Raw genomic sequence first — 55,251 nt, forward strand, 5'->3', positions numbered from 1 at the left:
AGCTCAAGCGCAGCGGCCGTTACGACGCGTTCGTCACCACCCACAACGCCTTCATCGTGTCCGACACCGACCACGGCGGGCGGACGGGGCACCGCTCGCCGTCCTTCCTGCCCTGGCACCGCAGATTCCTCCTGGAGTTCGAGCGGGCGCTGCAGTCGGTGGACGCGTCGGTGGCCCTGCCGTACTGGGACTGGAGCACCGACGGCTCGGTGCGCTCCTCGCTGTGGGCGCCCGACTTCCTCGGCGGCAGCGGCCGCAGCCGGGACGGCCGGGTGATGGACGGACCGTTCGCCGCCTCCACCGGCAACTGGCCGGTCACCGTGCGGGTGGACGGCCGTGCCTACCTCAGGCGCGCGCTCGGCGCCGGCGGGCGCACCCTGCCGACACGGGCGGAGGTCGAGTCCGTGCTGTCGATGGACACGTACGACATGCCGCCCTGGAACAGCGGCTCGGACGGCTTCCGCAACCACCTCGAGGGCTGGCGCGGGGTCGATCTGCACAACCGGGTCCACGTGTGGGTCGGCGGGCACATGGCCACCGGGGTGTCCCCCAACGACCCGGTGTTCTGGCTGCACCACGCCTACATCGACAAGCTGTGGGCCGAGTGGCAGCGCCGCCACCCCGGTTCCGGCTATCTGCCGACCGCCGGCACGCCGGACGTCGTCGACCTGAACGAGACCATGCGGCCGTGGCACGACACGACCCCGGCGGACCTGCTGGACCACACCCCGCACTACGCCTTCGACGCCTGACCGACCGGCCCGGTCAGGCGCTCGCGGCGGTCCGGCACCCGGGGTGGCCCCAGCCCTTGTCGTTCTTGGCGATGGGTTCACCGGCGGCGTAGGAGCGGCCGCACAGGCAGCGGCCGGGGAACTTCGCCTTGATCGTGCGGGACGACGCGCCGCCGCCGCGCGGCCTGGGCGCCTTGGCCGCGCCGGACCTGCGCCCGGCGGCGCCGGCCGGCGGGGCGTCCGGGGACGGCGGCGGCTCGGGCGAGCCCAGCTCGCTGCCGGCGTCCTGCTGGAGGGTGGCCGCCTGGCTGGCGGCGCGGTCGGCGAAGTCGTTGAGCCGGTCGCCGTCGACCTGGTGGGCGGGGACGTAGCGGAACTCCACCGAGCGGTCCTGCAGGAGCGCGTCGATGCGGACGACGAGCTCCTGGTTGGCGACCGGTTTGCCGGCCGCCGTGCGCCAGCCGTTGCGCTTCCAGCCGGGCAGCCAGGTGGTGACGGCCTTCATGGCGTACTGCGAGTCCATCCGGACCTCGAGCGGCACGGCCGGGTCGGTCGCCGCCAGCAGCCGCTCCAGCGCGGTGAGTTCGGCGACGTTGTTGGTGGCTCTGCCGAGTGCCCCCGCCTCCCAGCGGACCGGGGTCTCGGAGGCGTCGGCCACCACCCAGGCCCAGCCGGCGGGCCCGGGGTTTCCCTTGCAAGCCCCGTCGCACGCGGCCACAACACGTTCACGCATGCGCCCGATCATGCCATGGCCGGACGGTGTGCCCGGCCCGGCCGGGGCGCCCCGTCAGGTCGCCCCGGTCGTCCCCGGTGCCTCGCCCACCGTGGTCGTGATGTCGATCACCGAGAAGTCCGCGCCCTGCGGGTCGCCGATCGCCGCGAACCGCCCGAAGGGGGTGTCCACCGGCCCGGACCGCAGGACGCCGCCCCGCTCGGTGGCCCTGGTCACGGCCTCGTCGCAGTCCGCGACGGCGAAGTAGACGTTGATGTACGGGGGCGCCTCGGGCGGGAAGTCGTCCGTCATCCGCATCCGGCCGAGCACGCTGCGCTCGCCGAGGTCGTAGACCCGGAAGTCCGTCTCGCCCTCCAGCCGCTTCGACCGGTAGGGGAAGACGGCGGGGAAGAAGGCGTCGGACTTCTCGGGCTCCCGGGTGAGGATCTCCGCCCAGCAGTAGGCGCCCGGCACGGCCGTCGCCCCGAAGCCCTCGTGGGTACCGGCCTGCCAGAGCCCGAAGACGACCCCGCCGGGGTCGCGCGCCAGGCACATCGTGCCGAAGTCGCCGATCCCCATCGGCTCCATCAGCAGTTCGCCGCCGCCGTCCCGGATCCGGACGGCGGTGGCGGCGGCGTCCTCGACCGCGAAGTACAGGCACCACTGCGACGGGCCCTCCTGACCGGGCATGGGCGGCACCAGGGCGGCCACCGCCTTCCCGCCGGCGTAGGCCTCGGTGTAGTCGCCGAACTCCGTAGACGCCTCGCTGAAGGTCCAGCCGAGGACGTCCGAGTAGAAGCGCTCGGCCCCCTCGACGTCGCTGAACGTCGCGTCGGCCCAGCAAGGGGTCCCCTCGGGCGGTACGGCCATGACGACGGCCCCCTCCGGAACGGGTGGTCGGTCCGTCCTCCCACGCTAGCCACCTCCGTCCCCGCCCGCCCGCCGGGCGGCACCGCACGGGCCGGACCGGAATCCGGCGCGACGGCGCGACGGCACGACGGCACGACGGCACGACGACACGACGGCACGACGGAGGGACGGGGACGGGGGGACGGCACGACGGGGGACGCGATCCGTCCTGAAGCACGTCTTCCCCCCGGGACCCGGTTGTGCTTGCCTGGGGAGCCGTTTCGCAGGCCGGGGCGGGAGTCGCCGTATGCGCAAGCCGTGGGTCGTGGGAGTGCTGCTGGCCGTCGTGCTGCTCGGCGCGTGCACGGACCCGTCGTCCGGGCCGGAGGCCGGGCCACCGCCGCTCACCTCGCCGGAGGCGTCGGCCACCACGCACCAGCGGCCCGTCGCCCCGCCGAGTGCCCCGCCCGGGGAACCGCCGACGGTGCTGTACCTCGGGGACTCGCTGGCGATGGAGAACCAGAAGGTCCTCGGCGCGGAACTGCGCGCCCGCTACACGAGCGCGCCCCACTCGGGCACCACCCTCTGCGACTACCTGGAGGGGTCCGCCGAGCGGTCCCTCGTGCCGGCCACGGACAAGGCGGCGGCACTGGTGCGCTCGCTGCGGCCGGACTACGTGGTGCTGCAGTTCTGGGGCAACTCCTGGGGCTACACGCCGTGCATGGACGGGATCACCTACGACGCCTCGCGGGATGAGTACCTGGAGCGGTACGCGGCCGACGCCCGACGGCTCACCGAGCAGATCGCCGCCGCCGGGGGATCCCGGCGGCCCCGGATCGTCTGGGTGCTGCAGGGCCCCGACCCGATCACCCCCGACCGGGTCCGCCGGGTCAACGCGCTCTACGAGGAGCGGGCCGCCGCCTCCGGCGACCTCGTCGCGGACGCGGGACGGGCGGTGAGTCCGGCGGGGGCCCGGTACACCTGGACGCAGTACCTGCCCTGCGACGCCCACGAGCGGGCCCGCCCCGACTACTGCACCCAGCCCGGCCGCGACCGCACGGCCCTGCACCGGGACGACGACCACCTGCACTTCTGTCTGGCGCCCACGACGTCCAGGCCGAAACCCTGCCCGGTCCGCTCCCCCGGGATCCTGCGCATGGCGCGGGAGATCACCCGGGTGATCGGGGAACACGTCCGCGAGGACTGACCGGGCGACGATCAACTCGTTCGACACGGCACGCGTTCGCCGCCGGGACGGACGGCGTGTGCGCCGTGAGGACGCGTCCCGACGAAGTGGACATCGACGCCGCGCTGGTCGGCCGGCTGGTCGCCGGCCGGTTCCCCCGGCGGGCCGGGCTGCCGGTGGAGCGGCTGCGGTCCTCGGGGACCGAGAACGCCATGTTCCGTCTCGGCCCGGACCCGGTGGTGCGGCTCCCCCGGTACCCCGGTGCCGTCGAGGGCGTGGCGCACGAGCAGCGGTGGCTGCCCCGGCTCGGCCCGCTCCTGCCGTTGAGCCGGGACGCGCCGACGCGCGAGGCGATCGCGCACCTGACGGGGCGGATCGACACCGCCGCGGTGGCGGACCTGTGGGAGGAGGCGCTCGGGGTGCCGGAGCACACCGGTGCGCCGGTGTGCGCGCACCGGTGACCTGTCGCCGGGGAACGTGCTGGCCGGCGGCGTACGGCTGGCCGCGGTGATCGGCTTCGGCAGCGTGGGGGTGGGCGACCCCGCGGTGGACCTGATCGTCGCCTGGAACCTGCTGCCGGCCGAGGTCCGGGGCGTCTTCCGGGAGGCGGTGGGCGCGGGCGGGGCTGGGCGCTGTCGATCTCGCTGGTCCGGCTCCCGTACTACTGGGACACCAATCCGCCCCTGGCGGCCGACGCACGTCATGTGGTCAAGGAGATCCTGGCCGAACGCGGATAGGGCGGAGCCCCCGCGCACCGCCGGGCCCCGCCCCGCGCCGGCCGTCACTCGCCCGCGTACGCCCTCTCGAGGGCGGCGATGTCGAGCTTGCCCATGGACAGCATGGCCTTCATGGCGCGGTCCGCCTTCTCCTGGTCCGGGTCGCTGATCAGCTCGGTCAGTCGTGCCGGGGTGACCTGCCAGGACACGCCGAACCGGTCCTTGAGCCAGCCGCAGGGGCCGTGCTCGCCGCCGCCCTCGACGAGCTTGTCCCAGTAGTGGTCGACCTCCGCCTGGTCGGCACAGTCGACCTGGAAGGAGATCGCCTCGCTGAACGTGAACTCGGGCCCGCCGTTCAGCGCGACGAACTTCTGTCCGTTGGCCGTGAACTCCACGGTGAGGACGGAGCCCGTGGTGCCGTACGCGGACTCGGTGTTCCGGAGAACCCGGCCGACGCTCGAGTTCTTGAACACGGAGACGTAGAAGTCCGCGGCCTCCTCGGCCTGGCCGTCGAACCAGAGACACGTGGTGAATCCGTCGGTGGTCATGAGTACCTCCTGGGCGTGGAACGCGGTCATCAGTGTCGACCGCCACGGGCCCCGGAACTCATCGGCGGCGCGGCGGTTCGTTCCGGACGAGCGCTCTGCCCGTGGCGGATCTGCCACGGGCAGAGAAGGGTCCGTCCGACCCCGCCGCCGGTCGAGAGTGGGGACACGCGGCCGCGCCGGCCGCGTTCCCGACGAGCGACCAACAGGAGCGCCCATGTCTCCACTCACCGCCGGCCCGTGGCCGGCCGCGCTGCCCCGGGCCGAGGAGGGCGACACCCCGCACACCCGGTTCGACGACCACCTCGCCGCCCAACTGCTCGCCCAGCGGATCGTGCTGCTGGGCACCCAGGTCGACGAGGTCTCCGCGAACCGGGTGTGCGCGCAGTTGCTCATCCTGTCCGCGGAGGACCCGCGCACCGACATCAGCCTGTACGTCAACAGTCCGGGCGGCTCCGTGCACGCGGGTCTGGCGATCTACGACACGATGCGGCTGATCCCGAACGACGTCTCGACGCTCGCGATGGGGTTCGCGGCCAGCATGGGCCAGTTCCTGCTGAGCGTGGGCACGGCCGGCAAGCGGTACGCCCTGCCGAACGCGCGGATCATGATGCACCAGCCGTCCGCGGGGATCGGCGGCACCACCGCGGACATCGAGATCCAGGCGGAGAACCTGGACTTCATCAAGCGGACCATGGAACGGATCACCGCCGAGCACACCGGCCAGTCCCCGGAGACCATCTCGCGGGACAGCGACCGCGACCGCTGGTTCACGGCCGAGGAGGCCCGGGAGTACGGGATGGTCGACCGGGTGGTGGAGTCGCTCGACGACGTCCGCCCGGCCGCCACACGGCGCAGGATGGGACTGCAGTGATGGGGACGTACACGATTCCGAGCGTCGTCGAGCGCACCCCGCAGGGCGAGCGGTCCTACGACGTGTTCAGCCGGCTGCTGTCCGAGCGGATCGTCTTCCTCGGCACCGAGATCGACGACGGGGTGGCCAATGTCGTCATCGCGCAACTGCTCCACCTGGAGTCGGCGGCCCCGGAGAGCGAGATCGCGATCTACCTCAACTCCCCCGGCGGCTCGTACACCTCGCTCATGGCGATCTACGACACGATGACGTTCGTGCAGGCCCCGATCTCGACCTTCTGCGTCGGGCAGGCGGCGTCCACGGCGGCCGTGCTGCTGGCCGGCGGGGACCCGGGGCGGCGGTTCGTGCTGGAGCACGCGCGGGTGCTGCTGGGCCAGCCGGCCGCCGGCGGTGCGCGGGGCACGGTCTCCGACCTGTCGCTCCGGGCCAAGGAGATGGTGCGGATCCGCTCCCAGGTGGAGGAGGTGCTGTCCCGGCACACGCACCACGACGTGGCGACGCTGCGCGCGGACATGGACCGCGACAAGGTGTTCACGGCGCAGGAGGCCGTGGCGTACGGCCTGGCCGACGAGGTGCTGAGCCGGCGCCTCGTACGGGTGTGAGGCGCCGGACCACGCGGAACGTCAGGCCGCCAGGCACAGCCCGTCGTACGAGGAGCCGGACGCTCCCCGGCTCGCGCCGAGCCGTCGGCCGGTGACGCGGACGAGCTCTCCGTGGGCCCGCGCGAGCAGGTCGCCGAGGCCGAGCCCGAGGGCCTGGGCGGCGGCCGCGAGGACCTCCGAGGAGGCCTCCTTGCGGCCCCGCTCCACCTCCGACAGGTACGGCATCGAGATCCGGGCCGCCTCGGCGACGTCCTTCAGCGTCCGTTCCTGGGCCAGCCGTTCCCGGCGCAGCACGTCGCCCACGAGGTCGCGCCACAGCGGCTCTCTGACGGCGGGGGCGGGAGCGGACGGAGCCGGGGCGGGGGCCGGACCGGGCGGCGGGGCGGCGGGGCGCACGGGCCCCGGACGCTCGGCCGTCGGCCGCAGGGGGATGACACGGGCGTGGTTCGACGCTTCACGGTTCACCCCTTCAGCCTAGGAATCCCGGCCCCGGGGGGAAGGGAGCGGCATTCCGCCCTGAGTGAAGAGGGCCGGTGCGGCGTGTCCGGGCGCGGCCCGGGCTGCCGTGCGGGCCCCTCCCCCGTACCCTCGGTCGTACGGGTGAGGAATGCGTCGGCTCGACCTGGGTACCCGCACACCCGGAAGGGCCCGGGCACATGTCGGCCGTGACGTTCGTGGGAGAGGCAAGGGAGACCGCCGTGATCCGGTCGCAGGCACAGGTCGTCGACGAGCACACCGAGGCCGGGACGGGCGACGGAAGCCTGCCCGGGGTGGCGGACCCGCGGACCGTCGCTCCGCGCGACGCGAGGGAGCTGTCCCGTCAGTTCTTCCGCCGCCTGGCGGAGCTGGAGGAGGGCACGCACGAGTACCAGTACGCGCGCAACACCCTCATCGAGATGAACATGTCCCTCGTGCGGTTCGCCGCCGGACGGTTCCGCGGCCGCGGTGACGACATGGACGACATCGTGCAGACCGGCATGATCGGCCTGATCAAGGCCATCGACCGGTTCGAGCTCTCGCGCGAGGTCGAGTTCACCTCCTTCGCGCTGCCGTACATCGTCGGTGAGATCAAGCGTTTCTTCCGTGACACGACCTGGGCCGTGCACGTGCCGCGCCGGCTCCAGGAACTGCGGGTCGAACTGGCCAAGGCCCGCGAGGAACTCGCCAGCCGGCTGGACCGGGAACCCACGGTCGCCGAGCTCGCCACGCTGATGAACATCACCGAGGACCAGGTCATCGAGGGGCAGATCGCCGCGAACGGGTACAACTCCTCGTCACTGGACGCCGCCCTCACCGGTGACGGCCCGGAGAACGGTGAGGCCGTCCTCGCCGACTTCATCGGTGTGGAGGAGGAGGGGCTGAGGCTCGTCGAGGACTTCCACGCGCTCGCCCCGCTCATGGCCGAGCTCAGCGAGCGCGACCGGCGGATCCTCCACATGCGGTTCGTGGAGGAGGCCACCCAGGCGGAGATCGGCGAGCGCCTCGGCTGCTCGCAGATGCACGTGTCCCGTCTGATCAAGCGGATCATCGCCCGACTGCGCGAGGGCATGCTGGGCGAGCTCGGCTGCGCCTGACCGGCGGTCGCTCAACTGCCGTCGAGGCTGAGCACCGCGCGCACGCACTTGCCGACCGGCACCCGCTCCACGCTGACGTCCCGGGCCAGCGCCCGCACGATCTCCAGACCGTGCCGGCCGACGCGCCGGGGGTCACGGGGGAAGACGCGGGGCAGTGTGGCGCTGCTGTCGTAGACCGCCACCGTGAGCGAGGCGGCCGTTCCCTCCAGCTCCAGGATGTACGGTCCGTTGCTGTGCCGGTCGGCGTTGGTGACCAGCTCGCTCACCACCAGCAGGACCGCGCCGTCCACCCGCTCGTCGATCGTGGCGCACCACTCGGTCCTCAGTTGTTCCAGGAAGAGCGCGGCGAAGGACCGCGCCTCGGCGATGCATCCCGGCTCGCCGGTGAAGTGTGCCGCCCGCCGCAGCGGTTCCACGGGCACGTCGAAACCAGTCGGTATCACTGCCCCGTCCAGGTGGTAGGTCATGCGTTTCTCTCTGGGAAGCCGGGTCGGCCGGACGTTCATGCACCAGTCCTGGTACCCCGAGTCCGGCGGCGCAGTCCCCTTGGATCGGTGTTCGCCTCCATGGGGCGGGGAACCCGGGTCCCGCCGGGTCCGGCGCGTACGGGTCCGGACGGGGGCCGCCCGGTACGGGGCGGACGCCGGCCCGGCGGGAAGGGCGTGTCATGAACGAGCTGATGGCGGTGCGGAGCCTGACGACCCTGCCCGTGGTGACGCTGGGCGGGGACGCCGTCGCCCATGTCAAGGACACCGTCTTCGACGCCTCGGCCGTGCGGATCACGGGCTTCACCCTCACCGGACGGACCCTGCTGTCGGGACCGCTGCCGCAGGACCTGCCCTGGCCGGCGGTGCACTGCCTGGGCCACCACGCGGTCATGGTCCGCGGACGGGAGGCGCTGTGCGACGTGCCCCTGTCGGTGGCGCGCCGGGACGCCCTGCACGGACGGCTGCTCGGGGCGCGGGTGGTGACCGACGCGGGCGACGTCGTCGGCACGGTGCTCGACGTCCTCGTCGAGGGGGGCACCAGCGGCCGGGTCGTCGCCTTCCGGCTCGCCGCGCACCGGGAGTTGGTGCACGGCTCCCGGCACCGCCGGCACCGGGTGTACGTGCCGCGGGGCGAGGCGCTGAGCGCCTCCGGCCGGACGCTGGTGATCCCCGCGCGCGCGACCGCCTACGTCACCGACGACCTGCCCGGCTTCGCGGCCCGTGCCGGAGCCCACCGCGACCGTGGGAGGAGCGCACCGCCATGATGCTGTTCTCCCGGGTGCGCGGGCTGCCCGTCCTGACGCCGGGTGGCGCGGACCGTCTGGGGACCGTGCGGGCGCTGACGGTCGACGCGGCGTCGGGAAGGGTCACGCACGTCCGGGTACGGCGCGGGTGGCGGCACGGGGAGACCGTGCTGGCCCTGGGCACCGTGGAAGCCGTCGGTCAGGACGGACTGGTCGCGCGCCCTCCGGCCGGCCGGACGGAGGCGCCGCCGCACCGTGACCTGCTGGGGAGCCGGGTGCTCACCGAGTACGGCGAGGAGCGCGGCACCGTGCTCGACGCGGCGTTCGACCCGGCCGACGGCCGGATCGAGGCGGTTCTCACGACGTTCGGCGAGGTGCCGGCCGACCGTCTGCTGGGGCTCGGCGACCATGCCCTGGTGGTACGGGCCGACCGCCCGCACCGCCTTTAGTGCGCCTGGCTAGGACGCCGGGCTGAGCTCCGACCTCGGCTGGGGCTGTGACCCCGAGCCGGGCGGGGGCGGTTCCGGGGAGCCGGGCCCCGGGGAGTCGTACCCCGGAGAGTCGGGCCGGGGGGAGTCGGACCCCGGGGAGCCGTACCCCGGAGAGTCGGGCCGGGGGGAGTCGGACCCCGGAGAGTCGGACCCCGGAGAGTCGGGCCGGGGGGAGTCGGACCCAGGGGAGTCGCTGTTCGCGGGTCCGTCGGTGGTGGACCCGTCGGTGGTGGATCCGTCGGTGGTGGATCCGTCGGTGGTGGACCCGTCGGTGGTGGACCCGTCGGTGGTGGACCCGTCGGTGGTGGACCCGTCCCTCGGCTCGGTGTCCGGCGAGGACGAGGCGGTCCGCTTGGCGGGACCGTCCCACGGAGTGGGATCGTCCGGCGGTGGTGTGGCGCGGTCCTTCTTGCCCGTGTCGCCCGGCCGCCGCTCGAACCAGTCCCCGGTCTCGGGGTCCTGGACGACGAACTTCTCGACGGGCCGCGGCGCGGGTTGGATCACGACGGTGCTCGAGGGGCTGAAGCCCGGCCAGGGCTTGCCCGTGTAGCGCGACTCGGACTGCTCGACCGGTTTGGTCAGCGGGTTGCCGCAGGCGCACCGCACGCGTGGCATGCCGAGGTCGTCGACGAGCACGGCCGTGCCCGCCTGGAGGACGGCCTGGTACTCGGTGGCGGCGCCGTCGCGGTAGCCGTGGTTGGTGACCCGGGTGTCCACGCGCAACTGCAGCGGGGTGAGCGAGCGCAGGTAGGAGGGGACCTCCGAAGACTTGACGCCGGCCACCGAGGCGAACGCCCCGTTCTTGTCCGGCACCTCGCTCAGGTAGTCGATCTGCCGCTCCACGTCGCAGCTGGAGGCGTCGCGGGTGCCGCCGTAGAGACCGGGCTGCCCGCCCTGGACGCCGCGCAGCTCGTTCACCGAGCCGGACTCGGCGGTCGGGGAGGGGGTGACCGGTGGGGGCGAGCTGTGCCTGGCCGTCGACTTGGTGAACGGGTCGGGACCGGCCGCGTTCGCGGCCTGCAGGAAGATCTCCCCGCCGCCGGCTTCGGCACCGCCGTCGGGACGGACGAACACCACCGCGAGGAGCACGGCGGCGGCCACGGCCGCGGCGAGCACCCCCAGACCGGGCAGGGACTTCCACCACGGACGGTGCTCCGGGCCGGGCGGCCCCCCGCCTCCGTCCCCGCCCCTGCTCGGCGGCTGCGAGGGCGGACCGGAGGGCGGCGGTCCGGGTGGCCCGGACAGCGGCCCGGAAGGAGGTCCGATGGGCCGGTCGGCTGACGGCGGTTCGACGCTCACGAGTTCTTCTTCCCGCGCGGATGGTCCCGCGGCACTCGCACACTGCACCGCTTCCGGACGGTGCATTCCGCTTTTTCTCCTATGAGTTCATTGTGTGCTCCGGTCCGGTGCCGTCCGCAAGCCGACGCGGACGGACCTCCCGGCGGGCGTCGCCCGCCGCCCCTGCTTAGCGTGGCAGCGTGAGCTCACGCACCCTCTCCGACCGGGCGGCCGCCCGGCACGGCTGGACGCAGGCCCTCGTCACGGTGCTCGGCGGACTGGTCGCCATGGGTGTGGTGGCCGCGCTCGGGCTGTGGGCGGCCGGCGCCGCGGACCTGCCGGACGGTTCCTTCCCCCGGGTGGTCGCGGCGACCGTGGTCACGGCCGTCGGAGGCACCGTGGAGCTCTCCGGGGACGCCGGCGCGCTGGCCGACGCGGAGGGTGGCCTGGCGGTCATCCCGCTGTCCGTCACCCTCACCGGGGCGCTGGTCGTCGGCTGGGGTTTCCTGCGCCCGCTGCGGCACCGGGCGGTCGCCGGGGCTCCCGAGCTGGCCGGACGGGCCGCGCGGGTCGCCGCCTTGTGGCTGCTCGCGCTGCTCGCCCTGGCGCTCGCCGCGCGGCACACGTTCGAGATCTCCCTCGAGGACGGGCCGCTGGGCGATCTCGGTGACCTGTTCGGCATCACGCCCGAGGTCGGTTTCTCCACCGCCGTTCCGTCGACCGTCCTCGTCGGCCTGGTCTGGCTGGCCGGGGTGCTGGTGCTGGCCCTGCTGGTGTCGCGCGGTTCCCCGCTGCCGGGCCGGCTGCTGCGCCTGGAGACGTCGGTGCGGCCCGCGGCCCACGCGATGGTGCAGCTGCTGCTCGCCTACGTCGTGATCGGTCTCGTCGTCGCGCTGGTCGTCGCCGCCACGCGCGGGCATCCGGCCGAGACGTTCGCCGTGGTCCTGCTCGGGCTGCCCAACGTGGCCTGGCTGGCGCTGACGGTCGGGCTCGGCGCCACCTGGGACGGCAGGGTGGACGGACCCTTCGGGCTGCCCATGCCGCAGGTGCTGGACGCGGTGCTGCGCACACCGGACGTCTCCACGCTGAACCTGGGCACCCTCGCCGAGCACGACGGCCGGGTGTGGTGGCTGGTGGTGGCCGACGCGGTGCTGCTGCTGGCCACGGCCTTCGTCTCGGCGGCGCGGTCCCCGGTCCGGGTCCGGGCCTGGCGGCACGCGGTGCACATGGCGGTGGCCCTGGCGCTCACGGTGCTCATGATCTGCCTCACGGCCCGGATCGACGCGCGGATCGGCCTGTCCGTCCTCGGCATCGGCGATCTGGGCGAGGGTCTCTCCGGGCAGGTGCTGCTGAGACCGCGGCTGTGGAGCGCCCTGGGTCTGGCCTTGCTGTGGGGCCTGGTCACGGGGTTCGCCGGGGCGCTGCTGGCGCGGGGGGTGCGCCGGTGGGGCGGGGCCGTTCGCTGACCCGGTTCACGCCCACGGGCCGAACACCGGCTGCGCCCAGCGCGGCGGCGGCTCGGGCCGGTACGCACCGGGCCCGGGCACCCGCAGGTCCCGCACGGTGGCCGGGTGGCCGGTCTCGGCCGTGCCCGCGGCCGGGCTCCCCCCGTCCTCGGTGGCGGTGCGCAGGGCGGTGACGAAGTCCCGGCAGGAGTCGTAGCGGTCGTCGGGGTTCTTCGCCAGGGCCCTGGCGAGGACGGCGTCGGTCCGCGGGGCGAGGTCGGAGCGGTCGGCGGTCAGCGCCGGCGGGTCGTCGTACTGGTGCGCCCACAGCAGGGCCATGTCGTCGTCCCGGCGGAACGGCGGATGGCCGGTGAGGGCCTCGTGGACGACGCAGGCGAACCCGTAGACGTCGCATCGGGCGTCGACCGGGCGGCCGGAGATCTGTTCGGGGGCCACGTAGTCGAGGGTGCCGACGAACTGGCCGACGGTGGTGAAGCCGGTCAGGGACAGCGACTTCTTCGTCAGACCGAAGTCGGTGAGGTAGACGTGCTCGGGGTGGTCGCTGTCGGTGCCGCGGGAGACGAGGATGTTGCCGGGCTTGACGTCCCGGTGCACCAGTCCGTGCTCGTGGGCGGCGTCGAGCGCGGACGCCACCTGGGCGGCGATGCGCAGGGCGGTGGGCAGCGGCAGCGGCCCCTCGCGGTCGAGGAGGTGGCGCAGGTCGCTGCCGGGGACGTAGCGCATCGCGATGTAGAGGATGCCGTCCGTCTCCCCCGCCTCGAAGATGGGGACGATGTTCGGGTGGTCGATCGCCGCGGCGGTGCGGGACTCGTGGGTGAAGCGACGGCGGAAGGTGTCGTTGCGGGCGAGTTCCGGGGCGAGCAGCTTCAGGGCGACGGTGCGGTCCAGGCGCAGGTCCCGGGCACGGTAGACGACGGCCATGCCGCCGCGGCCGATCTCGGTCTCGACGCGGTAGCCCGCGATCTGCCGGCCGATCAGTTCGGAGAGGCGGCCCGCGAACCGGCTCGTGTCACTGGTCATCGCAGGTCACCGTCGGGGCTCACGACACGGGTGGGTTCACCGGGCGTCCCGCGGGTGGGCTCATCGGGCGTCCCGTGAGCGGGCTCATCGGGCATCGGGCGGGTGGGCGCGGGGCCGGGAGAGCGCGGAGCGGTGCGGGGCGCCTCGTCGGCGGCGTAGGTGTGCAGCCGGGTGCCGTCGGTGTACAGCCATCGTCCGTGGTCGGGGTCGTAGAGCCAGAGGGACTCCCCGTCGACGACGACTCCGAGGCGCAGGCCCAGGGTGAGTGCGCCGAAGCCCTCCCCGTCGAGATCGCCGTGCATCAGGCCCTCGACGGCGGAGCGGTAGCGGCTCAGTGCCTCCTCGGCCCGGATCAGCAGCGGGCGCGGGTCGGCGGTGCGTGCCATCGGGGCGTCGGGGGCGGTCGGGTCCTGGGGCACGGCGACCAGGAGGCGGCCGTCGACCCAGGCGGACCAGCCGTTGGAGCACTGCACGTGCCCCCAGTCGCCGCGCCGCTCCACGAGCCGTACCGGCAGCAGCGGGTCGAGGCCGACGGTGGGCCGGGCGGGGTCGGGCTCCTCCCAGGCGGGCAGCCCGTGCTGCGGTACGACGTGCGTGGGCCGGAAGCCGGGGGCCGTCATCGTCGGCACCTACTTCCGCATGACGGCCGGCTCGTGGCGCCGCAGCAGGCGGGACACCAGCAGGCCGAAGACCAGCGACAGGACGAGCAGCATGCCGATGTCGCGCAGCCACACGTCCGCCGTGTGCGCGAAGAGCGGATCGCCGCTCAGGTCGCCGGGCGAGAGCCGGCTCAGATCGACGGTGCCGGCCATCGCGGCGAACCCCCAGCGGGCGGGCACCAGCCAGGCCAGCTGCTCCAGGAGGAGCACGCCGTCGAGCGACAGCAGGGCGCCGCAGAAGACGACCTGGACGATGGCGAGCAGCACCAGCAACGGCATCGTCGCCTCCTCCTTGCGGACCAGTGCGGAGACCAGCAGACCGAGCACCATCGCGGAGAACCCGAGCAGCGCGACGGCGACGGTGATCTCGACAAGGGGCGGCATCAGCACTCCTTCGCCGCCGGGCACGTTCAGGTCCACGCCGAGCAGCGCGACGAGGGTCAGCACCACGGCCTGGAGCACGGTGACCGCGCCGAGCACGATCACCTTGGACATCAGGTACGCCGATCTGGACAGGCCCACGGCCCGCTCCCGCTGGTAGATCACCCGTTCCTTGACGAGTTCGCGCACCGCGTTGGCCGCGCCGGTGAGGACGGCGCCGACGCACAGGATGAGCAGGGTGTTCATGGCGGACCTGCGCGTCAGCTCACCTCCCGCGAGGGCCCGCGCCATGGCGCCCATCACGAACGGCAGCGCGATCATGATGGCGAGGAAGGTGCGGTCCGCGGCGAGCGCGGTGGCGTAGCGGCGGACCAGGGTGCGCAGTTGGGCGCCCCAGCTGCGGGGCCTGGGCGGGGGCCCCACGACGACCGGCTCCTCGCGGGGCCGCCGGGGCTGGGCGGCGGCCTCGGCGACGTACCGCCGGTGGAAGGGCGAGTCGCGGTACTCCCCCGCCCAGTCCCGGTCCTGGTGCTGCTCGAACGCCTCGAAGGCCTCCGGCCAGTTCTCGAAGCCGAAGAAGGCGAGGGCGTCACCGGGCGGACCGTAGTAGGCGACCCTGCCGCCGGGGGCGAGGACGAGGAGGCGGTCGCAGACGTCCAGGCTCAGCACGCTGTGGGTGACGACGATGACGGTCCGGCCGTCGTCGGCGAGGCCGCGCAGCATGTGCATCACCGAGCGGTCCATGCCGGGGTCGAGGCCGGAGGTCGGCTCGTCGAGGAAGAGCAGCGACGGCTTGGTCAGCAGTTCCAGCGCGACGCTGACCCGTTTGCGCTGCCCGCCGGACAGGCTGTGCACGTGCTGGCGGGCCCGCTCCTCGAGGCCGAGTTCGCGGATCACCTCGTCGACCCGGGCCCGTCGTTCGGCCTTGGCGGTGTCCTGCGGGAAGCGCAGTTCCGCGGCGTAGGACAGGGCGGCGTGGACGGTCAGCTGGGTGTGCAGGATGTCGTCCTGCGGGACGAGCCCGATGCGCTGGCGCAGTTCGGCGTAGTCGTGGTACAGGTCGCGGCCGTCGTAGAGGACGGTGCCGTGGTCGGCGGGGCGCTGCCCGGTGAGCGCGTTCATCAGGGTGGACTTGCCGGCGCCGCTCGGGCCGACGACCGCGAGCAGGCACTTCTCCCCCACCGGGAAGGAGACCTGGTCGAGGAGGCGTTTGGTGCCCCGGTCGACGACGGCGGTGAGGTCCTGGACGTCGAGGCAGACCTCGCCGGTGTCGACGTACTGCTGGAGTTCGTCGCCGATCAGGCAGAAGTCGGAGTGGCCGACGCCGACGATGTCGCCGGGCCTGATGTCGGCCCGGTCGACCGGCACGCCGTTGAGGTAGGTGCCGTTGTGGCTGCCGAGGTCGACGATCTCGTACGTGCCGTCGGCGTGCACGTGCAGTTCGGCGTGGTACCGGGAGACGATCAGGTCGTCGACGACCAGGTCGTTGTCGGCGTCCCGGCCGATGCGGACGGTGCGGGTGGGCAGCGGCCGCACGGAGGCCGGCTGCCGGAAGATGTGGGTGAGGGCGGGGTGGGCGACCGCCGACGGCCGGTCGGGCGTGGGGGCGGCGAGGACCGCGCGGGGGCCGTCGTCGGGGTTGCCGAAGCGGATGACGCTGCCGGGGCCGACCTCCCGGGCACGGATGCGCCGGCCGTTGGTGTAGGTGCCGTTGGTGCTGTGCTCGTCCTCGACGGTCCAGTGGCCGTCCCCGGGGTGGAGCACCGCGTGGTGCCAGGAGACCCGGGCGTCATCGAGGACGATGTCACTCGACGGGTCGCGTCCGACGTGATAGTCGCGGACCGGAGTCATCCGGGTGGAGCCGGTCTCGGTCTCCAGCACGAGCTCCGGCGCGACCGGCTGCTCCGCCATGCCTGAATTCTACCGATGAGTCCGCTCGGGTGCCCGGCGTGAAGGGGCGGGGTCAGGCGACCGGGACGCCCGGCGCGCGGGCGGCACGCTGCATGCGCAGGGCGTCCACGGACTCGGCCAGCAGCTCGTACTCGGTGGTGTCGTCGCCGGTGGCGAGGCGCACCAGGCGCCCGGCGGCCAGCGCCTCGGCCACTTCCTCCTGCCGGGCGACGTCGCCGCACCAGGCGCGCAGCACGGTGGGCACGTCGGGCACGCCGTCGGGGACGGGGACGAGCGAGCCCGGCGGTAAGTGTTCGGCGTCGGGCTGCGGGTCGAGGCGCTCGGCGATCCAGGAGGCGCGGTCGCGCAGCCACCACAGGGCGAGGGCGAGGGTGGGCGCCCGGTAGGTGCCCAGCGGCACCCCGATGCGCCGGCCGTCGCAGACCCCGTACGCCGTGACATGGCACAGGAATTCGTCGTGCACGTTCCCCTCCCCCGCTGCGTTGCCCGCCCGCCGGGCGGGGTTCGCCGCCCGGCCGTGGCGCGCGTGCTGTGCGTGAGGGCGCCGTCGCGCGGTGTGAAGCGCTCTCGTTGTCGAGTATGTTCACCGCTGAATCACTGTCACCATGTGTTTCAGGACAGTCTCCTGGCATATTCACGGCCGCGGTTGGCCGAAACGCCGCGCGGGCCGTCCGTCGGCTGCACCGGCGCCCCGTCCCTACCCCTTGACGACGGCGTCGATGCGGGCCAGCTCCTCCGCGTCGAAGCCGAGGCCGCGGGTGGCCGCGACGCTGTCCTCCAGTTGCCGCGGGCTGCTCGCCCCGACCAGGGCGGAGGTCACCCGGCCGCCGCGCAGCACCCAGGACAGCGCCATCTGGGCCAGGGTCTGGCCGCGGGACGCGGCGATCTCGTTCAGCGCGCGCAGCCGGCCCACCAGCTCCTCGGTGAGGGCGTCGGTGTTCAGGAACGGGCTGTCGCTCGCGGCCCGGGAGTCCTCGGGGATGCCGTCGAGGTAGCGGGCGGTCAGCAGGCCCTGTTCCAGCGGGGAGTAGGCGATGGAGCCGACCCCGAGCTCGTCCAGGGCGTCCAGCAGGCCCTCGTCCTCCGGGCGGCGGTCGAGCATCGAGTAGCGCGGCTGGTTGATCAGCAGCGGGGTGCCCAGCTCACCGAGGATGCGGGCGGCCTCGCGGGTCTGCTCCGCGGAGTAGTTGGACACGCCGACGTAGAGCGCCTTGCCCTGCTGGACGGCCGAGTGCAGGGCGCCCATCGTCTCCTCGAGGGGGGTGTCCGGGTCGAAGCGGTGCGAGTAGAAGATGTCGACGTGGTCCAGGCCCATGCGGGTCAGGCTCCGGTCCAGCGAGGACAGCAGGTACTTGCGCGAGCCCCATTCGCCGTACGGTCCCGGCCACATCAGGTAGCCGGCCTTGGTGGAGATCACCAGCTCGTCCCGGTACGGCGCGAAGTCCGCCCTCAGCGCCTCGCCGAGCGCGGACTCGGCGGCGCCGGGCGGCGGGCCGTAGTTGTTGGCGAGGTCGAAGTGGGTGACGCCGAGGTCGAAGGCGCGGCGCAGGATGGCACGCTGGGTCTCGGCCGGGCGGTCCGGACCGAAGTTGTGCCACAGGCCGAGCGAGAGCGCGGGGAGCTTCAGGCCGCTGCGTCCGGTGCGCCGGTAGGGCATGTCCGCGTAACGGTCGGGGTGTGCGGTGTACAACACGACTCCAGAGGGGTTGGCACAGGTCTCGGCGGTTCCGGCGAACCGCCGCTCCACTCTGTCGTGACCTGGAGGCAGTGGTCCAACAGGAGAATCCGATGGGATTCAGCGGATACGCTTCTCAATCATGGAACTGCGCCACCTCCAGCACTTCGTCGCCGTCGCCGAGGACCAGCACTTCACCCGGGCGGCGGAACGGCTGATGGTCTCCCAGTCGGGCCTGTCCGCCTCGATCCGCGCCCTGGAGCGCGAGCTGCAGACGCCGTTGTTCGTGCGGACGACGCGCAGGGTGACGCTCACCGAGGCCGGACGGGCGCTGCTGGCGGAGGCCGAGCGGATCCTGGCGCAGGTGCGGGCGGCGCACGAGGCGGTGGCCGCGGTGCAGGGCGTGCTGCGCGGCACGCTCGCGCTGGGCACCGAGCAGTGCATCGCCGGAGTGCACGTGGCGGAGCTGCTCGCCGCGTTCCGGCGACGGCACCCGGACGTGGAGATACGGCTGCGGCAGTGGGGCTCGGCCGCGCTGGCGGAGGAGGTGTCGGCGGGGCGGCTGGACCTGGCCTTCGCGTACCGCACGGAGGCGGACTCGGAGCAGCTGCGGTCGGTGTCGCTGACCGTCGAGCCGATGACCGTGCTGTGCCATCCGGACCACCGGCTCGCCCGCGCCGGGGCGCCGCTGACCCCGCACGACCTGGGCGAGGAGGTGTTCGTCGACTTCCACCCGGACTGGGGCCCGCGCCGCGCCACCGACGCCGCGTTCGCCGTCGCGGGCGTGCGGCGCACGGTGGCGCTGGAGGTCAACGACGTGCACAGCCTGCTCGACCTGGTCGACGAGAACCTCGGCGTCGCCGTCGTCCCGCGCCACTTCCGGCACAAGCGGGCGTCCCTGACCGCGCTGCCGCTGAAGGACACCGGTGAAGCGGCCTACGAGACGGTCGCCCTGCTCCCTCCGGCGCAGGCCACGAGTCCGGCGGCCCGGGCGCTGATGGATCTGCTGGAGAACGGGGCGCGTGAGGCGCGGTGATGCGCGAGGGTGGACCCATGCATGCCAAGGACATCCTCATCGACGGCTTCGGCCGCGTCCGGGAAGAGGTCCACGCCGCCGTGGAGGGCCTGGGTCCCGACCGGCTCAACGCCCGCCCCGGTCCCGACGCCAACTCCGTCGCCTGGCTGATCTGGCACCTCGCCCGGGTCCAGGACGACCACGTCGCCGACGCCTTCGGCCTGGACCAGGTGTGGCTCACCGAGGACTGGGAGAAACGCCTCGGGCTGGGTCTGCCGCGCCGCGACACCGGGTTCGGCCACACGGCTGCGAAGGTCGCCGAGGTGCGGGTCGACTCCGGTGACCTGCTGACCGGCTACTACGACGCCGTGCACGAGCAGACGCTCGGAGCGCTGCGCTCACTGGCCGCCAAGGACCTGGAGCGGATCGTGGACGAGCGCTGGGATCCGCCGGTCAGCCTGGGCGTGCGGCTGGTCAGCGTCCTGTCCGACGATCTGCAGCACGTCGGACAGGCCGCCTACGTACGGGGGCTGCTTCAGAGCGCGGACGCGTAACCGGGCAGGACCACGTCCCGGATCAGGGCGCTGCGCTCGTCGAACGGCAGGAACGCGCTCTTGACGGCGTTCACCGTGACGGTGCGCAGGTCCTCGACCGTCCAGCCGGCCTGTTCCACCAGCAGGCACATCTCGCGGGTCATGGTGGTGCCGGACACCAGTCGGTTGTCGGTGTTGAGGGTGACGCGGAAGCCGAGGTCCTTCAGCGCGGTGATCGGGTGCTCGGCGATCGAGGTCGCGGCGCCGGTCTGGAGGTTGGAGGTGGGGCACATCTCCAGGGCGATCCTGCGGTCCCGCACCCACCCGGCCAGCCGGCCGAGCTTGCCGGCCGCGAGGTCGGGGATGTCGTCGGTGATGCGCACGCCGTGTCCGATGCGCTGGGCGCCGCACACCTGGAGGGCCTGGTGGATGCTGGGCAGACCGTGGGCCTCGCCGGCGTGGATGGTGAAGGGCACGCTCTCGCGGCGCAGGTGCTCGAAGGCGGCGAGGTGGTCGGCGGGCGGGAAGCCGTCCTCGGCGCCGGCGATGTCGAAGCCGACGACCCCGGCGTCCCGGAACGCGACGGCCAGGTCGGCGGCCTCGCGGACGCGGTCGAACATCCGCATGCCGCAGAGCAGGGTGCCGACCCGGACGGGCGTCCCGGCGGCGGCCGCCTTGGCCATGCCGGCGGCGAGGCCCTCCTGGACGGTCTCCACGACCTCGCCCATCGTCAGCCCGCCCCGGGTGTTCAGCTCGGGGGCGTAGCGCACCTCGCCGTAGACGACGCCGTCGGCGGCGAGGTCGAGCACGTACTCCTCGGCGGTGCGCAGCAGGCCCTCGCGGGTCTGCATCACGGCGAGGGTGTGCTCGAAGGTGGCGATGTAGCGGACCAGGTCACCGGAGTTCGCGGCCTCGACGTACCAGGCGGCGAGCTCGTCGGGGTCGGTGGTGGGCAGGGTGTGGCCGACCGCCTCCGCGAGCTCCACCACGGTGGCGGGGCGCAGGCCGCCGTCGAGGTGGTCGTGCAGGACGGCCTTGGGGAGGCGACGGATCAGTTCGGCGTCTACGCGCGTAGCAGTCATGGCGGGGTCTTTCCTCGGACGAGCGGTTCGAAGCGGTGGAAGAGGGTCAGCCGGCGGGCTGGAGCAGGTCCCAGCGGTTGCCGTACAGGTCCCGGAAGACGGCGACCGAGCCGTACGGCTCGTGGCGCGGCTCCTCCAGGAAGGTCACGCCCGCGGCGGTCATCCGGGCGTGGTCGCGGGCGAAGTCGTCGGTGTGCAGGAAGAAGCCCACCCGCCCGCCGGTCTGGTCGCCGACCCGGGCGCGCTGCCGCTCGTCCTTGGCCCGGGCCAGCAGCAGCGCGGCGCCGGTGCGCCCGCCGTCCGGTTCGACGACGACCCAGCGGGAGCCGTCCGGCCGGGGCGTGTCCTCGGCGAGCCGGAAACCGAGGGCCTCGGTGTAGAAGCGGATCGCCTCGTCGTAGTCGTCGACGACGAGGGTGACCAGGGCGACGCGTCTCATCGTGACCTTTCGGGAGGTGGGGTCGACCGGAGAGGTTATACGTAAAACCCACGGATGCGCCAGTCCCGGGCGGTCACCGCGGCGTCCCTGCACGCCCTTCCGTCCACGGGGGATCCGGTGACGCGTCCCGGCCGGACCGGTCCGGCTCCTCCCCGGTGAGGCGCGACGCGCCCGCCGCCTTCCCGGCGAGGCGGTCGGAGTCGCCCGGTGCGCCGGGACGGGCGGGTCGCCCGGTGCCCGGGTGCCGGTGACGGCGGAGTCCCGCACGCCCGCCCTGGGACCGCGGGGCTCCTCTACGGATAGGTGTAGGTGTTGAGGGCGGCGACGGCGGACGCCGGGTCGCCGAGCTCGTAGCGGTCCACGGCGAGGTAGTTGGGCTTCTTGCGGGCGGCCGGCTGGCAGAACCGGCGGGCGCGGTCGGCGAGTTTGGAGTTGTCCGTGCCCGCTGTGGAGGCGAGCGCGGCGTCCCGGAAGTGGTTCATGACGAACAGCGGGCGGAAGCCGGGCTCGGTGCGGGTCAGCGGGATGTCGGTGCCGGCGTCGTACCAGCGGCTGTAGCAGGACCAGTCGGACGCGCCGACGCCCGGCCCCATGGACCAGTGGTTCTCGACGGTCCACTCGCGCTGGTACATCACGCCGAAGCTGTCCCGGGTCAGCCCGGCGGCCCGGTCGGCGGCGCGGCTGTGGTCGGTGAGGATCAGCAGCCGGTGCCCGGCGGCGGTCAGGTCGGCCAGGGCCGGCCAGCCGTTCTCGCGCACGCCGGTGCGGTCCGGCCGGTAGAGCACGTCCGGCAGCCCTCGGACGCGGGCGAGTTCGGCGCGCAGCACGCCCGGGTCGACGTGGTCCTCGAGGAAGACGGTGACGAACTGGTCGGGACGGGCGTGGAGGAAGTCGACGATCCGCTGGAGGTCGACCCACAGGGCGACGGGTCTGCGGACCAGCGTGCAGCTGTTGTGGCACAGGATCGCGCCGTCCGGGGTCTGGTGGATGTCCAGCATGAATCCGCGGACGCCGTCGGCGAGTTGGCGTTCGATGCCCCGGGTCTGGTTGGGGAAGAGGTCGACGAACGGCGGGGCGAAGCCGCCGTCGACCCCGTTGGCGTAGGCGTTGTGGGCGGTGAGGAAGGTGACCTGGTCCAGGGTGCGCCGGTCCCGGGGCGGCATGGGGTGGGTGACCGGGCCGACCGGGGTCAGGTACCAGGCGGCGAGGCCGTCCGTGCCGGTGCCGACGGCGAGCGCGGCGGGGTGGGTGGCGCCCGGCGCCTTCGGCGCGACGGTGAGGCGGCGGTCGGCGCCGGGGACGGCGAGGGTGAACCGGTCGGCCCCGGCGGGGGTGATCTCCCAGGGGGCGTCCGGACCGGTACAGGCGACGGTCCGGGCCCGGTCTCCGTCACGGCCGAGACAGACGCCCGGGCGGTCGGTGTTCTCCAGGAGGTACGCGGCGCCGTCGGCCCGGAGGTTCCACTGCTGGCGGTCCTCGTCGCCGCGGGGCCTGTGCTGCTCGACGGTTCCGGCGCTGTCGGCGGCGTTCAGCCCGGTGGTCGCGCTCTGGACGTAGTAGGTGCCCGGCGGCGGTACGGCGTCGGCCCCGGCGGCGGGCGCCGGCGCCACGACCGCCGCGGCGAGCGCGGCGGCCATGACGGTCGTGGTGAGCGGGGCGTGGGGGGTGCGCATGGCGGATGCCCTTCGTCCGAAGGACGGCCGGGCGCACGCGGGGTGCGCCCGGGCCGCGACCCAACTGTGGTCAGGTGCATGACGCCATGCCCCACCGTCCCCCGTCAGCAGTACAGGTTGCCGCCGGGTGACGTTCCGAGGATCTGGGTGAACTGCTGGTACTTGGCCACCCTGCTCTGCACCTGGGCCGGGTTCCTGCCGTCGCACTCCAGGGAGCCGTTGATGCTGCGGATCGTCTGGCCGAAGCCGGCCTGGTTGACCATGGCGTTGTGCGGGGTCATGGTGCCGGGGCCGGACTGGGTGTTCCAGTACCACAGGGCCGTCTTCCAGGCGACGGCGGCGTCGTTCTGCACCAGCCAGGGGTTGTTCAGCAGGTCGATGCCGAGCGCGTCGCCCGCCGCCTTGTAGTTGAAGTTCCAGCTCAGCTGGATCGGTCCGCGCCCGTAGTAGGCGGCCTGGCCGGCCGGGCAGCCGTAGGGCTGCCCCCAGTCGCAGTAGTGCGGGTAGTTGGCGGTGTTCTGCTCGACCACGTGCACCAGACCGCCGGTCTCGTGGCTGACGTTGGCCAGGAAGGCGGCGGCCTCCTGCTTCTTCACCGTGTCGCTGCCGGTGTTGGCGAAGCCGGGGTAGGCGCTCAGGGCGGCCGTGAGCCCGCTGTAGGTGTAGAAGGGATTCCGGTTCGGGAACATCTGGTTGAACTGCGCCTCGGTCACCACGAATTTCCCGGCCGGCGTCCCGGGGCCGTTGTCACAGGCGTACGGCTCCCAGTACCAGGTGCTGATCGTCGGGTCGTAGCCCGGGTTGGCGTGTTCGGCGATGTACGCCCGGCCGTCGGTGTAGCGCACGATGTCACCGGCGTTGTACGCCTTCCCGGCCACCCAGTTCGGGTAGCTGGAGCACGCGGCGGCGGAGGCCGGTGCGGCGGGGAGCAGGACCGGCGCGCCGCCGGCCAGGACGACGGCGGTCAGCACGGCGGAGATGCGGCGTCTCGACAAGGGGTCAACTCCTTTTCGGGACACGGCCGCTCCCGGGCGAGGGCACGCCTGAGCGGAACCTGGCCGCACGCGCCGGCGGAGCCGGTCACGGCGTGGGGGCGGCCGTGGTGGGGGGTGTGGAGCACACTCAACCGCTTTGGTCTGTACCAGTCAAGGGTGTAGACCAGTCGTCCCGAATCGTCCGCCGCGCCCGCCGCTCCCGGCACGCGGCCGGCACCGCCGGAGAGGGCGCCACCCGGCGAGAGCGCGGCGCGTTCAGTCGTCCTCCGAGGACGGGACCAGCACGAGGAACGCGTCCGACTCCAGGTCCATGACGACCGTCGCGGGCTCGCCCTCGGCGCGGTACCGGGCCGCACACTCCTCCGCCGGCCAGGACCCGCGCGGGGATCCCGCGGGGAAACGCTCCAGCACCTTCGCTCCCGTCACGGCGGTCATGGGGACGGACACCTCCTGTCGGCCTGTGCTCGTGAAGGCCGTCGTCTTCCGTGTGTTCTCCGCACCTTCCGGCTGCCCGGGATCGGAACGCACATGCACGTACGGGCGGGTACGGAGACGCCCCCGGCCGAAGGCGCGTCAATCCCGCGCCGTCCCAAGCTCCTTGGCGAGCCGGCCCGGCCACCGGGTGACCCGTCCGGGGTCCAGCGCCGGGGCGGGCACCAGCGGGGAGCGCACGACCAGCGCGTCGAGGAGGACGCCGAAGGCCGCGACGGAGGCGACCTGCGCCGGGAAGGCCCGGGGGGACCACCCCGCCGGTGCCGACCGGTCCGCGCAGCACGCCCCGTCGGGCTCCGTGCCGCAGTGGCCCCCCCGACCCGGGACACGGGGAGGATGCCGCAGTCGACGCCGAGGGCCGCCAGGAACACGAAGCCGCACACCGGCACCGACGGATCGGTGCCGGTGAAGCCGAACGCGTGCGGGAACAGCGGGGCGCAGACCCCGGGCGCGGCCGGGAAGTCGGCCGCGACGGCGGCGACGAGCAGCGCGGGCACCGGCAGCGAGCGCGGCAGCACGGTCAGCACCAGGAAGGTGTCGCGGCGGGCCCGGCCACCCGGACCGTGGGGCCCGGTACCTGTTCGGCCGCCGTGCGGATGCCCCGGACGGGATCGCCGGGCAGGTCCCGCCGACGACGACCGGGGTGCCGGCGAGGGAGGCGAGCGCGCGGGTGGCCTCGGGCTGCCGGAAGGCCTTCTGCTCCTCGACGGCCTCCGGCGACTCGGCGCTGCGCGCAGGACGGGGACGAACCGGCGGGCCCGTCGGGATGAGGCGGTCACCGCGCTCCGGGCGCGGCGGGAGTCACCTCGGCGAAGAACGATCCCAGTGGCTGGAGTGCGGTGCGGGCGCGATCGTGGACCACGCCGGTTCCGCCGGTGCGGCCGGGACCGGCGCGGTCAGTTCCCCCCGGAGGTCCCGTGGAGTGCGAGTTCCTCGTTCAGTGCGGCGAGGAACCGCAGGGCGACGGCGAGTTCGGAGTCGTCGAAGCGGGAGAGCGCCGAGCCCGCGGCCTGCGCGAGCGGGCGGAAGTACGTCCGGGCCGCCGTCTTGGCGTCGGCGGCGTAGTACAGGTGGACCACCCTGCGGTCGGCGCTCTCCCGGACCCGGGTGACGTGTCCCGCGCGTTCCAGCCGGTCCACGCACGCGGTCACGGCCCCGGAGGTGAGCCCGAGGTGCTCCCTGAGCCGGCCCGGTGTCATCGGCTCGTCCGCGTCCAGGATCGCCGCGAGCGCCTGGACGTCGGTGACGTGCAGCCCGTTGCGGCTCGCGAAGCCGTGGACCATGCGGTTGATCTCGCCGTTCATCCGGCGCAGTTGGACGGCGAAGGCCTGGAGGTCGGCCGGCTCCGGCGTCCGGGGCGTCCCGCGCTCCGCCGCCTGCCGCTCCGCGTCGTCTGCTGTGACCACACGATCACCTTATAGAAGACACCGGCACCCGGAGGACGCCATCCACTTCATTCTTCAACCGAAATCTACACATAAGGGAAAAGTGAGAGCAGAATAAGGATACGCGGCGCTCACCGCGTACCGCACCAGCCGCGGTCAGGCCTGCTAGTCAAAGGAGACGACTCATGGCCAACGTCTCGCACCCGCGCGGTGACATCACGAGCCACCCCGACGCTTCCGAGATGCGGGCACGGTACGACCGCGTGCTCGGCGGTCGTGACGTGGCCCTCGTGGACGGACCGGTGTTCCTGCTCGGTCTGTACTGTGCGGTGTCCCCGTGGATACTCCACTACACGACGAGCCAGCCCGCGCTCGTGGCCCACAACCTGATCGTGGGCATCGCGATCGGTCTGCTCGGCCTGGGGTTCACCGCGGCCCCGGCGCGCATGTACGGCCTCAGCTGGGCCATGTGCGCCCTGGGCGTGTGGATGATCGTCTCGCCGTGGATCGTGGGCGACGGCCCCGACGCCGGCGTGATCTGGAACAACATCGTCATCGGTGCCCTCGCCCTGCTCCTGGGCACGATCTGCGCCGGCACGGCGGCCAAGAGCGTCCCCAGGCGGTAGCCACGGCCGGGAAGGAAGCCCGACGCCGGTCCGCGCCCCGCGGGACCGTCCTCACCGCTGCGGGGCACGCGCTCCGCAGCGGAGGTCGTGAGGAAGAGGGGCGAAATGGAGATCGACGGCATCATCAGCGCCCTCGTCATCGGTGTGGTCATCGGTGTCCTGGGCCGACTCGTGGTCCCGGGCCGCCAGCGCATCGGAATCCTGTGGACGATCCTCGTCGGCATCGTCGCCGCGCTCATCGGTTCGGCGACAGCCGCCGCCCTCGGGGTGGCCGACACCAGGGGCGTGGACTGGGTGGAGTGGCTGATCCAGATCGGCCTCGCCGCACTCGGGGTGGTCGCCCTGGACCGCGCCAGGACATCCCGCTGACCGGCCCCCGGCAGTCGGGGGCGGACACGGAGGACGGGTCCGGCGGGGGCACCGAGCGGTGCCGCCCACCGGACCCTCGCCCGTCCCCGGATCCGCTCCCCACCGCGTCCCCGCGCATCGCGACGTGACCGTCCCGGACTCCCGGACGCACCGGGATCCAGCCCGGCTCCCGTTCCGCCTTCGCCGTGGACACCCGCGGCGCCGTGGACATCACGGCGTGCGCACGCCGTCGGCCGCGGTCGTCAGGGGCGGGCCAGCCACTTCTCGTACCAGGTCACGGTGGCGTCCACGGTCTCCTCCAGCGGCGTCGGCCGGATGCCGAAGGCCTGCTCGAAGGCCGAGGAGTCCATGATCTGGGGCTCGGTGTGCTGGTAGAACATCTCGGCGTACTCGGCCATGAACTCCTCGTCGAACGGGCCGAAGGGGCGCGGCTCCTCCAGGACCACGACGTTCAGGGGCCGGCCGGTCCGCCGCTCGATCATGGCGTGGATCTCCCGCGTGCTGACGGCGGGCGCCGTGGGCAGGTGCCAGACCCGGCCGTCGCCCTCGGGCCGCTCGCCCAGGGTGGCCAGACCGGCGGCCACGTCCTCGATGCCGGTGTGACTGCGCGGCAGGTCCAGGTCGCCGAGCCCCAGCACCTCGCCACCGGTGAGCGCGCCCGGGAACACGGCGGCGCCGAGGGAGGAGTTGAGCACGCCGGGGCCGACGAAGTCGGCGGAGCGGCCGAGGACGATCCCGGCGCGGCCCTCGCGGTGCGCGGCGAGGTACCGCTCGTCGAGCGCGGCGCGCATCCGGCCCTTGCGGCTGGTCGCCCGCCACGGGGTGTCCTCGGTCATCACCGCCCCCCCGGTCTCGCCGTACGGGTAGAGCGTGTCGAGGACGACGAGACGGGCCCCGGAGGCCTCGACCGCGCCGAGCACGGCCTCCTGGAGCCGGGGCATGACCTCGACCTGGAGGTGATAGGCGACGTTGGCGCAGTGGTACACCACGGCCGCGCCCGCGACGGCCGCCCGGGCGCCCTCGGCGGTTCCGACGTCTGCGGCGTACCGCTGGACGCCGGCGAGCGCGGGTCCGTCCCCCCTGCGGTCGACGAGCCGGACGGGGTGGCCGCGGCGGGCGAGTTCCCGTGCGAGGGCGGTGCCGGCGGGTCCGGAGCCGAGGACGGCGTGCAGGGCGCGGGAGTCGGTGGCGGCAGCGGACATGACGGTCTCCTCGGGTCGGCGCGCGATCGGCTGCTTATCGGATGTCGCGACAGTTAGAGACTATAACTGTCGCGACATGCGTCAGCAAGAGCTGCATGCCGGAACGACAGATGCGGCGGTGGTGCCTCGCCCGCGTCGCCGGGGAGGCCGGCCCCGCCCGGACCGGACCGGGGAGTGCCTGGTGGCCCCTTACGAGGTCACGACGTCGGCACGTACACGTACGGAGTCGTCGTGGTCAGGGGGGCGAAGCCGAGGCGTTCGAGGATGGGGCGGCTCTGGTCGGAGGCGTCGACCTGGAGGTAGCGGTAGCCGCGCTCCGCGGCGGCCCGGGCCCGGTGGGCGACCAGTGCGCGGTAGAGGCCCCGGCCGCGCCAGGCCCGTACGGTGCCGCCGCCCCAGAGCCCGGCGAACCCGGTGCCGGGGACCAGCTCCATCCGGGCGGCGCTCACCGGCTGGTCGCCGGCCAGGGCCACGACGGCGACGACGGTGTCGGGATCGGCCGAGAGCCGGTCGAGCAACTGGTGGCGCAGCCGGGACGCGTCGGCGCCGAACGCCTTCTCGTGCACGTCGGCCACCAGGTCGACGCCCGCCCGGTCGGTGACGGGCACGAGGCGGATGCCCTCGGGCGGCTCGGTGTCGAGGGCGAGGCCGGCCACCTCGCCGACCATGAGGGTCTCCTCCGGCTCGGGCGTGAACCCGGCCGCCACGAGCCGCCGCCCGAGGTCCGCCGGCAGGTCGTGGCCGTACAGCTTCCACTCGAACGCGCGGCCGAGCCCGGTGAAGTGCGCGATCTGCTCCGCGATCGCCGCGTCCGCGTCCGCCTCGTCCAGGGCGGACCAGACGACGCCGTTCCAGCCGTGCGCGGGGGCGGTCTGCCGCACCACACCACCGGTGCGCTCGACGCGTGCGCCGGGCCCGTCGGGCCGCGCCTCCCGGCGCAGGTCACGGTCGAACAGGGCGAGCACCGCGGTGTGATCCGTGTGGTCCATGCGGCCGACTCCACCACGGGTCCGGCGCCGGGGACAACGGGATTACGGGGCCCGCGGCGGCCTCACGCCCGCGCCCCCGCGGCGGTTTCGCGTCCGCGCGCCCACGACCGTAGGGTGCTGTCGATCAAGCCGTCGTGAGGAAGGGCCGGCCCATGGTCGTGAAGGAAGCCGAACTGCCGTACCTGCGCCGCTGCGTGGAGCTGGCGGCCGAGGCGCTGGAGTCCGGGGACGAGCCGTTCGGTTCGGTGCTCGTGGCCGGGGACGGCACCGTGCTCGCCGAGGACCACAACCGCGTGGCCTCCGGGGACCGGACCCGGCATCCCGAGTTCGAGCTGGCGCGTTGGTCGGCGTCCCACCTGACGCCCGACGAGCGGGCCGCCGCCACGGTCTACACCTCCGGCGAGCACTGCCCGATGTGCGCGGCCGCCCACGCCTGGGTGGGCCTCGGGCGCATCGTGTACGTCGCCTCCTCCGAGCAGCTGGTGTCCTGGCTCTCCGAGCTGGGGGTGCCCGCCCCTCCGGTGCGGACGCTGCCCGTCGCCGAGGTCGCCCCCGGCGTGACCGTGGACGGCCCCGTCCCGGAACTGGCCGGAGAGGTCGAGGAGTTGCACCGGCGGTTCCACCGCGCACGCACCTGACCCGGGCGGGGCCCGTCGGCGCGGTGGGCCCCGGGGAGCGCTCACCCCCCGGGGCACTCGTTCCCCGGGGGTTCGCTCGTTCCCTCGTGGTTCAGCCGTCCGTCCGCGGGCGGGCGCGGCGGTACAGGACGACTCCGCCCAGGAAGAGCGCGGCACCGGCCGCGAGGACCGGGACGGTACGGTCGGCGCCCGTCTCGGCGAGGGCGGCCGTCTCCCGCGGGGCGGTGCGCGGCTCCGGAGCGGGGGCCGGCAGGGTGCGCGGCGGCGTGGACGGCTCGGGCTCCGGGCGGTCGGGCCGCTCGTCCGAGGTGTTCACGGACTCGTTGCCGACGGCCGCGTTCCCGACGCCGACCACGTTCACGCTGTTCCCGCTGACGTTGACCGGGAGGTCCACCGGCAGCTGCACCTGGTTGCCGGACGCCACGCCCGGTGATCCGTGCGTGCCGCCCTCGGCCGTCGCGCCGCCGGCCGGCCCCGTGGGCCCGCCCCGCTCGTCCGCGTGCTCGCCGGTGCTCCCACCGGCGTCCTCGTTGACGCAGGCGTTGCCCGCGGCGGTGTTGAGCAGGCCCACCACGTTCACCGTGTTCCCGCACACGTTCAGCGGGGCGTGCACCGGGAGCTGGACGGTGTTCCCGGACACCACCCCGGGCGAACCGACCGCGGTGCCCTCCGCTCCGGCGTCGGCGTACGCCGGCATCGCCATGGCCATCGCGCCCGACGCGGCGGCGACGGCGATCACACCGTTCCGGGTAACCCGTCTCATAGGTTCCCTGCCTTCCAGACTTGGTCGCGGGCCCTCGCCCGCACCGGACAGAACGCGGACGCCGCCATCCGGGTTATGGCTCCCCCGTACGGCCCCGGACCGTTCACTCCATCAGGGGTCCCACCGTTCGAAGTCCGGGCGCGCCCGTCGAACGCGCGGCTGACGAACACACAGGGGGAGCGTGCCGGGCGGGCCCCCGCCCGGCCGACGGGCGGGGGCCGCGGGGCCCGCTTATGGTGGGCGAGGGCGCCGGTTCCCGGTCCGCTGCGGGGCGCCCCTGGAGGCATCGATGCTGGCCAAGCTGTCCACGCGCCCCTCGGTCCGGTGCCGTGCGGTACGACCTTCGGTCCGGCGCCGCGCGGTCACCGGAGCGGTCGGACTGGCCCTGCTGGGCGCGGGGCTGACGGCCGTCGGCGGTACGGAACCGGACCTCGGCCGGTTCTACGACCAGAGGATCACGTGGACGGCGTGCGAGGGCGTGGACCTGCCGGAGGACCTGCAGTGCGGGAAGATCACCGTCCCGCTCGACTACGCGGAGCCCCGGAAGGGCACCCTCGAGCTGGCCCTCGCCCGCTACCGGGCGGCCGGCGACCCGCGGGGCTCGGTGGTGCTGAACTTCGGCGGTCCGGGCGGTTCGGGCGTCCTGGGGCTGGCCCACGGCGGCAAGGACTTCATGGGCCTGACCGACGACTACGACGTGGTCTCCTTCGACCCTCGGGGCGTCGGCCGCTCCTCGCCGGTCAGCTGCGGCACGGAGGCCACCGGCCGGGCGCTGGAGGCGACCGGCGGCGAGGACACGTCCGATCCGCGCGAGGCGCTCGCGCAGCTGCGCGAGGTGGCCGCCGAGTGCGTCGAGCACTCGGGTCCCGTCCTCTCCCACATCGGCACCGTGGACGTCGCACGCGATCTGGACGTGATGCGCCAGGTGCTCGGCGACGGGAAGCTCAACTACCTGGGCTTCTCCTACGGCACCCGGCTCGGCGCGGTGTACGCGGCCCGGTTCCCCGAGAAGGTGGGCCGGTTCGTGCTCGACGGCGTGGACACGCTGACCGATCCGCTGACCGAGCAGGGACTGGCGAGCGCCAGGGGACAGCAGAAGGCGCTGGAGAACTTCCTCGTCTGGTGCACCGAGGACATCGCCTGCCCGTTCGGGCAGGACGCCCGCGACGCCCGCCGGCAGGTCGTGGAGCTGGTCGACTCGCTCGACGAGAACCCGGTGCCGACCGACTTCGGTTTCGAGTTCACCGGTCAGGACCTCGCCGGCGCCCTGGGGCAGGGTCTGTACAGCAAGGAGCTGTGGCCGCTGCTGCAACGGGCCCTCGCACAGTTGCTGGAGGACGGGGACACGCGCGGGGTGGAGGCCTTCGCGACCGGAGGGCTGACGCCCCCCGCGCCGCGGGCCGACGGCCCCCTCGTGGACGCGGAGGAGGTGCCGCTGGACAATCCGCCGGCGGCGCTGATGGCGGTGAACTGCGCGGACGACCCCGACCGTCCCTCCGCCGAGCGGCTGACCCGGGACCTGGCCCGGCTGCGCACCGCCTACGAGGAGGCCTCCGCGGTCTTCGGCCGGTACCGGCTCACCCAGGTGCTGATGTGCCACGGCCGGCCCAGGGGCACCGACTACATCCGCGAACGCGTCAAGGACCTCGACACGCCGAAGATGCTGCTGGTCGGCACCCGGGGCGACCCGGCCACGCCGTACCGCTGGACGGTGGAGACGGCCGAGCGGCTCGGTGACGCGGCGGTGGTGCTGGACAACCGGGCCGAGGGCCACACCGGCTACGGCTCGTCCGAGTGCGTCCACCGCAAGGTCGACGACTTCCTGCGGTACGGCTCCCTGCCGCCGAACGGCAGTTCCTGCGGCGCCGAGGAGGGCGACCGGGCCTGAACCGCCTCCGCGGGGCCCGGAGCCCGCGGAGCCGGGTCCCGCGCCTGCGTCCGCCGCCCCGTCGCCGTCACGGCGGACGTGTCCCCGCGCCGTCCTCGCGGCCTCACCCGCGTAGGGCACGGGGACGGGACGGGCGGATGGCCGGCACCGGCCGCCGAAGGTCCACGACGACCACGGGCACGCCCGCCCGTACGGCCACGGGGTCCCGGCCGAGGGGACGCACCCGCGACCGCTCCGGTCCGCACCCGCAGCCGGACGTCATGCCCCAAATGCCCCACAAGGGAATCGGCTCTATCGTGCTGTCATGGAGCACGATCTGAGTCCCGCGACCCTTGCCGAACTCCGCCGGCCGCGCCCCTATCCCGCGGTGTCCGTGCTGACGCCGACCCACCGGCGCGCCCCCCTCAACACACAGGACGCCGTCCGGCTGCGCCACGCGGTGGGCGAGGCCAAGAAGCAGCTGGAGGCCGATCCCGCGGTCAGCCGGGACCGGCGCACCGACGTGGCCCGGCAGCTCGACCGGGCCCTGTCCGAGGTCGACCTGGCCCACAGCGAGGACGGCCTGATCATCTTCGCGGCCCCGGGCGAGCACCAGGTGTGGTCGCTCGCCCGTTCCGTGCCCGAGCGCGTGGTGCTCTCCGACACCTTCCTGACCCGCAACCTCGTCTCCGCCCACACGGCGGAACGGCCGTTCTGGGTGCTGTCCGTGTCCGCCGACCGGGTCACCCTGTGGAACGGCGGCGCGGACCGGGTGGTGGAGGAGCGCGCCGGCGGTTTCCCGCTGACCCGGGGCGCGGAGAACTTCGACCCGGAGCGGCTGCACCGGGTCGGCGACCAGCCGAGCGCCTTCCGCGACGAACGCACCCGCGCCTTCCTGCGCGAGGCCGACCTCGCGATGGGCGCGCTCCTGCGCGACCACCCGCGGCCGCTGTACGTCACCGGCGAGCCGGCCGCCCTGTCCCTGCTGTCCGAGGCCGGCAGCGTGACCAGGGACGCGGTGCACGTCCCGCACGGCGGGCTCGCGCACGGCACGCCCGACGCGGTGTGGCAGGCGGTGCGGCCGGCGCTCGAGGCCGATGTCCGCAGGAGCACCGAGGACGTGACCCGGGCCCTGGTGTCCGCCCGCGGGCGCAAGGAGTTCGCGGCCGGGGTCGACGAGTTGTGGCAGAGCGCCCGGGAGGGACGGGTGCGGCTGCTGGCCGTCGAGGAGAACTACCGGGTCACGGTGCGCGACACCGACGACCATCTGGCCATCGCCGAGGCCGGCGATCTGGACGCCCGCGAGGACGTCGTGGACGAGATCGTGGAGCAGTGCCTGAAGACCGGCGCCGAGGTCCGCTTCGTCCCGGACGGCACCCTCGGGGAGGCGGACGGGATCGCGGGAGTGCTGCGGTACTGAGGACGGGACGACCCACCGACCGATCACGAACAAGAGCCCACCCGTCGAACGCGTGAGCGGCTCCCTTCCGGCGCCCGGTGCCGCGTCAATTCACTTGCGCACCACGGGAGTTGAAGATCAGAGCGACATCCCCGCACATACCCCGGAGTAACTCCCCGAAGACGGTGGCATATGCCGCGGGCACCGCCTTGTCGTGTGTTGCCAAATCCCTTACAGGGCGTCGCGGGCTGTGCCACAGTCATGACGGTCCCTCCGTCCGCCCGAAGGCCGTACCGTCCCCCATCGGAGTGCGTCATGCCGTCCCACCTCTCCGCGGGCCGCCCAGCCGCCCAGCCGCCAGGACACGGCGGTGTCGACGCGCTCATCTCGCAGACCCGGCGGCTCAGGGGCGAGGTGGACGCCGTACGGCGCGACACCCCGGCCGACCGGTCGGACCCGCAGAACCGCTGGCAGCGCGCGCTGTACGATCTGGCGTTGCATCAACTCAACGACGTCGACGAGCACTTGGCGCAGCTGCGGGACGGTCCACTGCCGATGACCGCGGATCCCGCGCCCGCCCCGACCGCCGCACCGCACGGCGGGTCCCTGCTCAGCAGGGTCGGCAGCGCGGAGTGGAACCTGCTCACGGACGAGGCGAGCTGGTCCGGTGAGCTGTACCGCATCCTGGGCCGCGACCCGTCCGCTCCCCCGCTCACCCTCGACGAGCTGCCCTCCCTGGTGCACGACGAGGACCGGCCGAAGCTGACGGCGATGGTCACGGACTGCCTGGTCGACGCCCGGCCCATCGACGGGGAGTTCCGCGTCGTGCACCCGGACGGCGGCGTACGGACCGTGCACATGATGGGCGAACCGGTACTCGGTGCCGACGGCAGCACCGCCTCGATGTGGGCCGTGCTGCGGGACGTCAGCGAACTGCGCCGCTGCCGGCGGGCGGTGAGCGAGACCCGTGACTCGCTGCACCGCCGGCGGCATGCCGCCGCGCGGACCGAGCACCGGCTCGCGGTCGAGCTGCAGGAGGCCGTGCTGCCGGCGTGGCGCGGCTCCCTGCGGCTCCCGCGCGGCGGCCCGCACACCCTGGACCTCGCCGCCCACTACCTGCCGTCGTCGACGAGCGCGCCGATCGGCGGCGACTGGTACGACGCCCTGGAGCTGTCCGACGGCACGACGCTGCTCAGTGCCGGCGACCTGACCGGTCACGGGATCGGCGCGGCCTCGGGCATGGCGATGCTGCTCGGCGCCGTGCGCGGCATGGCGATGACCGGTGCCGAGCCGGGTCCCCTGCTGGCCTGCCTCAACCGGTTGCTGGACGCCACCGTGCAGCCGGTCCTGGGCAGCGCCGTCTGTCTGCGCTACCGGCCCGAGACTCGCTCCCTGCTGTGGGCGCAGGCGGGACACCCCGCCCCGCTGCTGTTCCGCGACGGGACGGGGCGCGCGCTGGACACGCCGGACGGCGTGCTGCTCGGGGCCGCCTCGGGCGCCTCCTACGGGCAGGCCGAGGTGACCCTCGAGGTCGGCGACCTGCTGCTCCTGCACACCGACGGACTGGTGCCCGGGCACGTCGGGACCGCGGCCGTGCACCGCCTCCTCGGCCTGGCCGCGCACTTCGCCGAGGCCCGCACCGCGCAGCACTGCCTCCGTACGGTGGTACGGGAGTTCGGCGAGGGGGAGCGCGAGGACGGCGCCTGCGTGCTCGTGGCCCGGGTCGCCTCGTGACGACCCCCGCAGGCCCCGGCCCTCACACCTGCGCGTCGGCGCCGCCCTTCCCCCTCGGCTTCGGCAGCGCCAGTTTGATCTCCTCCCTGAGCTCCTGGATCCTCGGGTAGGAGGCGTACTCGGCGGTGAGCCGGTACATCTGGCGCAGCCGGTCCCAGGTGCGGCGCGAGGAGTTGGAGCCCATCGACATCAGGGCGAGGCGCGCGTACCGGTCGGCCTGTTCGGGGTCGTCCGCGATGAAACAGGCGGAGGCCATGGACAGGTGGTCGAAGATCTTCGACCGCTCCCGCCCGTCGACGCGCAGGGACAGGGCCTTCTCCGCGTAGTGCTGGGCGTGCACGGCCGCGCCGGGATCGAACTCGGCCAGGGTGCGGTAGGCCAGGGCCGTCATGCCGTACAGGTCCTCGTCCTTGAAGGTCTGCATCCAGTCCGGCGGCTCCGCGTCGGCCTTGTCCGAGACGAACAGGTCCTCGGCGAGGCCCAGGGTGCGGCGCATCGCCTGGCCCTTGCCCATGGACGCCTGTGCCCAGGCCTCGATGGTGTGGAACATCGCCCGGGTGCGCGGCAGCACCTCCTCGCCCGAGCCGGACTGGGCGAGCTTCATCAGGTCCAGGGCGTCGTCGGGCCGGCCCAGGTGCACCATCTGGCGGGCCGCCCGGGACAGCGCCTCACCGGCGCGCGGTCGGTCACCGCCCTCCCGGGCCGCGTGGGCCGCGATGACGAAGTACTTCTGGGCCGTCGGTTCCAGACCGACGTCGTGCGACATCCAGCCCGCGAGGACGGCGAGGTTGGCGGCGACGCCCCACAGGCGCCGCTGGAGGTGGGGTGGGTGGTGGTAGGCGAGGATGCCGCCCACCTCGTTGAGCTGGCCGACCACCGCCTTGCGCTGGAGGCCGCCGCCCCGGGCGGCGTCCCAGGCGCGGAACACCTCCACGGAGCGCTCCAGTTCCTCGATCTCCTGCGACCCGATGGGAGCGGCCTCGTAGCGGTCGAACCCGGCGGGATCGGCGTGCAGGGGGTCGTCGAGGCGTGGAGCGTCCGTGGTCAGGGCCGGATCGGTGTGCAGCCAGTCGTGCATGGCGCTGCTGAGTGCGGATCCCGCGGCGAGCGCGGCGCCCGCGCCCACCAAGCCGCGTCGGTTGAGCATGAGGTCCATTCCCGTGAATTCGGTGAGGACCTCGGCCGTCCGCTCGGGCGCCCACGGCACTCCGTCGGGATGTTCCGTCTTCCCGCCGCCCTGCCGTCTCCCCGTACGCCCGTGCCGGACCAGACCGAGGTCCTCGATGGTCACGACACGGCCGAGACGCTCGGTGAACAGAGCCGCCAGCACCCGCGGCACGGGATCGCGCGGGATCTCTCCCATGTCGATCCACCGCCGCACCCGGGAGGTGTCGGTCGCCAGCTGGGGGTGGCCCATGGCCGCCGCCTGCCGGTTGACCAGCCTCGCGAGTTCGCCCTTGGACCAGCCGGCCAGGCCGAACAGGTCCGCGAGCCGGGTGTTGGGTTGTCCGCTCACGTCAAGCCCCCAGGTTCTCGGCTGAGTTGACAGTAGCCCGGTGAGGGTTGCCGGGCGACTATTCGCCAGGGTTCGCCAGGGTGCGCCAGATGGTGTGCCAGGGGTCCTCGGGTGTCGAGTAGGAACGCGCCACCACGACCCGGTCGCCGCAGGGACATTCCCCAGGGTGCGCCTGGGCGACCGGGCCGGGTGGTCGATGACATCGCAGGCACACGAAGGGATCTGTATCGCCCATGTACGCAGCATCGTCCTCCGTGTCCGCCCCGCCCCGGCCGCTGCGTCCGCGTCCGTCGGACGGCGGCCCCTACCTCACCCCCGGGCGCCCGGCGGCCCCCGTGCTCGGCGCGGGCAAGGTGCGGCGCCCCGCGGGACCGGGCACCCAGCCGCTCAGCGGGCGGCTCGACCTGTCCGGCCCCCAGGGCGCCCGGCTGCGCACGGCGATCGCGTCGGTGCACCGCATCTGCCCGGAGTTCACCCCCGTGCAGGTGCTGCGCCGCAACGGCCGGTCGGTCCTCCTGGTGGGCACCACCGGCCGGAGCACCGCGGTCGCCAAGTGCTTACTGGACCACTCCCCCGCGTGGAGCGAGCGGATCCGCCACGAGATAGCGGCATACCGCTCGTTCGTCCGGCACCGCCCGCCCGTGCGGGCGCCCCGGCTGATCGCGGCGGATCCGGACAACTGCACGCTGGTGATCGAGCGGATGCCCGGCCGGGTGGCGGCGCTCCAGCGGCACCCGGCCGAGGCGCCGCCGCGGGCGGACATCAGGGCGGCGCTCGGCGCGATCTGCCGGCTGAACTCCTGGCGGCCGCCGGCCGGGACGTTCGACGCCCCGCTGGACTACGCGGCCCGCATCTCCCGGTACCACGAGCTGGGTCTGCTCACCGACCGGGACCTGGGCGACCTGCAGAAGCTGCTGCACGGCATCTCGCTCGCGGCCGGGCGGCAGGGCATGGGCCAGTTCTGCCACGGTGACGCCCTGCTCTCGAACGTCCTCATCTCACCGGCCGGCCCCGTGCTGGTGGACTGGGAGCACGCGGGCTGGTACCTGCCGGGCTACGACCTGGCGACGCTGTGGTCGGTCCTCGGGGACGCGCCGGCGGCCCGGCGGCAGATCAGCCAGATCGCCCAGTCGGCGGGCCCCGCCTCGCGGGACGCCTTCCTGGTGAACCTGATGCTCGTGCTGACCCGCGAGATCCGTACCTACGAGACGGCCGTGCAGCGTTCGATGCACGACTCGGCCCCGGCGGCACCGGGGGCGGCCCACCCGGGTGCCGCTCCGTCCGGCGAGGAACAGCGGCTGCTGCTGCGGCGGCTGCACGACGACTGCCAGCTGGCCCGCCGGGCCGTGCGCGCGGCGGTCGGCACTCGCTGACGAAGGACACGGAGGACGGGCACGGCGGTCCGCGGCGCGCTCCGGCGGAGGCGCACCGCGGACCGCCGTGTGTCCGCGCCCGGAGCCCCTCGGGCCGGGCCATTGGTGTACTCCACTGACGCGTCGCAGGCCCCGCGGCCGTCGCCACGAAACCTCCCCGCACCCCGATTGACGAGGAACATCGCGCCCTCCTGGGCATGATTGACGGATCATCAGCTGACCGGTACCACTGACGCACCGCTCGGCTCCGCAGGGCTCATCGTGCCCGACCGTCCCAGGAGGCTGCATTGAGACCGTCCGCCCCCGAACCCGGCAGTGCGTCCGGGCCCCGACGCACCCGTGGCGCCGTCCGCGTCCTGGCCGCGGTGGCAGTGACCCTGCCCCTGCTGGGCGCGGCCCCCTCCCCGTCCCCGCCCGGCACCGCCCGGCTCCAGCAGGCGTTCGCCGCCGCGGCCGCCGAGTACCACGTGCCGCAGAGCGTGCTGCTGGGCGTCTCCTACCTGCAGTCCCGCTGGGACGCGCACGCCGGTGCCCCGAGCGTGACCGGCGGCTACGGCCCCATGCACCTCACGGACGCCCGTACCGCGCTCGCCGCGGCCGGGCACCACGACGAGGGCACGGAGGACCCCCGGGGCGACGACGCCCGCCCGCCGCTGCGCCCCGAGGCGCGCTCCCCGCGCGCCGGCGCCCTCCCGGCACGTCTGACGACGCTGCCGAGGGCGGCCCGGCTGACCGGGCTCAGCCCCGAGCGGCTGCGCGAGGACCCGGCCGCGAACGTGGCGGGCGGCGCCGCACTGCTGGCGGAGGCCCAGCGCCGGCTGGGGGAGCCGCTGAGCGGGGACCCGGCGGACTGGTACGGGGCGGTGGCCCGGTTCTCCGGCGCGGACGAGACCTCGGCGGCAGCGGCGTACGCCGACGACGTGTACGAGGTGATCCGCACCGGCGGGGAGCGGGTCACGGACACGGGCCAGCGGGTCGCCCTCGCCGCCCGCCCGGGCCTGGCACCCGACACCTCGACGCTGGGCCGGACCGGCCCGCGCACCGCCTCCGCCGCCGGGACGGAGTGCCCGCCGACGGTGTCGTGCGAGTGGATCCCGGCGCCGTACGAGGAGTTCGGGGACGGCGACTACGGCAACCACGACCTGGGGAACCGGCCGGCCTCACAGCCGATCCGGTACATCGTCGTCCACGACACGGAGGGCGCCTGGGAGGGCGTCCTCGACATGGTGCAGGACCCCACCTACGTGTCCTGGCAGTACAGTCTGCGCTCCACGGACGGTCACATCGCCCAGCACGTGAGGGCGAAGGACGTGGCCTGGCACGCGGGCAACTGGTATGTCAACGCCGGGTCGATCGGCCTGGAGCACGAGGGCTTCCTGGCGGAGCCCGACGCCTGGTACACCGAGGCGATGTACCGGTCCTCGGCCCGTCTGGTGAAGTACCTCGCGAAGAAGTACGGCATCCCCCTGGACCGGCAGCACGTCCTCGGCCACGACACCGTGCCCGGGCCGACCTCGGGGACCATCCCCGGGATGCACACCGACCCCGGCCCCTACTGGGACTGGGCGCACTACTTCGAGCTGCTGGGCCGCCCCTTCGAGGCCACGGCCGGCGGACACGCCGGCATGGTGACGATCCGGCCCGACTACGCCGCCAACCGGCCGGTCTTCACGGGCTGCGGGAAGGCGGGTGAGCCGTGCGCGGCGCACGGGTCGAGCGCGGTGCGGCTGTACTCCGACCACGACGAGGGCGCTCCCCTGATCAGGGACACCGGCCTCGGCTCCGCTCCGACCACCGGGGTGAACGACCTGTCCTCGCGCGCCTCCACGGGGCAGCAGTACGCGGTCGCCGACCGCTGGGGCGACTGGACCGCCATCTGGTACCTGGGACAGAAGGCGTGGTTCCGGAACCCGAAGGAGCAGCCCACCGCGGTGCCCGCGTCGGGCCTGGTCGTGACCCCGAGGAAGGGGCTCGACTCCGTGCCCGTGTACGGGCGCGCCTACCCGGAGAAGGAGGCCTACCCGGAGGGGGTGCCCGCGCAGTCCGTGTCGCCGCTGCCGTACACGCTGCCGAAGGGGCAGAAGTACGTGACCGGGGGCAAGGTGCCCGGCGAGTACTACTACGCGGTGACCTTCGACGAGGCCTCGCACCGGGTCGTGACCGGCAAGGACCTGTACTACGAGATCCAGTTCGGGCACCGGGTCGGCTTCGTGCGGGCGGCGGACGTGACGGTGAGGCCGGCGTAGGGGCGGCCGCATCGGGCGGAGGGGCCGGGGCCGGCCGTGCGCCGGGCCCGGCCCCTCGCACGCGGTCGGGGTCAGCCCTGCTGGAACAGTTCCGCGGGCAGCGGCTTGAGGAGGGCGTACAGGTCGTCGGTGATCGGGCGGTCCCAGGCGGCGATGGTGACCAGGACGTTGTCGCTGCGGTCGAACTGCACGCAGGAGATCCGGCCCTCGGAGAGCTTGACGCGGCGCACGATCAGCAGGTTGTCGCCCTGCATCACCGGCACGTCCTCGGTGCCGACGACGGTGACCTCCTCGTCGTTCTCCAGCGCCAGCAGCAGCTGCCCGACCTCGAAGGGCACCTCGCCCTCGGGGACGTCCCGGGCCGGGGAGCCCTCCGGCAGGTTGCCGATGATCATCGCGGGGCCGCGGCCGCCGAACAGGTCGTAACGCAGGAAGACGCCCTGGCAGCTGCCGTCGGGGGCGGGCAGCAGCCCGGCGCCCAGGTTGCCGGGCCAGTCGCCCGGGTCCATGGCCAGTACGTCGAAGTCGGGCCCGGCGGGGGTGGCGCTGCGGCGGCGGAGGAACGACATGCCGCCATGGTACGTGCCCGGGCCCGCGAACGGAGGGACGGGCGGACGGCAGTCGGTGCCGTCGCCGTCACGCGGTCCGCCGGTGCCGTTCGTGGTGGCGGGCCACCCGGGCGCGGTTGCCGCAGGACGGTTTGCACCACTCCTGACGGGGGTGTTCCTTCAGGAAGTACCGCACGCAGCGCGGCGCGTGGCAGGCGCGCAGCCGCTGCCGGTCGGGGCTCGCGAGGAAGCCGATCGCGGCCTGCGCCAGGACGGCGGTCAGGTCGTCCCCGTCCCCGACGGGACACCGGTGCGCGACGGGCCCGGCTCCCTCGGCCCACCGCAGGACCGGCACGGTGGGGGTGCGGGCGGCCGCCTCGTTCAGGCGCCGCAGGGCCTCGGGCACGGGCAGCAGCCGGGCCGCGTCCGCGGGGCTCGGCTCGTCCGGGCGCACGGCCCGGGCGAAGAGGGCGCGGACGGCGGCGCGCAGCTCACGGACGGCGGCGAGGCCCTCGGCGTCGGCGGTGAAGCGGTCCGCGCCGGGCACCGCGTCGGGGTGGGCGTGCACCCAGGCGGTGAGGCCGGCGGGGTCGGCCAGGTCGTCGGCGACCCCGCCGGCGCCGTCGTGCCGGACGGTCAGGGCGAGGTCCAGGGTGAGCCGGGCGTCCCTGCTGATCGAATCCCGCATGGGCCGATGATAGGCGCGCCGGAAGCCGCCGGGGCCGGTCGCGGGCCTCCCGGCGCGGACCTCCCGTCGTCCGTCCGGAGGGACGCCGCGCACGGGATGTGCGGGCGCGTCCGGCTCGGGCCCTACTCCTCCGGTGGGGCCGGCGGGACCACCGCGACCGGGCTCTGGGCGTGCAGCAGGACGGCCTGGGTGACGGAGCCCATCATGCGGGCCGGCGCCAGCAGGCGGCGGCGGTGCCGGCCCACGACGACCAGCGCCGCGTCCCGGGAGGCCTCGACCAGGTGACCGGCCGCGTCGCCGGGCAGCACCCGTGTCTCGGCGGTGACCCCGGGGTGCCGTTCGCGGTGCGGGGCGAGGAAGCCGTCCGCGAGGACGCGCGTCTCGTGCTCGACGGCGCCCTGGTCGATCCCCGGCGGAGGCAGCTCCCCCGGCAGCAACCAGGTCTGCAGGGGCCAGGGGTAGGCGGCGACGATCCGGAGCCGGGCGCCGCGCAGGGCGGCCTCGGCGAAGGCGAAGGCGAGCGTGGCCTCGTCGGGACTGTCGGCGTTCAGGCCGGCCACCACCAGCCGGCCCGGCTCGGCCGGCGGCTCGCCGTCGGCGCCGCGCCCGGGCCGGGGCACCACGACGACGGGGCACTCGGCGTCGCGGGCCGCTGCCAGGGAGTTCGAGCCGAGCAGCAGGCTGGCGAAGCCGCCGCGGCCCCGGGAACCGAGCACCAGCAGCCGGGCCGTGGTCCCCAGTTCGGGCAGCACGGCGCCGGGCGCGCCCACCAGGGCTGCGTACTCGACGGCCGGGAGCCCGGAGTGCCCCTTCAGACGGGCGCGGACCTGGTCGAGGACCGGATCGTCGTCCGGGTCGGGCGGAACGGCGGCCAGGACCTCGGGCTGCGTCCAGGGGGCGTACTGACGTACGTGCACGATCCGCAGCGGGGCTCCGCGCCGACGGGCGGCGTCGAGGGCCCACTCCAGGGCGCGCAGGCTGTCGTCCGAACCGTCGACCGCCGCGACGACCGGCTGGGTGTCCATGTCTCCTCGCCTCCGGTGTACGGCCTCCGCCTTCCCGGACCAGTCTGGCCCAGGTGAGGACCGGGAAAGGCGCTTCCGGTCGCCTGTCCGGAAAAACGCGGGGGACACGTCCCGGAACGGTGACGGTTCCGGCGGGGCGGCCGGCGGGGGCCCGGGCTCCCGCGGGCCCGGTTCACGTCAGGTCGAACTCCCCCTCCCGGGCTCCCGACACGAACGCGCCCCACTCGGCGGGGGTGAAGATCAGGGAAGGGCTCTCCGGGCGGCCGCTGTTGCGCATCGCGATGAAGCCCTCCACGAAGGCGATCTGGACATCGCCCAGTCCGCGGCTGCTGGACTGCCACTGCGCGTTGCTGAGGTCCAGGTCCGGCTTGTCCCAGCCCATGAGCGGGCGCTGCTGGGTGGTGCTCTCGGCCACGTCCGTGCTCCTCCCGATTCCGTCGTCCGCGGGCCAGCCTAGCGAGCGGTCCCTGCCCCCGACAGGCCGCGCGGGAAGTACCTTTCCACGGCGGTGTCCGTTGAACCCGGAGCGCCCCGCGGACGTACTGGTGGGGGCAGGCCCGCCCGCCGGGCCTCGTCGTCATGCCATCGCAGGACCGCACGGAAGGACCTCCGGGTGTCGCTCTTCACTCGCTCCCGCCGACTGTCGGACACCACCGGGGACGGAGCGGACGAGGAGGGCACCGCGCCCGCTCCCGCGCCCGGGGAAGCGGACGGGGCCGCGGCGGCCTCCGGCGCCGCGCCGGTCGCCGCGCGCCCGGGCTGGTTCGGCTGGCGGCGCCGCCTGCCCCGTACGGCACGCGGCGTCACCGTGGGGACGACCGTCCTCGCCGGGGCACTGGTGCTGTTCGCGCTCCTCGCGCCGAACCGCGTGGAACGGCTCACGGTCGACGCGTTCCTCCGTCTCCCCGCCGAGGGGATCCTGCTCGCGACCCTGCTGCTCGCGCTGCCCCCGAGGCCACGGCGGATCGCGGCGGCGGTCTCGGGCGTCCTGCTCGGTCTGCTCACCGTCCTGAAGTTCGTGGACATGGGCTTCCACCAGGTGCTGGCCCGGCCCTTCGACCTGGTGCTCGACTGGATCCTGCTCGACGACGCGGCGGATTTCGTCCGGGAGTCGTTCGGCCGGGGCGGTCAGGTGCTCGCCGTGGCCGGGGTGATCGTCCTGTTCGTCGCCCTGCTCGTGCTCATGACGCTGGCGACGGTGCGGCTGACCGACCTGATGACCCGTCACCGCCCCGTCGCCGTCCGGACCACGCTGGTCCTGGGCGTCGCGTGGATCACCTGCGTCACCCTGGGCGTGCAGATCACCAGTGTCCCGGTCGCCACCAGGGGAACCGCGGAGATGCTGGGCAACCGTGTGGAGCAGGTGCGCGCGGGCCTGCGCGACGCGCGGGTCTTCGAGGAACAGGCCTCCGTCGACGCCTTCGCGAAGACGCCGCCCGACCGGCTGCTCACCGGTCTGCGCGGCAAGGACGTCCTGTTCACCTTCATCGAGAGCTACGGCCGGGTGGCGATCGACGACCCGGCGATGGCGGAGCCGATCGGCGCGGTCCTCGCGGAGGGCGCCGGCAGGCTGGAGTCCGCCGGCTTCGCCTCACGCAGCGGCTGGCTCACCTCGCCGGTGACGGGCGCCGGCAGCTGGCTCGCCCACTCGACCTTCCTGTCCGGTCTGTGGATCAAGAACCAGCAGCGCTACCGCAGTCTGACCACCAGCGACCGCATGACCCTCACCAGGTACTTCCGCAAGACCGGTGACTGGCGCACCGTCGGCATCGTGCCCGGGGTGCGCCGGGCCTGGCCGGAGGGCGAGTTCTTCGGGCTGGACCACGTCTACGACTCCGAGCGGCTCGGCTACCACGGCCCGTACTTCAGCTGGACCCCCGTGCCCGACCAGTTCAGCCTGGAGGCCTTCGAACGGCTGGAGCACGGGAAGAAGGACCGCGAGCCGATCATGGCGGAGATCATCCTGGCCTCCAGTCACAGCCCGTGGTCCCCCATCGCCCGCGTGATCGACTGGGACGACCTCGGAGACGGCTCGGTGTTCCACGGGATCAAGAAGGAGGGCACGGACCCGAAGGAGGTCTGGAAGGACCCGGAGAGGGTGCGCACCGAGTACCGGCGGGCCATCGAGTACTCGCTGCGGAGCCTGACCGAGTGGGTCGAGCGGTACGGCGACGAGGACACGGTCCTGGTCTTCCTCGGCGATCACCAGCCGGTGCCCACCGTCACCGGCGGGAGCACCGACAAGGACGTGCCGGTCACCATCGTCGCCAAGGATCCGGAGGTGCTGGACCGGGTGGCCGACTGGGGCTGGACCGACGGTCTCGAGCCGGCTCCGGACGCTCCGCGCTGGGGCATGGACGAGTTCCGTGACCGCTTCATGACGGCGTACGGACCGCGGGGCGGGGAGGCCGCTGCGCCGGCCGCGTGAGGAACTCCCCGACGCGCCCCGCGAACCACTCCGGGTCGTCCAGCCACGGGTAGTGCCCGGCACCCGGCTGCACCGCGAGCTCGGCCGCCGGAAACGCGTCCGCGGCGCGGCGGGCGAGATCCGGGGCGGGTCCGCCGTCGAGCTCACCGGCGAGGACCAGCACCGGGGCCGTGAGCCGGGCCAGTGCGGCGCGGGTCGCGGGAGGGTCGTAGGCGCCGGTGGAGCCGTAGAGGTCGCAGGCCTCCTCGTTGACCTGCTCCTCCTCGCCCGCCGCGTGGGCGCGGGCGGTGTCGTCCCAGCGGCCGTAGAAGAACGGCAGGAAGACGTCGTCGAAGTCCCCGGAGCCGGCCAGCCAGGCCTCGTAGGCGGGGAACGCCGCGGGGAACCACGGCTCGTCCCGCCGCAGCCGGGCCGCCGTGAGCCGGTGCCCGGCCGTCGCCGGCATGCCGAGCGCCCACGGGGTGGCCGTGATCAGCGCCAGCCGTCCCACGCGCTCGGGATGCCGGGCCGCGTACAGCACGGCGAGGCTTCCGCCCGCCGAGTGGGCCAGCAGGTCCGTCCGGTCCAGGCCCAGGTGGACGCGGAGCGCCTCGACGTCGTCGACGAGCCGGTCGCAGCGGTACGTCGCCGGGTCCGCCGGCACCGCCGACTCCCCCGTACCGCGCAGGTCGAGCAGGACCAGCCGGCGGTGGGCGTCCAGCCCGCCGAGGCCGCCGAGGTAGGCACTGGCCCGCATGGGGCCTCCGGGCAGGACGACAAGGGGCTCGCCCTCACCCCGTACGTGGTACGCGAGACGGGTCCCGTCCCCGGCGGTGAAGATCGGCATGCCGTCGATCCTCGTGCCCGGCGGCGCCGGCGCGCAACGGGTTTCGCCGAGGGGCGCCCGTTCCGGCGCGGGAAAAGTGCGGGCGGGGCTCTTGCCCCGGGGGGCGGTGGCCTGACTTACTGATCCAGGAAGATCGACCGAATGATCGGTCGCCCGGATTGGTGCGATTGGTGGGAGGAAGGTCCTGATGACGGAGGCGGCGGACCTGCTGGACCCGGCGGAACGGCTCGGCCTCGAGGCGCTGCGGGCGCTCCAGCTCGAGCGGCTGCGGAGCTCGCTGCGGCACGCGTACGACAACGTGCCGTTCTACCGCGAGTCCTTCGACGAGGCGGGCGTCCACCCCGACGACTGCCGCTCGCTGTCCGATCTGGCCCGCTTCCCGTTCACCACCAAGGCGGACCTGCGGGAGAACTACCCGTACGGGATGTTCGCCGTGCCCCGCGACCGCATCCGCCGCGTCCACGCCTCCAGCGGCACCACCGGGCGCCCCACGGTCGTCGGCTACACGGAGGGCGATCTGTCGTTGTGGGCGGACCTGGTGGCCCGCTCCATCCGCGCGGCGGGCGGCCGGCCCGGGGACGTGGCCCACGTGGCGTACGGCTACGGCCTGTTCACCGGCGGTCTGGGCGCCCACTACGGCGCCGAACGGCTCGGCTGCACGGTGATCCCCGCGTCCGGCGGGATGACGTCCCGCCAGGTGACGCTGATCCAGGACCTGAAGCCCTCGATCATCATGGTGACGCCGTCCTACATGCTCACGCTGCTCGACGAGTTCGAGCGGCAGGGCGTCGACCCGCGCGGGACCTCCCTGCGCGTGGGGATCTTCGGCGCGGAGCCGTGGACGGAGCGGATGCGGCAGGAGATCGAGGAGCGGTTCGCGATCGACGCGGTCGACATATACGGGCTGTCGGAGGTGATCGGGCCCGGCGTCGCGCAGGAGTGCGCGGAGACCAAGGACGGCCTGCACATCTGGGAGGACCACTTCTTCCCGGAGGTCGTCGATCCGGTCACCGGCGAGGTCCTCCCGGAGGGCGAGCGGGGTGAGCTCGTCTTCACCTCGCTCACCAAGGAGGCGATGCCGGTCGTCCGGTACCGGACGCGGGACCTGACCCGGCTGCTGCCGGGCACCGCGCGGGTGTTCCGGCGGATGGAGAAGATCACCGGCCGCAGCGACGACATGGTGATCCTGCGCGGGGTGAACCTCTTCCCCACGCAGATCGAGGAGATCGTGCTGCGCACGCCGGGCGTCGCACCGCACTTCCAGCTCCGGCTCACCCGGGAGGGCCGGCTGGACCGCCTCACCGTCCGCGCGGAGGCCCGGCCCGACGCGGACGCCGCGGCGCGGGAGACGGCCGCACGGTCCATCGGGGCGGCCGTGAAGGACGGCATCGGGGTGTCGGCCGAAGTGGAGATCGTCGATCCGGAGACGCTGGAGCGGTCGGTGGGCAAGATCCGGCGGATCGTGGATCTGCGCGGGTAGGGCCCGCGGCCCGCCCGGCTACCGTGCCGCCACGATGCGCTCGACCGCGGCCGTCACCAGCCGTTCGCGCTCGGCCTCCGTGAAGACGTCCGGCAGGGTGAGCTGTTCGACGACCAGCCAGTTCAGGGCGAGGTAGAGCAGCTTGACGGCCGTGGCGTCGCCGGGGAGGCCGGAGGCCTCGTGGTGGGCGACGTTGGCGTCGACGTCGGCACGGACGCGTTCGGTGAGCACCTCGCGCAGTCCGGGGCGGCGGGTCGCCTCCAGCCGGAGCTCGAGCAGCGCCAGGTAGCCGGTGCGGAAGGAGGCGATGCGGCCGACCAGTTCCCGCATCAGCTCCGCGTAGGTCTCCCGGTCGCGGTCGGCCGTCCGGTGGCGGGCGAGGGTGGCCCCGTCGGGCTGGAGCCGCTCGTAGACACGGGCGCCGGCCTGGGTGAGCAGGTCGTCGCGGTCGGCGAAGTAGTTGGACGCGGTGCCGGGGGGCACGGCGGCCCCGGTGTCCACCGCGCGGAAGGTCAGCCCGCGGGCACCGTCCCGGGCCAGCACCTCGATCGCGGCGTCCACCAGGGCGGCACGCCGCTGGTCGTTCCGTCTCCCCATGCCCCCGCTCCCGCTGCAGCACTACGAGTGAACCACTTCACCCAGAGTACTGTGGGCGCCGCCCGGCGAGACCGGTCGTGGGCGTGCTCACGCCCCGAAGCGGTCGCGCAGCTCCCGCTTGAGGATCTTCCCGCTGGCGTTGCGCGGCAGTTCGTCCGTGAACAGCACCCTCTTGGGCGCCTTGAAGCCGGAGAGCCGCTCGCGCGCGTGGGCGATCAGCTCCGCCTCGGTGACCTCGCCGCGCGGGACGACGACCGCCGTGACGGCCTCGACCCAGCGGGCGTCGGGCAGGCCGATCACGGCGGCCTCGGCCACGGCCGGGTGGGTGTAGAGCGCGTCCTCGACCTGGCGCGAGGCGACCAGGACGCCGCCGGAGTTGATGACGTCCTTCACCCGGTCGACGATCGTGAGGTAGCCGTCCGCGTCCCGTACCGCGAGGTCCCCGGAGTGGAACCAGCCGCCGCGGAAGGCCTCGGCGGTCTCCTCCGGCTTCTCCCAGTAGCCCTCGCACAGCTGCGGCGAGCGGTACACGATCTCGCCCGGGGTTCCGTCGGGCACGTCCTCGCCGTCCTCGTCGACGACGCGCGCGTCCACGAACAGCACGGGCCGTCCGCAGGAGTCCATGCGCCCCCGGTGTTCGCCGGGACCGAGGACCGTGGCCAGCGGGCCGATCTCGCTCTGCCCGAAGCAGTTGTAGAACGCCAGCGAGGGCAGCCGCTCCGTCAGCCGCTCCAGCACCGGGACCGGCATGACCGACGCCCCGTAGTACGCCTTGCGCAGGCCGCTCAGGTCCCGGGTCGCGAAGTCGGGGCGGTTCGACAGGCCGATCCACACGGTGGGCGGAGCGAACAGGCTGTCCGCCCGGCCCTCCTCGATCAGGTCGAGGAGCCGGTCCCCGTCGGGCGCGTCGAGGACGACGTTGGTCGCGCCGACCGCGAGGTAGGGCAGCAGGAAGACGTGCATCTGCGCCGAGTGGTACAGCGGGAGCGCGTGCACGGGGCGGTCGCCCGCGGCGAGGTCGAGCGCGGTGATCGCGCTCAGGTACTCGTGCACCAGGGCCCGGTGGGTCATCATCGCGCCCTTGGGCAGCGCGGTGGTGCCGGAGGTGTACAGCAGCTGCACCAGGTCCTCGGAGCGCGGCTCGGGGCCGTCGTACGGGGGCGCCCCGTCCAGCCGCGCGAGCAGCGAGCCGTCGGTGTCGCGCAGCGGCAGCGTCCGCACCCCGTCCGGCAGCCGGGCGGCGAGACCGGGGTCGGCGAGGACCAGGGCGCTGCCGGACTGCTCGACGAGGTAGGCGAGATCGTCACCGACGAGGTTCTGGTTCACCGGCACGTGCACCAGGCCCGCGCGGGCGCAGGCGAGGAAACCGATCAGATAGGCGTCGGAGTTGTGGCCGTAGGCGCCGACCCGGTCGCCGGGGGACAGCCCCTCGGCGAGGAGGACGCTCGCCGCGCGGGAGACGGCGGCGTCGAGTTCGTCGTAGGTCCAGGTGCGGTCGCCGTACTCGACGGCGACGCGTGCCGGGGTGCGTCGGGCGCTGCGTCGCAGGACTCCGTCGACCGTGCTGCCGTGTCCGGGCGTCATGACAGGTGATCCTCGTTTCACCGGCCGGGAGAGGTCAAGACGCCGGTCCCGGGCCGCTCTTCGGCCGCGCACGCCCCATTGACACCCACCCCTCCTGACAGGAAAGTTTCACTCCGCACGGCGATCCCCGGAAGATTCTTTCAACCCGCACCGGGTGACGACACGGGAGGAACCTCATGACGGACGAAGGGGCGAGAGGCATCACGCGCCGCCGGCTGGGCGGAGGGGCACTGGCCCTGGGCGGCGCCCTCGCGTTCGCCGCCCTCCCCGCCGATCCGGCCTCGGCGGCCGCCCCGTCGGGCGGCGGGCGCACCACCCTGCGGCGCGGATCGGCCCGGCGCGCCGGACTGCTCCCCGGGCAGCTGCGGCAACTCGTCGCCGACGCCGAGGCGTTCCTCGGCCCCTCACCCCGGCACCCCTGGTACGCGGGGGCCGTGCTGCTCGCCGGGCGCGGCGGCACCGTCGCGCTGCACGAGCCCATCGGCATGGCGGTGCGCTACCGCGCGTACGACGAGGAGACCGACACCGGTGTCGAGTTCCCGGCGGAGCAGCAGATTCCGATGGCCGAGGACACCGTCTTCGACCTGGCCTCGGTGTCGAAGCTGTTCACCTCGATCCTCGCCGTGCAGCAGATCGAACGGGGCGCGCTGGAGCTGGAGGCGGCCGTCGCCTCGTACCTGCCGGACTTCGGGCGCGCCGGCAAGCAGGACGTGACGATCCGCCAGCTGCTCACGCACACCTCCGGTTTCCGCGCCTGGATCCCGCTGTACGCGGCGCCCACGTACGAGGAGAAGGTCCGGCTGGTCTTCGACGAGGCGCCGGTCAGCCCGCCCGGCAGCGCGTACCTGTACTCGGACCTGAACCTGATCTCGCTCCAGCTGGTCCTGGAGGAGGCCACCGGCCGCACCCTGGACGTCCTCCTGCACGACGAGATCACCGGCCCGCTCGGCATGCACCGCACCCGCTACAACCCGCCCGCCTCCTGGAAGCCGCGCATCGCGGCCACAGAGGACGCCCGCAGGCCGTGGTCCGGTCTCGACCGGGGACTGGTGTGGGGCGAGGTGCACGACGAGAACGCCCACGGCCTGGGCGGGGTCGCGGGCCACGCGGGCGTGTTCTCGTGCGCCTGGGACCTGGCCGTGCTCGGGCGGACCCTGCTCAACGGGGGCGCGTACGGCCGGGCGCGCATCCTGGAACCCGCGTCGGTGGAGCTGATGTTCACCGACTTCAACACCGCCTTCCCCGGGGACGAGCACGGGCTCGGCTTCGAGCTCCACCAGCACTGGTACATGGGCGCGATGGCCACTCCGCGCACGGCCGGCCACACCGGGTTCACCGGGACCTCGCTGGTGCTCGACCCGACGACCGACTCGTTCCTCGTCGTGCTGGGCAACTCGGTGCACCCGGTGCGCAGCTGGCGGTCCGGATCCGCTCCCCGGGTGGCCGCCGCGAACCGTCTGGCCCGGGCGGTCCCGGTCCGGCCGGCGCGGGGTCGCACGGCGTGGTTCTCCGGGATGGCGGGCCCGGCGACGGCGACCCTCGCGCTGCCCGCGCTGGACACGTCGTCCGGTGACGCGCGGCTGCGCTGCGCGCTGTGGTGGGACACCGAGCCCCGCGCCGACGTCCTCGTGCTGGAGGCCAGCACGGACGGCGGCACGACCTGGCAGGCGGTGCCGTTCACCGTGAAGCGCCGGGGCGGGGAGCCCGAGCGGCACCCGGAGGGCACGGCCACCGGCTGGTCGGGCCGCGTCTGGCACGGGCTCGCCGCGGCCCTGCCCGCCGCACCGGACCTCACGCTGCGCTGGCGGTACACGACGGACCGGCTGTACGTCGGGCGCGGCGTCTACGTCGACGCGGTGCGGGTCGGGACGGCGGCGGGCGGCGTGCTCTTCGACGAGTCCCGGCCGGCGGACGCGGCACGCGTCCGGGCGGTGGGGTGGACCCGGTCGGCCGACTGACCCCGGCGGCCTCCGGCGTCAGTCGCCCGCCTCCAGCACCGCCATCGCCGCGTTGTGTCCCGGCACTCCGCTCACCCCGCCGCCGCGCACCGCGCCCGCGCCGCACAGCAGGACGCCTGCGTGCCGGGTCTCCACGCCCCAGCGGCCGGTGCCGTCCTGGGCGTGGGGCCAGGACAGGTCGCGGTGGAAGATGTGGCCGCCGGGCAGCCCGAGGTCGCGTTCCAGGTCCAGCGGGGACCTGGCCTCCAGGCAGGGGCGTCCGTCGGCGTCGGTGGCCAGGCAGTCGGCGAGCGGTTCGGTCAGATGGGCGTCGAGCCGGGCCAGCGTCGACGTCAGCAGTTCCTCGCGCACGGCGTCGTTGTCCCGTTCGAACAGCCGCGCCGGGGCGTGCAGGCCGAACAGGGTGAGCGTCTGGTAGCCCCGTGCGGCCAGGTCCGGGCCGAGGATCGTGGGGTCGGTGAGCGAGTGGCAGTAGATCTCGGAGGGCGGCTCGGCGGGCAGTTCGCCGGCGGCGGCCCGGGCGTAGGCGGCGGCCAGTTGCCCGTACCCCTCGGCGATGTGGAAGGTCCCGGCGAACGCCTCGCGCGGGTCGACGGAGGTGTCGCGCAGTCTCGGCAGCCGGGTGAGCAGCATGTTCACCTTGAGCTGGGCTCCCTCGGCGGGCGGCGGGGGCGGGTCGCCGAGAAGGGCCGCCAGTTCCCGCGGGGAGGCGTTCACCAGGACGTGCCGCGCGGCGGCGACGCCCTCGCCGTCGGCCGTGCGGTGGGTGACCTCGGCCGTGCGGCCGTCGGTGTCGACGCGGATCGCCTCGTGGCCGGTGGCGATGACCGCGCCGGCCGCGCGCGCGGCGTCGGCCAGCGCGTCGGTGAGGGCGCCCATGCCGCCGACCGGTACGTCCCAGGCGCCGGTGCCGCCGCCGATGACGTGGTAGAGGAAGCAGCGGTTCTGCTTGAGCGAGGGATCGTGGGCGTCGGCGAAGGTGCCGATGAGGGCGTCGGTGAGGACGAGGCCGCGCACCAGGTCGTCGGCGAAGTGCTCCTCGACGGCGACGCCGATCGGCTCCTCGAAGAGGGCCCGCCAGGCCTCCTCGTCGCCGACGGCGCGGCGCAGGTCCTCGCGCGTGGGCAGCGGCTCGGTGAGGGTCGGGAAGACGCGCCGGGCGACCCGGCCGGTCATGTCGTGGAAGCGCCGCCAGGCCCGGTACTCGCTCTCGGAGCCGGTGAGCCGGGCGAACGCCTCGCGGGTGCGCCGCTCGCCGCCGCCGACGAGCAGGCCGGTGGGCCGTCCGCCGCGTTCGGCGGGGGTGTACGAGGAGATGGTCCGGGCGCGCAGCCGGACGTCGAGCCCGAGGTCGCGGACGATCTTACCGGGCAGCAGGCTGACCAGGTACGAGTAGCGGGACAGCCGGGCGTCGACGCCGGGGAAGGGCCGGGCGGACACCGCCGCTCCGCCGGTGTGGTCCAGCCGCTCCAGCACCAGCACCGAGCGCCCGGCCCGGGCGAGGTAGGCGGCGGCGACGAGACCGTTGTGGCCTCCGCCGACGATGACGGCGTCGTACGTCCGGGATGCCTCGGATGCGGTCATGGTCCTTCGTAGCACGCGGTGATCCGGACCGGCCAGAGGACTCCCCTACGGCCGGCGCAGGGCCGCCACGCGGCGGTGCAGCTCGACGGCCTCGGCGCCGCGGCCCAGCCGCTCCAGGCAGTGGGCCTCGTCGTCGCGGGCGGCGAGGGTGTCGGCGTGGTCCGCGCCGAGGAGGCGTTCGCGGGTCTCGGCGACCCTCCGGTACTCGGTCAGCGCGTCCGCCCAGTGGCCCAGCCAGCCCAGGCCGACGGCGACCTCGCGACGGCTGACCAGGGTGTCCGGATGGTCGGCGCCGAGGACGCGCTCGCGCAGGGCGCACACGTCACGGGCCTCGGCGAGGGCCTCCGCCCAGCGGCCGAGCCGGCCCAGGTTGACGCCGAGGCCGTGCCGGGCGCGCAGGGTCTCGGGGTGGTCGGGCCCCTGGACGCGGGTGCGGTCCTCGACCAGGCCCCGGTAGAGCTCGAGGGCCTGCTCGGTGCGGCCGAGCCGGCCCAGGCCGATGCCGATCCCGTAGCGGGCGGCGAGGGTGTCGGCGTGGTCGGGACCGAGGGCTCTCGCACGGGCCCCGGCGACCTCGCGGTAGGTCTCCAGGGCCTCCGCCCAGCGGCCCAGCAGGCCCAGGGTGTAGGCGATGTCGTAGCGGGTGACGAGGGTGTCCGGGTGTTCGGGACCGAGCACCCGGGCGCGGGCGGCGGCCACCTCGCACGCCATGCCGTACGAGTCCTCCAGCCGCCCGAGCCTGCCGAGGTTGAAGGCGAGGTTGTGGCGGCAGCGCAGGGTGTCGGGGTGGTCGGGCCCCACGGTGCGCTCGCGGTCGGCGAGCACCGACAGGTAGACCTGGTGGGCGTCGAAGGGGCGGCCCGTCTGGGCGAGGACGTAGGCCATCTCCTGGCGGGCGGCGAGGGTGTCCGGGTGGTCGGCGCCCAGCGCGCGGATACGGGCCTCGGCCACCTGCTTGTAGACGCGCAGCGCGTCGGCGGCGCGGCCGGTGCGGCTGAGGGCGAAGGCGACCTCGTAGCGGCTGGCGAGCGTGTCGGGGTGGTCGGGGCCGAGCAGGTGCTCGCGCTCGGCGGCGACCGCGCGGTGCACCTCGCCCGCCTCCGTCCAGCGGCCCAGCCGGCCCAGGCTCAGGCCCGCGTTGTGCCGTCCGGCCAGGGCGGTCAGCGCCCGGTCCGGCGGGGCGGGCCGTTCGTCCGGTACGGGTTCCCCGTCGCGGCCGGTCGCGGGACGTGCGATCCACTCGCCGGACAGGCCGGCCGCGGGGTCCGGGGGCGTTCTGCGCGGTCCGGCGCCGACCGCCTTGTGCCCGGTGGTCATGGAGCGGGTCCAGGACGGCAGCCGGGCCGCCCGCCCCACCGGTGCGGGCCGGGCGGCGGGCACGGGCCCGACCGCGTCCCGGACCGCCCCGGGCTCCCGCCGGGCCGCCGCCGCGGCCGGGACGGGCGGCGGCCCGGTCCTCAGCGCGGCGAGACGGCGGGCCAGCTCGCGGGCGCTGTCCGGGCGCCCGTCGGGGTCCTTGGCCAGCAGGTCCAGGATGACGCGCTCCAGGTGCTCGGGCAGTTCGGCGCGGTGACCGCGCGGCGGGCGGGGCGGGGTGTCGCGGTGGCCGACGAGGACCGCCCAGGCGTCGTCGAGGTCGAACGGCGGGACCCCGGTGGCGATCTCGTACAGCACGCATCCGAAGGAGTACAGGTCGCTGCGCCGGTCGACCTGCGAGCCGCTGATCTGCTCCGGTGACATGTAGTGCGGGGTGCCCATCGCGATGCCGGTGCCGGTGAGCCGGGAGGTGAAGCCGATGTCGTGGCCGAGGCGGGCGATGCCGAAGTCGCAGATCTTCACCGTGCCGTCGTCCAGCCGCACGATGTTGGCGGGCTTCAGGTCCCGGTGCACGATGCCCTGGTCGTGGGTGTAGGCGAGGGCGGCGGCGACCTGCTCGGCGATGTCCACCACCTCGTCGACCGGCAGCGGGTGCTGCTTGTTGTCCTCCAGCAGCTGGCTGAGGTTGCGGCCCTGGAGCAGTTCCATCACCAGGTAGAGCACGCCCTCGGACTCCCCGAAGTCGTGCACGACGGTGATCCCGCGGTGCTGGAGGGCCGCGGCCACCCGGGCCTCGCGGCGGAACCGTTCGCGCAGCACGCGGCTGAACGACTGGTCGTGGTGCGGGCCGAGCGGTTTGAGGCACTTGACGGCGACCTGCCGCCCCAGTGACTCGTCCCGTGCCCGCCAGACCTCCCCCATGCCCCCGCGCCCGATCTCGTCGAGCAGCCGGTACCGGCCGTGGATGAGCCTGCTGTCC

The 55,251-nt window shown here is 74.0% G+C and carries 51 protein-coding genes and 1 pseudogene (2 of these 52 running past the window's edge); 22 read left to right on the forward strand and 30 right to left on the reverse strand.

What is annotated here, in order from left to right; all coding sequences use genetic code 11:
* A protein-coding gene (gene melC2, locus FHS37_RS17850; protein WP_184822311.1) for a tyrosinase MelC2 crosses the window boundary here: on the forward strand, window positions 1-752 show its 3' portion. The gene continues 70 nt to the left of window position 1, outside the view; the window shows 752 of its 822 coding nt (coding positions 71-822); its start codon lies beyond the left edge, outside the window; the stop codon is at window positions 750-752.
* 13 nt (window positions 753-765) lie between these two features.
* Here melC2 and FHS37_RS17855 read toward each other — a convergent pair whose 3' ends face one another.
* Window positions 766-1,476 carry a ribonuclease H family protein gene (locus FHS37_RS17855; protein WP_184822313.1) on the reverse strand — a complete coding sequence of 237 codons (711 nt, stop codon included), beginning with the start codon at window positions 1,474-1,476 and terminating at the stop codon, window positions 766-768.
* A 42-nt stretch (window positions 1,477-1,518) separates the two neighbouring features.
* On the reverse strand, window positions 1,519-2,313 hold the full coding sequence (locus tag FHS37_RS17860) for a VOC family protein (protein WP_184822315.1): 795 nt from the start codon (window positions 2,311-2,313) through the stop codon (window positions 1,519-1,521).
* A gap of 286 nt (window positions 2,314-2,599) precedes the next feature.
* Between FHS37_RS17860 and FHS37_RS17865 the strand changes: the two genes are divergently transcribed.
* Together FHS37_RS17865 and FHS37_RS17870 are read left to right on the forward strand one after the other, a co-directional pair.
* Window positions 2,600-3,499 (forward strand): SGNH hydrolase domain-containing protein, encoded by a 900-nt coding sequence (locus FHS37_RS17865; protein WP_184822317.1) that lies wholly within the window; start codon window positions 2,600-2,602, stop codon window positions 3,497-3,499.
* Between the two features lie 56 nt (window positions 3,500-3,555).
* Window positions 3,556-4,215 (forward strand): annotated as a pseudogene (locus FHS37_RS17870) (phosphotransferase).
* 44 nt (window positions 4,216-4,259) lie between these two features.
* Here FHS37_RS17870 and FHS37_RS17875 read toward each other — a convergent pair.
* Complete coding sequence (locus FHS37_RS17875; protein ID WP_184822319.1) at window positions 4,260-4,742, reverse strand: VOC family protein; 483 nt, start codon at window positions 4,740-4,742, stop codon at window positions 4,260-4,262.
* 214 nt (window positions 4,743-4,956) lie between these two features.
* Between FHS37_RS17875 and FHS37_RS17880 the strand changes: the two genes are divergently transcribed.
* Both FHS37_RS17880 and FHS37_RS17885 read left to right on the forward strand, forming a co-directional pair.
* Window positions 4,957-5,613 (forward strand): ATP-dependent Clp protease proteolytic subunit, encoded by a 657-nt coding sequence (locus tag FHS37_RS17880; protein WP_184822321.1) that lies wholly within the window; start codon window positions 4,957-4,959, stop codon window positions 5,611-5,613.
* On the forward strand, window positions 5,613-6,215 hold the full coding sequence (locus FHS37_RS17885; RefSeq protein ID WP_184822323.1) for a ClpP family protease: 603 nt from the start codon (window positions 5,613-5,615) through the stop codon (window positions 6,213-6,215). Before FHS37_RS17880 ends, FHS37_RS17885 begins: the two co-directional genes overlap by 1 nt.
* Before the next feature lie 21 nt (window positions 6,216-6,236).
* On the opposite strand, the gene FHS37_RS17890 is transcribed toward FHS37_RS17885, so the two are convergent.
* Window positions 6,237-6,680: a helix-turn-helix domain-containing protein gene (locus tag FHS37_RS17890; RefSeq protein WP_308436694.1), complete on the reverse strand. Its 444-nt coding sequence runs from the start codon at window positions 6,678-6,680 to the stop codon at window positions 6,237-6,239.
* 191 nt (window positions 6,681-6,871) lie between these two features.
* Between FHS37_RS17890 and FHS37_RS17895 the strand changes: the two genes are divergently transcribed.
* Complete coding sequence (locus FHS37_RS17895; RefSeq protein WP_184822325.1) at window positions 6,872-7,789, forward strand: RNA polymerase sigma factor SigF; 918 nt, start codon at window positions 6,872-6,874, stop codon at window positions 7,787-7,789.
* Between the two features lie 11 nt (window positions 7,790-7,800).
* On the opposite strand, the gene FHS37_RS17900 is transcribed toward FHS37_RS17895, so the two are convergent.
* Complete coding sequence (locus FHS37_RS17900) at window positions 7,801-8,256, reverse strand: ATP-binding protein (protein WP_184822327.1); 456 nt, start codon at window positions 8,254-8,256, stop codon at window positions 7,801-7,803.
* Between the two features lie 200 nt (window positions 8,257-8,456).
* Here FHS37_RS17900 and FHS37_RS17905 point away from each other — a divergent pair, with 200 nt between their 5' ends.
* The gene (locus tag FHS37_RS17905) at window positions 8,457-9,041 is read left to right on the forward strand and encodes a PRC-barrel domain-containing protein (protein WP_184822329.1); all 585 of its coding nucleotides are present in this window, start codon (window positions 8,457-8,459) and stop codon (window positions 9,039-9,041) included.
* A complete protein-coding gene (locus tag FHS37_RS17910; protein WP_184822331.1) occupies window positions 9,038-9,469 on the forward strand; it encodes a PRC-barrel domain-containing protein in 432 nt (143 codons plus the stop codon). Before FHS37_RS17905 ends, FHS37_RS17910 begins: the two co-directional genes overlap by 4 nt.
* 9 nt (window positions 9,470-9,478) lie before the next feature.
* Here the strand turns inward: FHS37_RS17910 and FHS37_RS17915 are convergent, their stop codons facing one another.
* Complete coding sequence (locus tag FHS37_RS17915) at window positions 9,479-10,627, reverse strand: DUF6777 domain-containing protein (protein ID WP_229889753.1); 1,149 nt, start codon at window positions 10,625-10,627, stop codon at window positions 9,479-9,481.
* A gap of 362 nt (window positions 10,628-10,989) precedes the next feature.
* Between FHS37_RS17915 and FHS37_RS17920 the strand changes: the two genes are divergently transcribed.
* The gene (locus tag FHS37_RS17920; RefSeq protein WP_184822333.1) at window positions 10,990-12,255 is read left to right on the forward strand and encodes a streptophobe family protein; all 1,266 of its coding nucleotides are present in this window, start codon (window positions 10,990-10,992) and stop codon (window positions 12,253-12,255) included.
* A 6-nt stretch (window positions 12,256-12,261) separates the two neighbouring features.
* Here the strand turns inward: FHS37_RS17920 and FHS37_RS17925 are convergent, their stop codons facing one another.
* The 5 genes from FHS37_RS17925 to mgrA all read right to left on the reverse strand — a co-directional run bounded on the left by FHS37_RS17925 (window position 12,262) and on the right by mgrA (window position 17,916).
* Window positions 12,262-13,275: a serine/threonine-protein kinase gene (locus FHS37_RS17925; protein ID WP_184822335.1), complete on the reverse strand. Its 1,014-nt coding sequence runs from the start codon at window positions 13,273-13,275 to the stop codon at window positions 12,262-12,264.
* Window positions 13,272-13,895, reverse strand: coding sequence for an SH3 domain-containing protein (locus FHS37_RS17930; RefSeq protein ID WP_184822337.1), 624 nt, complete (start codon window positions 13,893-13,895; stop codon window positions 13,272-13,274). Before FHS37_RS17930 ends, FHS37_RS17925 begins: the two co-directional genes overlap by 4 nt.
* Before the next feature lie 9 nt (window positions 13,896-13,904).
* Window positions 13,905-16,226 (reverse strand): ABC transporter ATP-binding protein/permease, encoded by a 2,322-nt coding sequence (locus FHS37_RS17935; protein WP_184822339.1) that lies wholly within the window; start codon window positions 16,224-16,226, stop codon window positions 13,905-13,907.
* A gap of 52 nt (window positions 16,227-16,278) precedes the next feature.
* On the reverse strand, window positions 16,279-16,689 hold the full coding sequence (locus FHS37_RS17940) for a hypothetical protein (RefSeq protein ID WP_184822340.1): 411 nt from the start codon (window positions 16,687-16,689) through the stop codon (window positions 16,279-16,281).
* 234 nt (window positions 16,690-16,923) lie between these two features.
* Window positions 16,924-17,916 (reverse strand): L-glyceraldehyde 3-phosphate reductase, encoded by a 993-nt coding sequence (mgrA, locus tag FHS37_RS17945; RefSeq protein WP_221499981.1) that lies wholly within the window; start codon window positions 17,914-17,916, stop codon window positions 16,924-16,926.
* Between the two features lie 127 nt (window positions 17,917-18,043).
* Here mgrA and FHS37_RS17950 point away from each other — a divergent pair, with 127 nt between their 5' ends.
* Both FHS37_RS17950 and FHS37_RS17955 read left to right on the forward strand, forming a co-directional pair.
* Window positions 18,044-18,937 carry a LysR family transcriptional regulator gene (locus tag FHS37_RS17950; protein WP_184822344.1) on the forward strand — a complete coding sequence of 298 codons (894 nt, stop codon included), beginning with the start codon at window positions 18,044-18,046 and terminating at the stop codon, window positions 18,935-18,937.
* A gap of 17 nt (window positions 18,938-18,954) precedes the next feature.
* Complete coding sequence (locus FHS37_RS17955) at window positions 18,955-19,470, forward strand: mycothiol transferase (RefSeq protein ID WP_184822346.1); 516 nt, start codon at window positions 18,955-18,957, stop codon at window positions 19,468-19,470.
* Here FHS37_RS17955 and FHS37_RS17960 read toward each other — a convergent pair.
* The 6 genes from FHS37_RS17960 to FHS37_RS17985 all read right to left on the reverse strand — a co-directional run bounded on the left by FHS37_RS17960 (window position 19,452) and on the right by FHS37_RS17985 (window position 25,536).
* Window positions 19,452-20,531 carry an adenosine deaminase gene (locus tag FHS37_RS17960; RefSeq protein ID WP_184822348.1) on the reverse strand — a complete coding sequence of 360 codons (1,080 nt, stop codon included), beginning with the start codon at window positions 20,529-20,531 and terminating at the stop codon, window positions 19,452-19,454. The two genes, FHS37_RS17955 and FHS37_RS17960, sit on opposite strands and share 19 nt — an antisense overlap.
* A 46-nt stretch (window positions 20,532-20,577) precedes the next feature.
* The gene (locus FHS37_RS17965) at window positions 20,578-20,970 is read right to left on the reverse strand and encodes a VOC family protein (protein WP_184822350.1); all 393 of its coding nucleotides are present in this window, start codon (window positions 20,968-20,970) and stop codon (window positions 20,578-20,580) included.
* A 293-nt stretch (window positions 20,971-21,263) separates the two neighbouring features.
* Window positions 21,264-22,643 carry a PI-PLC domain-containing protein gene (locus FHS37_RS17970; RefSeq protein ID WP_184822352.1) on the reverse strand — a complete coding sequence of 460 codons (1,380 nt, stop codon included), beginning with the start codon at window positions 22,641-22,643 and terminating at the stop codon, window positions 21,264-21,266.
* 104 nt (window positions 22,644-22,747) lie between these two features.
* Entirely contained in the window at window positions 22,748-23,638 is an 891-nt protein-coding gene (locus tag FHS37_RS17975) for a glycoside hydrolase family 19 protein (protein WP_184822354.1), read from the reverse strand.
* A 255-nt stretch (window positions 23,639-23,893) separates the two neighbouring features.
* On the reverse strand, window positions 23,894-24,073 hold the full coding sequence (locus FHS37_RS17980; protein WP_184822356.1) for a DUF8839 family protein: 180 nt from the start codon (window positions 24,071-24,073) through the stop codon (window positions 23,894-23,896).
* A 953-nt stretch (window positions 24,074-25,026) separates the two neighbouring features.
* On the reverse strand, window positions 25,027-25,536 hold the full coding sequence (locus FHS37_RS17985; RefSeq protein WP_184822357.1) for a MarR family winged helix-turn-helix transcriptional regulator: 510 nt from the start codon (window positions 25,534-25,536) through the stop codon (window positions 25,027-25,029).
* A gap of 164 nt (window positions 25,537-25,700) precedes the next feature.
* Between FHS37_RS17985 and FHS37_RS17990 the strand changes: the two genes are divergently transcribed.
* Both FHS37_RS17990 and FHS37_RS17995 read left to right on the forward strand, forming a co-directional pair.
* Entirely contained in the window at window positions 25,701-26,141 is a 441-nt protein-coding gene (locus FHS37_RS17990) for an SPW repeat protein (protein WP_184822360.1), read from the forward strand.
* A gap of 105 nt (window positions 26,142-26,246) precedes the next feature.
* The gene (locus tag FHS37_RS17995) at window positions 26,247-26,510 is read left to right on the forward strand and encodes a GlsB/YeaQ/YmgE family stress response membrane protein (RefSeq protein WP_184822362.1); all 264 of its coding nucleotides are present in this window, start codon (window positions 26,247-26,249) and stop codon (window positions 26,508-26,510) included.
* 242 nt (window positions 26,511-26,752) lie between these two features.
* Here the strand turns inward: FHS37_RS17995 and FHS37_RS18000 are convergent, their stop codons facing one another.
* Window positions 26,753-27,712, reverse strand: coding sequence for an NAD-dependent epimerase/dehydratase family protein (locus FHS37_RS18000; protein ID WP_184822364.1), 960 nt, complete (start codon window positions 27,710-27,712; stop codon window positions 26,753-26,755).
* A 197-nt stretch (window positions 27,713-27,909) separates the two neighbouring features.
* Window positions 27,910-28,701: a GNAT family N-acetyltransferase gene (locus FHS37_RS18005; protein WP_184822366.1), complete on the reverse strand. Its 792-nt coding sequence runs from the start codon at window positions 28,699-28,701 to the stop codon at window positions 27,910-27,912.
* A gap of 152 nt (window positions 28,702-28,853) precedes the next feature.
* Here FHS37_RS18005 and FHS37_RS18010 point away from each other — a divergent pair, with 152 nt between their 5' ends.
* Window positions 28,854-29,339, forward strand: coding sequence for a nucleoside deaminase (locus tag FHS37_RS18010; protein ID WP_184822368.1), 486 nt, complete (start codon window positions 28,854-28,856; stop codon window positions 29,337-29,339).
* Between the two features lie 91 nt (window positions 29,340-29,430).
* Here FHS37_RS18010 and FHS37_RS18015 read toward each other — a convergent pair whose 3' ends face one another.
* Entirely contained in the window at window positions 29,431-30,102 is a 672-nt protein-coding gene (locus FHS37_RS18015; RefSeq protein ID WP_184822370.1) for a chaplin, read from the reverse strand.
* Between the two features lie 289 nt (window positions 30,103-30,391).
* Between FHS37_RS18015 and FHS37_RS18020 the strand changes: the two genes are divergently transcribed.
* From FHS37_RS18020 to FHS37_RS18030, 3 genes are all read left to right on the forward strand, one after another.
* Window positions 30,392-31,990, forward strand: a complete 1,599-nt coding sequence (locus FHS37_RS18020; RefSeq protein ID WP_184822371.1) for an alpha/beta fold hydrolase — start codon at window positions 30,392-30,394, stop codon at window positions 31,988-31,990.
* 304 nt (window positions 31,991-32,294) lie between these two features.
* Window positions 32,295-33,389: a baeRF3 domain-containing protein gene (locus tag FHS37_RS18025; protein ID WP_184822373.1), complete on the forward strand. Its 1,095-nt coding sequence runs from the start codon at window positions 32,295-32,297 to the stop codon at window positions 33,387-33,389.
* 294 nt (window positions 33,390-33,683) lie between these two features.
* Window positions 33,684-35,102 (forward strand): PP2C family protein-serine/threonine phosphatase, encoded by a 1,419-nt coding sequence (locus tag FHS37_RS18030; RefSeq protein WP_184822375.1) that lies wholly within the window; start codon window positions 33,684-33,686, stop codon window positions 35,100-35,102.
* 22 nt (window positions 35,103-35,124) lie between these two features.
* Here the strand turns inward: FHS37_RS18030 and FHS37_RS18035 are convergent, their stop codons facing one another.
* Window positions 35,125-36,618: a DNA-binding protein NsdB gene (locus FHS37_RS18035; RefSeq protein ID WP_184822377.1), complete on the reverse strand. Its 1,494-nt coding sequence runs from the start codon at window positions 36,616-36,618 to the stop codon at window positions 35,125-35,127.
* 233 nt (window positions 36,619-36,851) lie between these two features.
* Between FHS37_RS18035 and FHS37_RS18040 the strand changes: the two genes are divergently transcribed.
* Entirely contained in the window at window positions 36,852-37,991 is a 1,140-nt protein-coding gene (locus tag FHS37_RS18040; RefSeq protein WP_184822379.1) for an aminoglycoside phosphotransferase family protein, read from the forward strand.
* A gap of 287 nt (window positions 37,992-38,278) precedes the next feature.
* Window positions 38,279-40,237: an N-acetylmuramoyl-L-alanine amidase gene (locus FHS37_RS18045; protein WP_184822380.1), complete on the forward strand. Its 1,959-nt coding sequence runs from the start codon at window positions 38,279-38,281 to the stop codon at window positions 40,235-40,237.
* A 71-nt stretch (window positions 40,238-40,308) separates the two neighbouring features.
* On the opposite strand, the gene FHS37_RS18050 is transcribed toward FHS37_RS18045, so the two are convergent.
* From FHS37_RS18050 to FHS37_RS18065, 4 genes are all read right to left on the reverse strand, one after another.
* Window positions 40,309-40,806 (reverse strand): hypothetical protein, encoded by a 498-nt coding sequence (locus FHS37_RS18050; RefSeq protein WP_004991805.1) that lies wholly within the window; start codon window positions 40,804-40,806, stop codon window positions 40,309-40,311.
* Between the two features lie 67 nt (window positions 40,807-40,873).
* Window positions 40,874-41,473 (reverse strand): CGNR zinc finger domain-containing protein, encoded by a 600-nt coding sequence (locus FHS37_RS18055; RefSeq protein WP_184822388.1) that lies wholly within the window; start codon window positions 41,471-41,473, stop codon window positions 40,874-40,876.
* 122 nt (window positions 41,474-41,595) lie between these two features.
* A complete protein-coding gene (locus FHS37_RS18060) occupies window positions 41,596-42,498 on the reverse strand; it encodes a universal stress protein (RefSeq protein WP_184822390.1) in 903 nt (300 codons plus the stop codon).
* Between the two features lie 172 nt (window positions 42,499-42,670).
* The gene (locus FHS37_RS18065) at window positions 42,671-42,913 is read right to left on the reverse strand and encodes a DUF397 domain-containing protein (protein ID WP_004991796.1); all 243 of its coding nucleotides are present in this window, start codon (window positions 42,911-42,913) and stop codon (window positions 42,671-42,673) included.
* A 198-nt stretch (window positions 42,914-43,111) separates the two neighbouring features.
* Between FHS37_RS18065 and FHS37_RS18070 the strand changes: the two genes are divergently transcribed.
* Window positions 43,112-44,926 carry an LTA synthase family protein gene (locus FHS37_RS18070; protein ID WP_184822392.1) on the forward strand — a complete coding sequence of 605 codons (1,815 nt, stop codon included), beginning with the start codon at window positions 43,112-43,114 and terminating at the stop codon, window positions 44,924-44,926.
* Here the strand turns inward: FHS37_RS18070 and FHS37_RS18075 are convergent.
* A complete protein-coding gene (locus tag FHS37_RS18075; protein WP_184822394.1) occupies window positions 44,874-45,752 on the reverse strand; it encodes an alpha/beta fold hydrolase in 879 nt (292 codons plus the stop codon). The two genes, FHS37_RS18070 and FHS37_RS18075, sit on opposite strands and share 53 nt — an antisense overlap.
* Before the next feature lie 187 nt (window positions 45,753-45,939).
* Between FHS37_RS18075 and paaK the strand changes: the two genes are divergently transcribed.
* Window positions 45,940-47,232 carry a phenylacetate--CoA ligase PaaK gene (gene paaK / locus FHS37_RS18080; protein ID WP_184822396.1) on the forward strand — a complete coding sequence of 431 codons (1,293 nt, stop codon included), beginning with the start codon at window positions 45,940-45,942 and terminating at the stop codon, window positions 47,230-47,232.
* An 18-nt stretch (window positions 47,233-47,250) separates the two neighbouring features.
* Here paaK and FHS37_RS18085 read toward each other — a convergent pair whose 3' ends face one another.
* Together FHS37_RS18085 and FHS37_RS18090 are read right to left on the reverse strand one after the other, a co-directional pair.
* Window positions 47,251-47,829, reverse strand: a complete 579-nt coding sequence (locus FHS37_RS18085; protein ID WP_184822398.1) for a TetR/AcrR family transcriptional regulator — start codon at window positions 47,827-47,829, stop codon at window positions 47,251-47,253.
* Between the two features lie 87 nt (window positions 47,830-47,916).
* The gene (locus tag FHS37_RS18090) at window positions 47,917-49,413 is read right to left on the reverse strand and encodes an acyl-CoA synthetase (RefSeq protein WP_184822400.1); all 1,497 of its coding nucleotides are present in this window, start codon (window positions 49,411-49,413) and stop codon (window positions 47,917-47,919) included.
* Between the two features lie 176 nt (window positions 49,414-49,589).
* On the opposite strand from FHS37_RS18090, the gene FHS37_RS18095 reads away from it, so the two are divergent.
* A complete protein-coding gene (locus FHS37_RS18095) occupies window positions 49,590-51,371 on the forward strand; it encodes a serine hydrolase domain-containing protein (protein WP_184822402.1) in 1,782 nt (593 codons plus the stop codon).
* Between the two features lie 18 nt (window positions 51,372-51,389).
* On the opposite strand, the gene FHS37_RS18100 is transcribed toward FHS37_RS18095, so the two are convergent.
* Both FHS37_RS18100 and FHS37_RS40530 read right to left on the reverse strand, forming a co-directional pair.
* Window positions 51,390-52,955 carry a phytoene desaturase family protein gene (locus FHS37_RS18100; protein ID WP_184822404.1) on the reverse strand — a complete coding sequence of 522 codons (1,566 nt, stop codon included), beginning with the start codon at window positions 52,953-52,955 and terminating at the stop codon, window positions 51,390-51,392.
* 45 nt (window positions 52,956-53,000) lie between these two features.
* A protein-coding gene (locus FHS37_RS40530; RefSeq protein ID WP_184822406.1) for a serine/threonine-protein kinase crosses the window boundary here: on the reverse strand, window positions 53,001-55,251 show its 3' portion. The gene runs 5 nt beyond the window's last position; 2,251 of the gene's 2,256 nt are visible here — the last part of the coding sequence; the start codon falls outside the window, past its right edge; its stop codon occupies window positions 53,001-53,003.

Source organism: Streptomyces griseomycini (genome assembly GCF_014203535.1).
GTDB lineage: Bacteria > Actinomycetota > Actinomycetes > Streptomycetales > Streptomycetaceae > Streptomyces > Streptomyces griseomycini.

Excerpts from the sequence above, each read along its gene's own strand:
- FHS37_RS18000 (WP_184822364.1), bottom strand. The coding sequence starts at position 27,712 with ATGTCCGCTGCCGCCACCGACTCCCGCGCCCTGCACGCCGTCCTCGGC.
- FHS37_RS17925 (WP_184822335.1), bottom strand. The coding sequence starts at position 13,275 with ATGACCAGTGACACGAGCCGGTTCGCGGGCCGCCTCTCCGAACTGATC.
- FHS37_RS17955 (WP_184822346.1), top strand. The coding sequence starts at position 18,955 with ATGCATGCCAAGGACATCCTCATCGACGGCTTCGGCCGCGTCCGGGAA.
- FHS37_RS18075 (WP_184822394.1), bottom strand. The coding sequence starts at position 45,752 with ATGCCGATCTTCACCGCCGGGGACGGGACCCGTCTCGCGTACCACGTA.
- FHS37_RS17970 (WP_184822352.1), bottom strand. The coding sequence starts at position 22,643 with ATGCGCACCCCCCACGCCCCGCTCACCACGACCGTCATGGCCGCCGCG.
- FHS37_RS17900 (WP_184822327.1), bottom strand. The coding sequence starts at position 8,256 with ATGACCTACCACCTGGACGGGGCAGTGATACCGACTGGTTTCGACGTG.
- FHS37_RS17905 (WP_184822329.1), top strand. The coding sequence starts at position 8,457 with ATGAACGAGCTGATGGCGGTGCGGAGCCTGACGACCCTGCCCGTGGTG.
- FHS37_RS18015 (WP_184822370.1), bottom strand. The coding sequence starts at position 30,102 with ATGAGACGGGTTACCCGGAACGGTGTGATCGCCGTCGCCGCCGCGTCG.
- FHS37_RS17935 (WP_184822339.1), bottom strand. The coding sequence starts at position 16,226 with ATGGCGGAGCAGCCGGTCGCGCCGGAGCTCGTGCTGGAGACCGAGACC.
- FHS37_RS18060 (WP_184822390.1), bottom strand. The coding sequence starts at position 42,498 with ATGGACACCCAGCCGGTCGTCGCGGCGGTCGACGGTTCGGACGACAGC.
- paaK (WP_184822396.1), top strand. The coding sequence starts at position 45,940 with ATGACGGAGGCGGCGGACCTGCTGGACCCGGCGGAACGGCTCGGCCTC.
- FHS37_RS17965 (WP_184822350.1), bottom strand. The coding sequence starts at position 20,970 with ATGAGACGCGTCGCCCTGGTCACCCTCGTCGTCGACGACTACGACGAG.
- FHS37_RS18090 (WP_184822400.1), bottom strand. The coding sequence starts at position 49,413 with ATGACGCCCGGACACGGCAGCACGGTCGACGGAGTCCTGCGACGCAGC.
- FHS37_RS18030 (WP_184822375.1), top strand. The coding sequence starts at position 33,684 with ATGCCGTCCCACCTCTCCGCGGGCCGCCCAGCCGCCCAGCCGCCAGGA.
- FHS37_RS17880 (WP_184822321.1), top strand. The coding sequence starts at position 4,957 with ATGTCTCCACTCACCGCCGGCCCGTGGCCGGCCGCGCTGCCCCGGGCC.
- FHS37_RS17855 (WP_184822313.1), bottom strand. The coding sequence starts at position 1,476 with ATGATCGGGCGCATGCGTGAACGTGTTGTGGCCGCGTGCGACGGGGCT.
- FHS37_RS18005 (WP_184822366.1), bottom strand. The coding sequence starts at position 28,701 with ATGGACCACACGGATCACACCGCGGTGCTCGCCCTGTTCGACCGTGAC.
- FHS37_RS17950 (WP_184822344.1), top strand. The coding sequence starts at position 18,044 with ATGGAACTGCGCCACCTCCAGCACTTCGTCGCCGTCGCCGAGGACCAG.
- FHS37_RS17960 (WP_184822348.1), bottom strand. The coding sequence starts at position 20,531 with ATGACTGCTACGCGCGTAGACGCCGAACTGATCCGTCGCCTCCCCAAG.
- FHS37_RS17865 (WP_184822317.1), top strand. The coding sequence starts at position 2,600 with ATGCGCAAGCCGTGGGTCGTGGGAGTGCTGCTGGCCGTCGTGCTGCTC.
- FHS37_RS17980 (WP_184822356.1), bottom strand. The coding sequence starts at position 24,073 with ATGACCGCCGTGACGGGAGCGAAGGTGCTGGAGCGTTTCCCCGCGGGA.
- FHS37_RS17860 (WP_184822315.1), bottom strand. The coding sequence starts at position 2,313 with ATGGCCGTACCGCCCGAGGGGACCCCTTGCTGGGCCGACGCGACGTTC.
- FHS37_RS18020 (WP_184822371.1), top strand. The coding sequence starts at position 30,392 with ATGCTGGCCAAGCTGTCCACGCGCCCCTCGGTCCGGTGCCGTGCGGTA.
- FHS37_RS18055 (WP_184822388.1), bottom strand. The coding sequence starts at position 41,473 with ATGCGGGATTCGATCAGCAGGGACGCCCGGCTCACCCTGGACCTCGCC.
- FHS37_RS18085 (WP_184822398.1), bottom strand. The coding sequence starts at position 47,829 with ATGGGGAGACGGAACGACCAGCGGCGTGCCGCCCTGGTGGACGCCGCG.
- FHS37_RS17910 (WP_184822331.1), top strand. The coding sequence starts at position 9,038 with ATGATGCTGTTCTCCCGGGTGCGCGGGCTGCCCGTCCTGACGCCGGGT.
- FHS37_RS17885 (WP_184822323.1), top strand. The coding sequence starts at position 5,613 with ATGGGGACGTACACGATTCCGAGCGTCGTCGAGCGCACCCCGCAGGGC.
- FHS37_RS17895 (WP_184822325.1), top strand. The coding sequence starts at position 6,872 with ATGTCGGCCGTGACGTTCGTGGGAGAGGCAAGGGAGACCGCCGTGATC.
- FHS37_RS17930 (WP_184822337.1), bottom strand. The coding sequence starts at position 13,895 with ATGACGGCCCCCGGCTTCCGGCCCACGCACGTCGTACCGCAGCACGGG.
- FHS37_RS18010 (WP_184822368.1), top strand. The coding sequence starts at position 28,854 with ATGGTCGTGAAGGAAGCCGAACTGCCGTACCTGCGCCGCTGCGTGGAG.
- FHS37_RS18050 (WP_004991805.1), bottom strand. The coding sequence starts at position 40,806 with ATGTCGTTCCTCCGCCGCCGCAGCGCCACCCCCGCCGGGCCCGACTTC.
- FHS37_RS18095 (WP_184822402.1), top strand. The coding sequence starts at position 49,590 with ATGACGGACGAAGGGGCGAGAGGCATCACGCGCCGCCGGCTGGGCGGA.
- FHS37_RS17875 (WP_184822319.1), bottom strand. The coding sequence starts at position 4,742 with ATGACCACCGACGGATTCACCACGTGTCTCTGGTTCGACGGCCAGGCC.
- FHS37_RS17995 (WP_184822362.1), top strand. The coding sequence starts at position 26,247 with ATGGAGATCGACGGCATCATCAGCGCCCTCGTCATCGGTGTGGTCATC.
- FHS37_RS18100 (WP_184822404.1), bottom strand. The coding sequence starts at position 52,955 with ATGACCGCATCCGAGGCATCCCGGACGTACGACGCCGTCATCGTCGGC.
- FHS37_RS18025 (WP_184822373.1), top strand. The coding sequence starts at position 32,295 with ATGGAGCACGATCTGAGTCCCGCGACCCTTGCCGAACTCCGCCGGCCG.
- FHS37_RS17990 (WP_184822360.1), top strand. The coding sequence starts at position 25,701 with ATGGCCAACGTCTCGCACCCGCGCGGTGACATCACGAGCCACCCCGAC.
- FHS37_RS18040 (WP_184822379.1), top strand. The coding sequence starts at position 36,852 with ATGTACGCAGCATCGTCCTCCGTGTCCGCCCCGCCCCGGCCGCTGCGT.